Annotated in this window: 61 protein-coding genes (2 of these 61 only partly in view); 45 read left to right on the plus strand and 16 right to left on the minus strand. The window is 68.5% G+C overall.

The genetic code is table 11. The features are described from left to right. Positions 1 to 858, plus strand: partial view of a complex I NDUFA9 subunit family protein gene (locus DES45_RS02100; protein ID WP_114768308.1) — the 3' portion only. It extends 246 nt beyond the left edge of the window; the window shows 858 of its 1,104 coding nt (coding positions 247–1,104); its start codon lies off the left edge, out of view; it ends in the stop codon at positions 856 to 858. On the opposite strand, the gene DES45_RS02105 is transcribed toward DES45_RS02100, so the two are convergent. Next, positions 784 to 1,521 (minus strand): sulfate transporter family protein, encoded by a 738-nt coding sequence (locus DES45_RS02105; protein WP_114768309.1) that lies wholly within the window; start codon positions 1,519 to 1,521, stop codon positions 784 to 786. The two genes, DES45_RS02100 and DES45_RS02105, sit on opposite strands and share 75 nt — an antisense overlap. Before the next feature lie 122 nt (positions 1,522 to 1,643). On the opposite strand from DES45_RS02105, the gene DES45_RS02110 reads away from it, so the two are divergent. Continuing rightward, on the plus strand, positions 1,644 to 2,906 hold the full coding sequence (locus DES45_RS02110; protein ID WP_245429695.1) for a flavin monoamine oxidase family protein: 1,263 nt from the start codon (positions 1,644 to 1,646) through the stop codon (positions 2,904 to 2,906). Here the strand turns inward: DES45_RS02110 and DES45_RS02115 are convergent. After that, positions 2,890 to 4,029, minus strand: a complete 1,140-nt coding sequence (locus DES45_RS02115; RefSeq protein ID WP_114768311.1) for an AI-2E family transporter — start codon at positions 4,027 to 4,029, stop codon at positions 2,890 to 2,892. The two genes, DES45_RS02110 and DES45_RS02115, sit on opposite strands and share 17 nt — an antisense overlap. Before the next feature lie 68 nt (positions 4,030 to 4,097). Further along, positions 4,098 to 5,090, minus strand: a complete 993-nt coding sequence (locus DES45_RS02120; RefSeq protein ID WP_114768806.1) for a 2-hydroxyacid dehydrogenase — start codon at positions 5,088 to 5,090, stop codon at positions 4,098 to 4,100. Between the two features lie 168 nt (positions 5,091 to 5,258). On the opposite strand from DES45_RS02120, the gene DES45_RS02125 reads away from it, so the two are divergent. Continuing rightward, a complete protein-coding gene (locus DES45_RS02125; protein WP_114768312.1) occupies positions 5,259 to 5,795 on the plus strand; it encodes an SH3 domain-containing protein in 537 nt (178 codons plus the stop codon). A 96-nt stretch (positions 5,796 to 5,891) separates the two neighbouring features. Then, entirely contained in the window at positions 5,892 to 6,038 is a 147-nt protein-coding gene (locus DES45_RS02130; protein ID WP_245429697.1) for a DUF3096 domain-containing protein, read from the plus strand. Between the two features lie 14 nt (positions 6,039 to 6,052). Here the strand turns inward: DES45_RS02130 and DES45_RS02135 are convergent, their stop codons facing one another. Beyond that, on the minus strand, positions 6,053 to 6,949 hold the full coding sequence (locus DES45_RS02135) for an EamA family transporter (protein ID WP_114768314.1): 897 nt from the start codon (positions 6,947 to 6,949) through the stop codon (positions 6,053 to 6,055). 49 nt (positions 6,950 to 6,998) lie between these two features. After that, positions 6,999 to 7,469, minus strand: a complete 471-nt coding sequence (gene irr / locus DES45_RS02140) for a Fur family transcriptional regulator Irr (protein WP_114768315.1) — start codon at positions 7,467 to 7,469, stop codon at positions 6,999 to 7,001. Between the two features lie 244 nt (positions 7,470 to 7,713). Here irr and fabA point away from each other — a divergent pair, with 244 nt between their 5' ends. From fabA to DES45_RS02185, 8 genes are all read left to right on the plus strand, one after another. Then, positions 7,714 to 8,235, plus strand: coding sequence for a 3-hydroxyacyl-[acyl-carrier-protein] dehydratase FabA (gene fabA, locus DES45_RS02145; protein ID WP_114768807.1), 522 nt, complete (start codon positions 7,714 to 7,716; stop codon positions 8,233 to 8,235). A 190-nt stretch (positions 8,236 to 8,425) separates the two neighbouring features. Further along, positions 8,426 to 9,649: a beta-ketoacyl-ACP synthase I gene (gene fabB / locus DES45_RS02150; RefSeq protein ID WP_114768316.1), complete on the plus strand. Its 1,224-nt coding sequence runs from the start codon at positions 8,426 to 8,428 to the stop codon at positions 9,647 to 9,649. A gap of 159 nt (positions 9,650 to 9,808) precedes the next feature. After that, the gene (fabI, locus tag DES45_RS02155) at positions 9,809 to 10,639 is read left to right on the plus strand and encodes an enoyl-ACP reductase FabI (protein WP_114768317.1); all 831 of its coding nucleotides are present in this window, start codon (positions 9,809 to 9,811) and stop codon (positions 10,637 to 10,639) included. 333 nt (positions 10,640 to 10,972) lie between these two features. Beyond that, positions 10,973 to 11,410 (plus strand): sugar dehydrogenase complex small subunit, encoded by a 438-nt coding sequence (locus tag DES45_RS02165; protein WP_170151365.1) that lies wholly within the window; start codon positions 10,973 to 10,975, stop codon positions 11,408 to 11,410. A gap of 13 nt (positions 11,411 to 11,423) precedes the next feature. Further along, the gene (locus DES45_RS02170) at positions 11,424 to 13,037 is read left to right on the plus strand and encodes a GMC family oxidoreductase (protein ID WP_114768320.1); all 1,614 of its coding nucleotides are present in this window, start codon (positions 11,424 to 11,426) and stop codon (positions 13,035 to 13,037) included. Between the two features lie 114 nt (positions 13,038 to 13,151). After that, positions 13,152 to 13,886, plus strand: coding sequence for a LuxR family transcriptional regulator (locus DES45_RS02175; RefSeq protein ID WP_114768321.1), 735 nt, complete (start codon positions 13,152 to 13,154; stop codon positions 13,884 to 13,886). Between the two features lie 74 nt (positions 13,887 to 13,960). Next, on the plus strand, positions 13,961 to 14,614 hold the full coding sequence (locus DES45_RS02180; RefSeq protein WP_114768322.1) for an acyl-homoserine-lactone synthase: 654 nt from the start codon (positions 13,961 to 13,963) through the stop codon (positions 14,612 to 14,614). Positions 14,615 to 14,636: 22 nt separating this feature from the next. Then, complete coding sequence (locus DES45_RS02185) at positions 14,637 to 14,858, plus strand: hypothetical protein (protein WP_114768323.1); 222 nt, start codon at positions 14,637 to 14,639, stop codon at positions 14,856 to 14,858. Between the two features lie 4 nt (positions 14,859 to 14,862). Here the strand turns inward: DES45_RS02185 and DES45_RS02190 are convergent, their stop codons facing one another. Continuing rightward, the gene (locus tag DES45_RS02190; protein WP_114768324.1) at positions 14,863 to 15,231 is read right to left on the minus strand and encodes a helix-turn-helix domain-containing protein; all 369 of its coding nucleotides are present in this window, start codon (positions 15,229 to 15,231) and stop codon (positions 14,863 to 14,865) included. A 358-nt stretch (positions 15,232 to 15,589) separates the two neighbouring features. On the opposite strand from DES45_RS02190, the gene DES45_RS02195 reads away from it, so the two are divergent. From DES45_RS02195 to DES45_RS02210, 4 genes are all read left to right on the plus strand, one after another. Then, complete coding sequence (locus tag DES45_RS02195) at positions 15,590 to 16,219, plus strand: DsbA family protein (protein ID WP_114768325.1); 630 nt, start codon at positions 15,590 to 15,592, stop codon at positions 16,217 to 16,219. 193 nt (positions 16,220 to 16,412) lie between these two features. Continuing rightward, complete coding sequence (gene murJ / locus DES45_RS02200; protein WP_114768326.1) at positions 16,413 to 17,930, plus strand: murein biosynthesis integral membrane protein MurJ; 1,518 nt, start codon at positions 16,413 to 16,415, stop codon at positions 17,928 to 17,930. Positions 17,931 to 17,999: 69 nt separating this feature from the next. Beyond that, entirely contained in the window at positions 18,000 to 19,040 is a 1,041-nt protein-coding gene (gene trpS, locus DES45_RS02205) for a tryptophan--tRNA ligase (protein WP_114768327.1), read from the plus strand. Between the two features lie 63 nt (positions 19,041 to 19,103). After that, on the plus strand, positions 19,104 to 19,601 hold the full coding sequence (locus DES45_RS02210) for a universal stress protein (protein WP_114768328.1): 498 nt from the start codon (positions 19,104 to 19,106) through the stop codon (positions 19,599 to 19,601). Positions 19,602 to 19,622: 21 nt separating this feature from the next. On the opposite strand, the gene DES45_RS02215 is transcribed toward DES45_RS02210, so the two are convergent. Continuing rightward, entirely contained in the window at positions 19,623 to 21,098 is a 1,476-nt protein-coding gene (locus DES45_RS02215) for an NADP-dependent isocitrate dehydrogenase (protein WP_114768329.1), read from the minus strand. Positions 21,099 to 21,197: 99 nt separating this feature from the next. On the opposite strand from DES45_RS02215, the gene DES45_RS02220 reads away from it, so the two are divergent. The 22 genes from DES45_RS02220 to DES45_RS02325 all read left to right on the plus strand — a co-directional run bounded on the left by DES45_RS02220 (position 21,198) and on the right by DES45_RS02325 (position 41,984). Continuing rightward, positions 21,198 to 22,112 (plus strand): LysR substrate-binding domain-containing protein, encoded by a 915-nt coding sequence (locus tag DES45_RS02220; protein WP_114768330.1) that lies wholly within the window; start codon positions 21,198 to 21,200, stop codon positions 22,110 to 22,112. Between the two features lie 70 nt (positions 22,113 to 22,182). Then, the gene (locus DES45_RS02225) at positions 22,183 to 22,743 is read left to right on the plus strand and encodes a NifU family protein (RefSeq protein ID WP_114768331.1); all 561 of its coding nucleotides are present in this window, start codon (positions 22,183 to 22,185) and stop codon (positions 22,741 to 22,743) included. 67 nt (positions 22,744 to 22,810) lie between these two features. Then, the gene (locus tag DES45_RS02230; protein ID WP_114768332.1) at positions 22,811 to 23,401 is read left to right on the plus strand and encodes a malonic semialdehyde reductase; all 591 of its coding nucleotides are present in this window, start codon (positions 22,811 to 22,813) and stop codon (positions 23,399 to 23,401) included. A gap of 86 nt (positions 23,402 to 23,487) precedes the next feature. After that, positions 23,488 to 24,171 (plus strand): tRNA (adenosine(37)-N6)-threonylcarbamoyltransferase complex dimerization subunit type 1 TsaB, encoded by a 684-nt coding sequence (tsaB, locus tag DES45_RS02235; protein ID WP_114768333.1) that lies wholly within the window; start codon positions 23,488 to 23,490, stop codon positions 24,169 to 24,171. Further along, the gene (locus tag DES45_RS02240) at positions 24,168 to 24,671 is read left to right on the plus strand and encodes a GNAT family N-acetyltransferase (protein ID WP_114768334.1); all 504 of its coding nucleotides are present in this window, start codon (positions 24,168 to 24,170) and stop codon (positions 24,669 to 24,671) included. The genes tsaB and DES45_RS02240 overlap by 4 nt, the downstream gene beginning before the upstream one ends. 49 nt (positions 24,672 to 24,720) lie before the next feature. Then, positions 24,721 to 25,173: a Fur family transcriptional regulator gene (locus DES45_RS02245; RefSeq protein ID WP_281024055.1), complete on the plus strand. Its 453-nt coding sequence runs from the start codon at positions 24,721 to 24,723 to the stop codon at positions 25,171 to 25,173. Further along, a complete protein-coding gene (olsA, locus tag DES45_RS02250; protein ID WP_114768335.1) occupies positions 25,170 to 25,937 on the plus strand; it encodes a lyso-ornithine lipid O-acyltransferase in 768 nt (255 codons plus the stop codon). Before DES45_RS02245 ends, olsA begins: the two co-directional genes overlap by 4 nt. Before the next feature lie 155 nt (positions 25,938 to 26,092). After that, positions 26,093 to 27,451 (plus strand): tRNA (N6-isopentenyl adenosine(37)-C2)-methylthiotransferase MiaB, encoded by a 1,359-nt coding sequence (gene miaB / locus DES45_RS02255; RefSeq protein WP_114768336.1) that lies wholly within the window; start codon positions 26,093 to 26,095, stop codon positions 27,449 to 27,451. Between the two features lie 15 nt (positions 27,452 to 27,466). Further along, positions 27,467 to 28,546, plus strand: a complete 1,080-nt coding sequence (locus DES45_RS02260; protein WP_114768337.1) for a PhoH family protein — start codon at positions 27,467 to 27,469, stop codon at positions 28,544 to 28,546. Next, positions 28,543 to 29,019 (plus strand): rRNA maturation RNase YbeY, encoded by a 477-nt coding sequence (gene ybeY, locus DES45_RS02265; RefSeq protein ID WP_245429699.1) that lies wholly within the window; start codon positions 28,543 to 28,545, stop codon positions 29,017 to 29,019. Before DES45_RS02260 ends, ybeY begins: the two co-directional genes overlap by 4 nt. A gap of 32 nt (positions 29,020 to 29,051) precedes the next feature. Next, positions 29,052 to 30,074 (plus strand): hemolysin family protein, encoded by a 1,023-nt coding sequence (locus tag DES45_RS02270; protein ID WP_114768338.1) that lies wholly within the window; start codon positions 29,052 to 29,054, stop codon positions 30,072 to 30,074. After that, on the plus strand, positions 30,071 to 31,675 hold the full coding sequence (gene lnt, locus DES45_RS02275; protein WP_114768339.1) for an apolipoprotein N-acyltransferase: 1,605 nt from the start codon (positions 30,071 to 30,073) through the stop codon (positions 31,673 to 31,675). The genes DES45_RS02270 and lnt overlap by 4 nt, the downstream gene beginning before the upstream one ends. Before the next feature lie 51 nt (positions 31,676 to 31,726). Then, entirely contained in the window at positions 31,727 to 32,143 is a 417-nt protein-coding gene (locus DES45_RS02280; RefSeq protein ID WP_114768340.1) for a helix-turn-helix domain-containing protein, read from the plus strand. Positions 32,144 to 32,249: 106 nt separating this feature from the next. Next, on the plus strand, positions 32,250 to 33,428 hold the full coding sequence (metK, locus tag DES45_RS02285) for a methionine adenosyltransferase (protein WP_114768341.1): 1,179 nt from the start codon (positions 32,250 to 32,252) through the stop codon (positions 33,426 to 33,428). 5 nt (positions 33,429 to 33,433) lie between these two features. Further along, complete coding sequence (gene trmB, locus DES45_RS02290) at positions 33,434 to 34,114, plus strand: tRNA (guanine(46)-N(7))-methyltransferase TrmB (protein WP_114768342.1); 681 nt, start codon at positions 33,434 to 33,436, stop codon at positions 34,112 to 34,114. Between the two features lie 210 nt (positions 34,115 to 34,324). Then, entirely contained in the window at positions 34,325 to 34,951 is a 627-nt protein-coding gene (gene rimP, locus DES45_RS02295) for a ribosome maturation factor RimP (protein ID WP_114768343.1), read from the plus strand. 5 nt (positions 34,952 to 34,956) lie between these two features. Then, the gene (gene nusA, locus DES45_RS02300; protein WP_114768344.1) at positions 34,957 to 36,573 is read left to right on the plus strand and encodes a transcription termination factor NusA; all 1,617 of its coding nucleotides are present in this window, start codon (positions 34,957 to 34,959) and stop codon (positions 36,571 to 36,573) included. 30 nt (positions 36,574 to 36,603) lie between these two features. Continuing rightward, entirely contained in the window at positions 36,604 to 37,278 is a 675-nt protein-coding gene (locus DES45_RS02305; protein ID WP_114768345.1) for an RNA-binding protein, read from the plus strand. Beyond that, on the plus strand, positions 37,271 to 40,114 hold the full coding sequence (gene infB / locus DES45_RS02310; RefSeq protein ID WP_114768346.1) for a translation initiation factor IF-2: 2,844 nt from the start codon (positions 37,271 to 37,273) through the stop codon (positions 40,112 to 40,114). Before DES45_RS02305 ends, infB begins: the two co-directional genes overlap by 8 nt. Positions 40,115 to 40,219: 105 nt before the next feature. After that, positions 40,220 to 40,651, plus strand: coding sequence for a 30S ribosome-binding factor RbfA (gene rbfA, locus DES45_RS02315; RefSeq protein ID WP_114768347.1), 432 nt, complete (start codon positions 40,220 to 40,222; stop codon positions 40,649 to 40,651). 5 nt (positions 40,652 to 40,656) lie between these two features. After that, positions 40,657 to 41,577 carry a tRNA pseudouridine(55) synthase TruB gene (gene truB / locus DES45_RS02320; RefSeq protein WP_114768348.1) on the plus strand — a complete coding sequence of 307 codons (921 nt, stop codon included), beginning with the start codon at positions 40,657 to 40,659 and terminating at the stop codon, positions 41,575 to 41,577. A gap of 161 nt (positions 41,578 to 41,738) precedes the next feature. Further along, positions 41,739 to 41,984, plus strand: a complete 246-nt coding sequence (locus DES45_RS02325) for a PsiF family protein (protein ID WP_114768349.1) — start codon at positions 41,739 to 41,741, stop codon at positions 41,982 to 41,984. A 145-nt stretch (positions 41,985 to 42,129) separates the two neighbouring features. Here DES45_RS02325 and DES45_RS02330 read toward each other — a convergent pair whose 3' ends face one another. Then, positions 42,130 to 42,675, minus strand: a complete 546-nt coding sequence (locus tag DES45_RS02330) for a ferritin-like domain-containing protein (protein WP_245429701.1) — start codon at positions 42,673 to 42,675, stop codon at positions 42,130 to 42,132. A gap of 303 nt (positions 42,676 to 42,978) precedes the next feature. Between DES45_RS02330 and rpsO the strand changes: the two genes are divergently transcribed. Beyond that, entirely contained in the window at positions 42,979 to 43,248 is a 270-nt protein-coding gene (gene rpsO / locus DES45_RS02335; protein WP_114768350.1) for a 30S ribosomal protein S15, read from the plus strand. 222 nt (positions 43,249 to 43,470) lie between these two features. Then, on the plus strand, positions 43,471 to 45,648 hold the full coding sequence (pnp, locus tag DES45_RS02340) for a polyribonucleotide nucleotidyltransferase (RefSeq protein ID WP_114768351.1): 2,178 nt from the start codon (positions 43,471 to 43,473) through the stop codon (positions 45,646 to 45,648). Positions 45,649 to 45,734: 86 nt separating this feature from the next. On the opposite strand, the gene DES45_RS02345 is transcribed toward pnp, so the two are convergent. Further along, positions 45,735 to 46,175 carry a hypothetical protein gene (locus DES45_RS02345; RefSeq protein WP_114768352.1) on the minus strand — a complete coding sequence of 147 codons (441 nt, stop codon included), beginning with the start codon at positions 46,173 to 46,175 and terminating at the stop codon, positions 45,735 to 45,737. Between the two features lie 90 nt (positions 46,176 to 46,265). Beyond that, entirely contained in the window at positions 46,266 to 46,403 is a 138-nt protein-coding gene (locus DES45_RS24965; protein ID WP_170151366.1) for a hypothetical protein, read from the minus strand. 158 nt (positions 46,404 to 46,561) lie between these two features. On the opposite strand from DES45_RS24965, the gene DES45_RS02350 reads away from it, so the two are divergent. Further along, positions 46,562 to 47,929 (plus strand): NAD(P)/FAD-dependent oxidoreductase, encoded by a 1,368-nt coding sequence (locus DES45_RS02350; protein ID WP_114768353.1) that lies wholly within the window; start codon positions 46,562 to 46,564, stop codon positions 47,927 to 47,929. 4 nt (positions 47,930 to 47,933) lie between these two features. On the opposite strand, the gene DES45_RS02355 is transcribed toward DES45_RS02350, so the two are convergent. The 3 genes from DES45_RS02355 to DES45_RS02365 all read right to left on the minus strand — a co-directional run bounded on the left by DES45_RS02355 (position 47,934) and on the right by DES45_RS02365 (position 49,642). Further along, entirely contained in the window at positions 47,934 to 48,251 is a 318-nt protein-coding gene (locus tag DES45_RS02355) for a cupredoxin domain-containing protein (protein ID WP_114768354.1), read from the minus strand. A gap of 13 nt (positions 48,252 to 48,264) precedes the next feature. Beyond that, a complete protein-coding gene (locus DES45_RS02360) occupies positions 48,265 to 48,756 on the minus strand; it encodes a DUF4142 domain-containing protein (RefSeq protein ID WP_245429750.1) in 492 nt (163 codons plus the stop codon). A 193-nt stretch (positions 48,757 to 48,949) separates the two neighbouring features. Further along, positions 48,950 to 49,642, minus strand: a complete 693-nt coding sequence (locus DES45_RS02365; protein ID WP_114768356.1) for an RNA polymerase sigma factor — start codon at positions 49,640 to 49,642, stop codon at positions 48,950 to 48,952. Between the two features lie 183 nt (positions 49,643 to 49,825). Between DES45_RS02365 and mbfA the strand changes: the two genes are divergently transcribed. Both mbfA and DES45_RS02375 read left to right on the plus strand, forming a co-directional pair. Next, complete coding sequence (gene mbfA / locus DES45_RS02370) at positions 49,826 to 50,809, plus strand: iron exporter MbfA (protein ID WP_114768357.1); 984 nt, start codon at positions 49,826 to 49,828, stop codon at positions 50,807 to 50,809. An 80-nt stretch (positions 50,810 to 50,889) separates the two neighbouring features. After that, complete coding sequence (locus tag DES45_RS02375; protein WP_281024056.1) at positions 50,890 to 51,510, plus strand: pyridoxamine 5'-phosphate oxidase family protein; 621 nt, start codon at positions 50,890 to 50,892, stop codon at positions 51,508 to 51,510. Positions 51,511 to 51,532: 22 nt separating this feature from the next. On the opposite strand, the gene DES45_RS02380 is transcribed toward DES45_RS02375, so the two are convergent. Then, positions 51,533 to 52,036, minus strand: a complete 504-nt coding sequence (locus DES45_RS02380) for a DUF4142 domain-containing protein (RefSeq protein ID WP_114768358.1) — start codon at positions 52,034 to 52,036, stop codon at positions 51,533 to 51,535. Positions 52,037 to 52,147: 111 nt separating this feature from the next. Next, on the minus strand, positions 52,148 to 53,083 hold the full coding sequence (locus DES45_RS02385; protein WP_114768812.1) for a PLP-dependent cysteine synthase family protein: 936 nt from the start codon (positions 53,081 to 53,083) through the stop codon (positions 52,148 to 52,150). Positions 53,084 to 53,198: 115 nt separating this feature from the next. Between DES45_RS02385 and DES45_RS02390 the strand changes: the two genes are divergently transcribed. Together DES45_RS02390 and DES45_RS02395 are read left to right on the plus strand one after the other, a co-directional pair. After that, positions 53,199 to 53,864, plus strand: a complete 666-nt coding sequence (locus tag DES45_RS02390; protein WP_114768359.1) for a winged helix-turn-helix transcriptional regulator — start codon at positions 53,199 to 53,201, stop codon at positions 53,862 to 53,864. 153 nt (positions 53,865 to 54,017) lie between these two features. Continuing rightward, positions 54,018 to 54,368 carry a RidA family protein gene (locus DES45_RS02395; RefSeq protein ID WP_114768360.1) on the plus strand — a complete coding sequence of 117 codons (351 nt, stop codon included), beginning with the start codon at positions 54,018 to 54,020 and terminating at the stop codon, positions 54,366 to 54,368. Between the two features lie 68 nt (positions 54,369 to 54,436). Here the strand turns inward: DES45_RS02395 and DES45_RS02400 are convergent, their stop codons facing one another. Beyond that, positions 54,437 to 54,717 carry the 3' portion of a BA14K family protein gene (locus DES45_RS02400; RefSeq protein WP_425374250.1) on the minus strand. The gene runs 190 nt beyond the window's last position, so 281 of the gene's 471 nt are visible here — the last part of the coding sequence; the start codon falls outside the window, past its right edge — the gene reads right to left on this strand; its stop codon occupies positions 54,437 to 54,439.

Below are 54,717 nucleotides of genomic sequence, written 5' to 3' on the forward strand. Positions count from 1 at the left end.
AACCTGGTGGGCATCCTGCAGGAGCGGGGCCGCCAGCGCTTCGACACGCTCCAGGCCCAGGGGCCGCGCCTGATCGCCGAGACGGCGAAGCCCGGCGCCACCATCATCCACGTCTCGGCCATCGGGGCGGATGCGGGCTCCGAATCGCTCTATGCCCGCTCCAAGGCCGCCGGCGAGGAGAACCTGCTGAACCTTCGGCCCGACGCGATCGTCATGCGCCCGTCCCTGATGTTCGGACCGGGCGACGGCCTCTTCAACCGCTTCGCGTCGCTGGCCCGCATGCTGCCGGTCCTGCCGCTCGCCGGCGCCGACACGCGCTTCCAGCCGGTCTATGCGGGCGACGTCGCGGCCGCCATCGTGGCGGCGGTCGACGGCAAGGTCCCGGGCGGACGCATCTACGAGCTCGGCGGGCCCGAGACCAAGACCCTGCGCGAGATCGTCGAATACGTGTGCGAGGTGACCGAGCGCAAGCGGGTGATCCTGCCCCTGCCGAACGCGGCCGGGCGCGTCCAGGGGACCATCCTCGGCGCCCTCGACGCCATCACCCTCGGGCTCGTGCCGAACGAACTCGTCATGACCAAGGACCAGGCGATCCTGCTCGAGAGCGACAACGTGGTGTCGGATGCGGCGGTCGCCGAGCGCCGGACGCTGGCGGGCCTCGGCATCACGCCGACCACCATCGAGGCGATCGCTCCGGCCTACCTGATCCGCTACCGCAAGACCGGTCAGTTCGACCTCAAGCGCAACGCCACGAAGACCAGGCCGGACCTGCTCGCCCCCGAATCAGGAGGACCGGCGTCCGACTTCGAGCCGCACCGGGCCTCCGGCCCGGCCGTCGGCCAGTCGTCGAGCCACTAGGCGCTTGTGCAGGTGAACCATCATCGCCGCGCCGAAGATCGGCGTGACGAGGTTGAGCACCGGCACCAGAACGAGACCCGCGAGCACCGCGCCGGCGGCGAAGACCGTGCCGCGGTGCTCCATGCGCAGCTGCGTCACGGCCTCCTGCGTCCAGAACCGTCCGGCCGCGAGCTCGAAATATTCGCGGCCGAGGAGATACGCGTTGGCCACGAAGAACACCCCGATGTTGATGCCCGGGATGAAGAACAGCAGCAGCGCCGCGAGGTTCACCAGGAGCGACAGGGCCGCGAAGCGCAGGCCGTAGAACACCGCCTGGCCGAAGGGCAGCGCCTCGCCCGGCGGATCGGCCGGATAGTCCTTGCGCTCCACCACGTCGGCGACGTCGTCGAGGAAGTAGCCCGCCACGATGGCGGTGACCGCCGGCAGCAGATAGATCAGCGCCACGAAGAGCCCAAAACCGGCCAGGAAGAACGCGAAGCCGTCCAGGATCGGGTAATCCGTGCTGAGCGGATGGTTGGTCAGGAAGTAGTCGAAGAGGCGCGTCAGGCCGAGCCAGACGAGCGCCAGCAGCGCCGCCGTGAGCGCCAGCGACTTCCACAGAATGCTCCTGAGCGCCGGCGAAAAGACCTCCCGGGCCGCGGCGATCACCGACTGAATCAGCATTCGTGCACTCCCGTCGTTAGGCTGCGGGCGATGAAGGCAAGGCTGGTCATGAACTCTCCCGGGATGACGCCGGGACTTTACTTATGAACTGACCCTCCGCAAGGCGAGGGGTGGAGGATGTTGTGCAGACGGACGATCCCTCGCGTACCCCGAACAATCCCGACGTGGTGGTGATCGGCGCGGGCTCCGCCGGCATCGCGGCTGCGCGGCGGCTCCTGGCGGCGGGCCTGTCCGTCGCGGTGCTGGAGGCCCGGCCCCGCATCGGCGGGCGCGCCGTGACGAAGCGCCTCAAGGGCCATCCGGTCGATCTCGGGGCCCACTGGCTCCATGCCGGTCCGATCAATCCCCTGGTGCGGCTCGGGCGCGAGCGGGGCGAGCCCCTGCGCCGCGCGCCCGTCGACGGGCACCTGTTCGTCCGCGGCCGCAAGGGGAGCCGGGCGGACCGCGCCGCCCTCGACCGGGCCTTCGCGATGGCCGACCGGGCCATGACGCAGGAGGCGAAGCGCCGGGAGGACCAGCCCGCCGCGAAGGTGCTGCCGCCCATGGGGCCGAGCGGGCGGCGGGTGATCGAGGTGCACGGGCTCGTGTCGGGCCGGCCCCTCGACGAGGTGAGCCTGCACGATTTCCCCAGCATGGAATATTCCGACAACCTCTTCATCACGGGCGGGCTCGGGGCCTATCTGGCGCGGCTGGCCGGGAACCTGCCGGTCCGGCTCGGCACGGCCGTACGCGCCATCGACTGGTCCGGCGACGGCGTGCGGGTCGAGACCGATGCCGGCACGCTGCAGGCGAAGGCCGCGATCGTCACAGCCCCCATGGCGGTGCTGCAGCAGGACGCGATCCGCTTCGCGCCGGCCCTGCCGCCGGGCATCAGTGAGGCGATCCACGGCTTCACGCAAGGGGTCTACGAGCACGTGGTGCTGCACTGGCCGGGCTCGCCCTTCCGCGGCGCCGACCGGCTCGCGAGCCTGATCGGCGGTCACCGGGAGCCGCCGGGGCTCCTCACCCGCATCGACGGCACGCCGTTCCACTTCTTCGAGCTCGACCAGCCGGCGGCGGCCCGGCTCGACAGTCGCGACCGCGACGCTCCAGCCCGCTTCGCCCGCGCGGTCCTCGCCGAGCATTTCGGCCACCGGGCCATCCGGGACCTGAGCGTGAGCCTCGCCACCGGATGGCGGCACGATCCCTGGTCGCGCGCCTCCTGGGCCGTGGTGCCGCCGGGCTTCTATGCCGTCCGCGACACCCTGAAGGCCCCGGTGGGCGACCGGATCTGGTTCGCCGGCGAGGCCCTGTCCCGCGCCCAATGGGGCACGGCCGGCGGCGCCTGGGAGGAAGGGGAACGGGCGGCCGGGGAGGTCGTCACGACCCTCACGGCGCCGCGCTAGGCGGGCGGTCGATCGCCTCCGGCGCGACCGCGACCTGGCTGCGCCAGACCGTCAGCAGGGCCGCCATGATCACCGGGCCGAGGAAGAGGCCGATGAGGCCGAAGGTCTCGAGGCCGCCCAGGATCCCCACCAGGGTCCACAGGAACGGGAGCCGCACGCTGCCGCCGATCAGGGCCGGCTGGACGACGTTGTCGCCGACCAGCATCACGGCGGCGCCCCAGCCGAGCACGGCGGCGGCCGACAGGATCGTTCCGCCGCTCAGCACATGCACGAGGGCGGCCGCCCCGAAGGCGAACCAGGCTCCCAGGGGCAGCATGGCGAAGGCGGTGGTCAGGATCGCGAACAGCACCGCGTGGGGCACGCCGGCGATCACGAACCCGGCCCCGATCAGCAGCCCCTCCCCGATCGCCACGAGGATCGTGCCGTTCACGGTTCCGCGCACCGCCGCGGCCATCTTCTCGGCGAGCTTCTCGCCCGGCCGGCCGAGCCAGCGGTCGGTGACCTCCAGCACGTGGATGCCGATCCGCTCCCCGTGCCGCAGCAGCATGAACAGGGCCATGAAGGTGATGAAGGCGTGGAGCAGGCGCGTCGCGAGCGCGCTGCCGAGGGTCTTGGACCAGGCCGTCACCGTCCCGGTGTCGAGGGAGCCGAAGAGTTCGCCGGCGGCCTGCGGCACGCTCAGATGGGTGCGCCACCAGACGTCGAGCACGTGGCCGAGAAACGGCAGGCGCTGCGCCCAGCCGGGAACCGGAATGCCGTGCTGCTGCGCGTTCTCCATCCAGGCGACGATGGATTGCGCCTCGCGCCCGAACTCCACCAGCACCAGGGCGATCGGGACCAGGAGCACGACCGCCAGGAGGCCGGTGACGAGGAGCGGCGTCAGGATGGGGGCGTCGCGGCGGTGGTGCTCGATGCGCCGGTAGAGTGGCCAGACGCTCAGGGCGATGATGACGGCCCAGCCGAGCGACGCGAGATAGGACTGCGACATCCACAGCGCGAGCGCCGCCAGAAGCCCGGCCCCGATGAACCGGGTCCTGCGACGGGTGCGGGCATCGGGCGCATCGGGGCTCGCACCCGGCAGCGGCCGGGATGACGCGGATGCCGGTGCCTTCGGGGCGTCCATGCGGGAACCGTCCTGTGACCAACCGTCGGGACAACGCGGCCGGGCCGGGAAGGCTGCATGAGGCCGGCTTACAGCATGCTCGGGAGCACCCGGTCCGGCGGTTTGTGGCCGTCGATGAAGGCCTTGATGTTGACGATCACCTTCTCGCCCATGGCGACGCGGCCTTCGTGGGTGGCCGAGCCCATATGGGGCAGCAGCACCACCTTGCCCTGCTTGGCGAGGCGCACCAGGCGCGGATTGACGGCGGGCTCCTCCTCGAACACGTCGAGGCCCGCGCCCGCGATGGCTCCCGTCTCGATGAGCTTGGTGAGCGCGCCCTCGTCGATGATCTCGCCGCGGGCGGTGTTCACCAGGATCGCGTCGGGCCGCATGAGCTTGAGGCGGCGCGCCGAGAGCAGATGGTAGGTGGCGGGCGTGTGCGGGCAGTTCACCGACACGATGTCCATGCGGGCCAGCATCTGGTCGAGGGAATCCCAGTAGGTGGCCTCCAGCTCGGCCTCGATCTTCGGCGGCACGTGGCGGCGGTTGTGGTAATGGATCGAGAGCCCGAACGCCTTGGCGCGGCGCGCGAGCGCCTGGCCGATGCGGCCCATGCCGACGATGCCGAGGCGCTTGCCCGTGATGCGGCGTCCCAGCATCCAGGTGGGCGACCAGCCGGACCAGTTGCCCGACGGGATGACCTGGGCGCCCTCCGGGATGCGGCGCGCCACCGCGAGAATGAGCGCCATGGTCATGTCGGCCGTGTCCTCGGTGAGCACGCCCGGCGTGTTGGTGACCGTGATGCCCTTCGCGACCGCCGCCGGCACGTCGATGTTGTCGACGCCGTTGCCGAAATTGGCGATGAGCTTGAGATTGGGACCTATCTGCTCCAGCAGGGCGGCGTCGATCTCGTCCGTGATGGTCGGGACCAGCACGTCGGCGGTCTTCACCGCCTCGGCGAGCTCCTCCGCCGAGAGCGGCTTGTCCTCGAGGTTGAGGCGCGTATCGAACAGCTCGCGCAGGCGCGTCTCGATCGCGTCGGGCAGGCGGCGGGTGACGACGACGACAGGTCTCTTTTTCATCGGCTCGCGAGGTCCCAGCACTCGAAAAATCGCCGGAATCGCAAGAGTTTTCACGCTCTCTTAACCGTGTTCCGGCGACACAATGGCGACAGGCCGCCGCGTGGCGAAGCCCGTCAAGCTTCTCTACCAGAGGCGCGTCCATAGACAAAGCCAACCGACAGGGAATCCATGCGCAAGATCCTCCTCAGCCTTGCCCTGCTGGCCTTCGGCGCCGCGCAAGCCTCGGCGCAGCAGCAGCCTCCGGGCGGACGGCTCGGAACCGGCCTCCCGGTGCCGCGCTACGTCAGCCTGAAGACGGACCGGGTGAACCTGCGCGAGGGCCCGTCCAAGGATCACCGGACCGCCTGGGTGTTCCAGCGCGCCGGGCTTCCCGTCGAGATCATCGCCGAATACGAGACCTGGCGCCGGATCCGCGACTCGGAAGGTACGGACGGCTGGGTGCTGCACTCGCTCCTGTCGGGCCGCCGCACCGCCCTGGTGATGCCCTGGGCGAAGGGCAACCAGCCGCCGATCCCCCTCCTCGACCGGGCCGACGACAAGGGCCAGACGGTGGCGCAGCTGGAGCCCGGCGTGATCGCCAACATCAAGGGCTGCGACGGCAAGTGGTGCAGCATCAGCATCGTGCGCGACCGCAGCGTCGACGTGAACGGCTACGTCCGGCAGGAGAAGCTCTGGGGCGTCTATCCGAACGAGACGGTGGAATAGGACCCGAACCGCCCGCCCCCGGTCGGCCGGTTTCCGGTTTGGAAAGAATTCAGGGTTATGCAACTCGATAACGTCATCAATGCCCTGAGGTCTTCCTTGTCGATCAACCTCCCCTTCAAGCTCCTCCCGATCCTCGCCCTCGTGCTCGGCATCGGGGCGCTCGTGGCCCCGCGCTTCCTCAACGTCTTCGTGGCGATCTTCCTGATCGCCTACGCGCTGGTGGGCTTCGGCATCCTGCGCTGATTCCAGCCCGGCCTTCAGGCCGAGGGAGGCTCCGCCTTCCCCTCGGCCCGGCGGGAAAAATGCGGCCCCAGAATGTTGAGGGCGAGTCCGAGCACGATGATCGCGCCGCCGACGGCCTCGATGGGCACCAGGGCCTCGTGGAGGAAGACCGAGCCGCCCGCGATCCCGGCCAGGGGGACGAGCAGCGCGAAGGGCGTCACGGTCGCGGCCGGATGGCGCGAAAGCAGGTAGGCCCAGGCCGCGAAGGCGAAGACCGTGGTCGGATAGGCCAGATAGGCGACCGAGGCCAGAGTCGAAGAATCGAGGTGGGTCAGCGCGTCGGCGACCCGGGACGGGCCATCGATCCAGAGGGACAGGCCCAGCAGCGGAATGGGCGGGATGAGGCTCGACCAGACCACGAAGCCGAGCATGTCGACTCGCCCGGCCTTCTTCGACACGATGTTGGCGACGCCCCAGGCGGCGGCGGCCGCGACCGTCATCATGAAGGGCAGCGCCTCGCTGCCCTCGAGGCGGGGAACCGCGATGAGGACGAGCCCCAGGCACGCCACGGCGCCGCCCACGATCTGGCACGGGCCGGGCCGCTCGCCCATCAGGACGGCGGCGAAGAGAATCGTGAAGAAGACCTGCGCCTGCATGACGAGCGACGCGAGGCTCGCGGGCATCCCGAACGCGATAGCCGTGAAGAGCAGCCCGAACTGGGCGATGCCGAGGAAGAAGCCGTAAGCAGCGAGATGCCGCCAGTTCGTCTTCGGGCGGGCGATGAAGAACACGGCCGGGAGCGCCGCGAAGGTGAAGCGCAGAGCGGCGAGCAGCAGGGGCGGCGTGGAGCCGACGCCGATCTTGATGACGACGAAGCTGAGGCCCCAGATGACCGTGACGAGGAGAGCGAGGAGGCAATGGCCGAGCGGCATGGGGTGACCTTACAACCGCCCGGCGAAAAAAGCCTTAACGTTTCGATCGTCAGGCTGCTTTCCGACGCAGCCGGACGATGACTTCGACCCCCGCGACCTCCATGCCCGGAGGCGGGGCCGGCAGGTCGCCGACGCTCACGCCGGCGGACGGCATGTCGACGAGCTCGCCCTCGTCCTCGAGGAAGAAGTGGTGGTGCTCGGTCGGGTTGGTGTCGAAATAGGCCTTCGATCCGTCCACCGCGAGCTGGCGCAGGAGGCCGGCTTCCGTGAACTGGTGAAGGGTGTTGTAGACGGTGGCGAGCGAAACCGGCACCCGGGCCCGGCTCGCCTCGTCATAGAGCATCTCGGCCGTGATGTGCCGGTCACCCTTGCCGAACAGGAGCCAGCCCAGCGAGACCCGCTGCCGGGTCGGCCGCAGGCCGACGCGGCGCAGCTTGTCCCGCAGCTCGGACAGGGGGCAACCCCGGCGTTGGACGGGAGCGGTCGCGGCTTGGATGTAGTCGGACAGGGGATCGGTCATCGTCGGAACTGATTGTCGGAAAAAGCGCTTCTATCATTGCAATGATAGGAAAGCGAGGCCCTTGCCGCAAGGTTGGGACGGCCTCTCTCGCCTACGGCATTCTACTTAGGTGTTCTCATGAATCGCGGCTCGGGACGCAGGTCCCTTTGATGGACGGCCAAGCCTGTGCTACCAGAGCCCCGTTTTCGTGGCCTCGGGCATTCGGGGCCGTCTTGAGAGTGTGATGAAAGGATCGGCATCCGGCATGGCGCGCCAGTCGAGCTTTACCTACGAAGAGCTTCTCGCCTGCGGGCGCGGAGAATTGTTCGGTCCCGGAAACGCGCAGCTGCCGCTTCCGCCCATGCTGATGTTCGACCGCATCACCTCCATCGGCGAGGATGGCGGCGAATACGGCAAGGGCCATGTGCGCGCCGAGCTCGACGTGAGGCCGGATCTCTGGTTCTTCCCCTGCCACTTCGCGGGCGACCCGGTCATGCCCGGCTGCCTGGGCGTCGACGCCCTCTGGCAGATGGTGGGCTTCTTCCTCGGCTGGTCGGGCTCCCCGGGCCGCGGCCGGGCGCTCGGGGTCGGCGAGGTGAAGTTCTCCGACCAGGTGCTCCCGACCGTCAGACGAGTGGTCTACGGGGTCGAGCTCAAGCGCGTGTTCCGCTCCAAGCTGGTGCTCGGCATCGCCGACGGCTGGCTCGAGGCCGACGGCAAGCGCATCTACGAGGCCAAGGACCTGCGGGTCGGCCTGTTCCAGCAGGGCGAGGCCGCCGGCGGCTAGTCGCGCCATGCGGCGAGCCCTGCCCCGCCGGCCTATTGCGTTGTCGGCGCATGGCTTTTACGGAAGGCCCGCACGGCCGTCCGGATCGCGCGGGCGATTCCGCGAGGGCTCACGGTTGAGATTGGGCAAGGTCGGCCTTACGTCTCCGGGACGATTGCTGACATGAAGTTCCTATGAAGAGGTCAAGGCTATGAGGCGCGTCGTCGTCACCGGTATGGGCATCGTCTCGTCCATCGGCAACACCACGCAGGAGGTTCTGGCCTCTTTGCGGGAGGCGAAATCCGGCATCAGCCGGGCCGAGGACTACGCGAAGTACAACTTCCGCTGCCAGGTCCACGGCGCCCCGAACCTGAACGCCGAGGAAATCGTCGACCGGCGCGCCATGCGCTTCCACGGCCGGGGCACGGCCTGGAACCACGTGGCCATGGACCAGGCGATCCGCGACGCGGGCCTCGAGGAGAGCGACATCTCCAACGAGCGCACCGGCATCATCATGGGCTCCGGCGGCCCCTCGACCCGCGTGATCGTCGAGGCCGCGGACATCACCCGCGACAAGGGCCCGAAGCGCATCGGTCCCTTCGCGGTCCCGAAGGCCATGTCGTCGACCGCCTCGGCGACCCTCGCCACCTGGTTCAAGATCAAGGGCGTGAACTATTCGATCTCGTCCGCCTGCGCGACCTCGAATCACTGCGTCGGCAACGCCTACGAGATGATCCAGTACGGCAAGCAGGACGTGATGTTCGCCGGCGGCTGCGAGGACCTGGACTGGACCATGTCGTCCCTGTTCGACGCCATGGGGGCCATGTCGACCAAGTACAACGACCGGCCGGCTACCGCCTCCCGGGCCTATGACGTCAACCGCGACGGCTTCGTGATCGCCGGCGGCGCGGGCGTCCTGGTGCTGGAGGAGCTGGAGCACGCCAAGGCCCGCGGCGCCCGCATCTACGGCGAGATCGTCGGCTACGGCCTGACCTCCGACGGCTACGACATGGTGGCCCCGTCCGGAGAGGGCGCGATCCGGTGCATGCGCATGGCCCTCTCGACCGTGAAGACCCCGGTCGACTACATCAACCCGCACGCCACCTCGACCCCCGTAGGCGACCAGAAGGAGATCGAGGCGATCCGCGAGGTCTTCGGCTCGGGCGAGAAGTGCCCGCCGATCTCGGCCACCAAGTCGCTCACCGGCCACTCGCTCGGCGCGACAGGCGTGCAGGAGGCGATCTATTCGCTGCTGATGATGAACAACGGCTTCATCTGCGAGAGCGCCCACATCGAGGAGATCGACCCGGCCTTCGCCGACATGAACATCGTGCGCAAGCGCATCGACGACGCGAAGATCGACACGGTGCTGTCGAACTCCTTCGGCTTCGGCGGCACGAATGCCACACTCGTCTTCAGCCGTTATAACGCTTAAAGAGCGTCACATCACTGAGACGTCCCTGTGCGAACCCCCGACGGATCTTTCGGGGGACCTCGCATGGACGCGCTCGCCAATATCGACGCAACGGTTCGACGTGCACGCTTTGATAACAATCCGCGGCAGACAATCGAGCCGTCGACAAGGGGGACCCAAGTGACCGGTCTGATGCAAGGAAAGCGCGGCCTCATCATGGGCGTCGCGAACGATCACTCCATCGCCTGGGGCATCGCCAAGACCTTGGCGGAGCATGGCGCGGAACTCGCCTTCACCTACCAGGGCGAGGCGCTCGGCAAGCGCGTCGCGCCGCTCGCCCGGTCCCTCGGCTCCGACATCGTGATTCCCTGCGACGTGGAGGACATCGCGTCCGTCGACGCGGTGTTCGAGACCCTCGACCGGCGCTGGGACGGGCTCGACTTCGTGGTCCACGCCATCGGGTTCTCAGACAAGTCGCAGCTCAAGGGCCCCTATGTGGACGTCACGACCCGCGAGAACTTCTCGCGGACCATGGTGATCTCCTGCTTCTCGTTCACGGAGATCGCCCAGCGCGCCGCCAAGCGGATGCGCAACGGCGGCTCGCTCCTCACCCTCACCTACGGCGGCTCGACCCGGGTCATGCCGAACTACAACGTGATGGGCGTGGCGAAGGCGGCGCTCGAGGCCTCCATGCGCTACATCGCGTCCGATCTCGGCCCCCAGGGCATCCGCTGCAACGCGATCTCGGCGGGTCCCGTGCGCACGCTGGCCGGCGCCGGCATCTCGGATGCGCGCCTCATGTTCACCTACCAGAAGGCTCACGCCCCCTTGCGCCGCACGGTGACCATCGAGGACATCGGCGGCTCGGCCCTCTATCTCCTGTCGGACCTGTCGAGCGGCGTCACGGGCGAGATCCACTACGTGGATTCCGGCTACAACATCATCTCGATGCCGCGCCCCGAGGTCCTGAAGGCCCAGGACGCCGCCGGCGTCACGGGTGAAGAGGACTAGGGGCCAGCACCTCTCGTAAGGAGGGCCGTCAGGTCCGTCTCGAAGAGCCTGCCCCGGCCTTGATTCGGGGACGAGGGCGTCTCCAGAGAGCACTGGATCATCCTTCGAGACGCGGCTACGCCGCTCCTCAGGATGAGGCTTCGAGGCGCAGACTTCGTCTGCTCCTCAGGATGAGGTCGAGGGACGGCGATCTGCACCGCACCCGACGGGCCTCCCGCCTGCATCATTTGCCAATCCTTAACGTGCCGTAGCGTAAGCGTGAGATGAACGCCTGCGCTCGGCCACAAAAGTCCGACAACGATGCCAGCCGGGCCTTCGATGGGGGAGACCACGATGGCGCCGTTGATGACGCGCCGCGCGCTCATGCTGGGCAGCGCGGGCATGACCCTGGCCCTGGCGGCGGGATTGGGCCGGCCGGCCATGGCCCGCGATACCATCTCGCTCGACGACTTCCTCAAGGTCTCGGCCCGCCTCACTGACCAGGACGCGGCCGATCTCGATTCTGACGCCGCCGCCAGGATCCTGCAGGGCCTCACGTCGATCGGGCGCGGACCCGGCCTCGTCCTGCTGGCGCAGGACCCGGCGGTCACCGCCGGCACGGTCGCGGACGACATCGTGGCGGCCTGGTACTCGGGCGTCTGCGACACGGACCGGGGCGAGGTATTGGCGACCTTCACGGGCGCCCTGGTCTGGAACGCCCTCGACTACACCAAGCCCTTCGGCTCCTGCGGCGGCGAGACCGGCTACTGGGCCGAGGCGCCGCAGAGCTGAACCGGGGGGATCCATGACCGACATCCAAGCCGACGTCATCGTGGTCGGGTCCGGCGTCGCCGGCGCGACGCTCGCCGCCAAGGCGGCCGCCGCGGGCCTCAAGGTGGCCATCATCGAGGCGGGCGCGAAGGTCGACCGGGCCGAGGCGACGCAGCGCTATTGGGACGCCCTGATCAAGGTGCCCGAAAGCCCCTATCCGCCGACGCCGCAGGCCGAGCACCCGATCTCCAACGACCTCGATTACTGGTACCGGCAGGCGGGGCCGGACAGGTTCAAGAGCACCTACGTGAAGGTGGTGGGCGGCACCACTTGGCACTGGCTCGGCACCTGCCTGCGCCACGTGCCGGCGGATTTCCGCCTGAAGAGCCTCTACGGCCGCGGTGTCGACTGGCCGATCGCCTACGACGACCTGGAGCCGTTCTACGCCGCGGCCGAGACCGAGATCGGCGTCTCGGGCAATTCGTACGAGCCCCTCGGCTCGCCCCGCTCCGCCCCCTACCCGATGCCGGCGATCCCGCAGACCTACCTCGACAAGGCCTTCGCCCGGGCCCTCGAAGGAACCGCCTACCAGGTCCGCGCGACGCCGCAGGGCCGGAACTCGCAGGAGCGGGACGACCGCCCCTCCTGCTGCGGCAATGCGAGCTGCATCCCGGTCTGCCCGGTCGGGGCGAAATACGACGCGAGCGTCCATGTGGACCGCGCCGTGAAGAGCGGCGCGGTCCTGCACGATCGGACCACCGCCACCTTCGTCGAGACGGGCCCGGACGGGCGCATTGCGGCGATCCGGGTGAAGCGGCCGGACGGCAGCGAGGGCCGGGCGGTCGGAAAGGTCTTCGTCATCGCGGCACATGCGGTCGAGACCCCGCGCCTCCTGCTCAACTCCCGCTCCGAGGCGACGCCGCAGGGGGTTGCCAACGGCTCCGGCCAGGTCGGCCGCAACCTCATGGACCACCCAACCCAGCTGAGCTGGGCGCTCACGAAGGAGCCGGTCTGGCCCTATCGCGGGCCGCTCTCCACCTCCGGCATCGAGAACCTGCGCGACGGTCCGTTCCGGGCCGAGCGCCCCGCCTTCCGGGTCGAGATCGACAACGACGGCTGGTCCTGGCCCACCAACGCGCCGATCAGCACCGCCGCCGACCTCGCCCGCACGGGCCTGCGCGGCAAGGCCCTCGACGCGGCCCTCCGCGACCACACCTCCCGGCACGTGCGCGTGGCGTCCCTGGTCGAGCAGCTTCCCGATCCGGAGAACCGCGTCACGTTGGATGCGTCCGAGCGGGACATGTACGGCGTGCCCCTGCCGCGGCTCGCCTACCGCCTCGACGACTATGCGAAGGCCGGGCTCGCGGCCGCCCGCGCGGCCCACGAGGAGATTTTTGGGCGCCTCGGCACGCGCGAGATCCGCCACATGGACGACTTCGCGGGCGCGGGCCACATCATCGGCACCGCCCGCATGGGCGAGGATCCGAAGACCTCCGTGGTCGACCGGGAGCTGCGCAGTCACCAGCACCGCAACCTGTTCATCCTCGGCTCGTCGGTCTTCCCCACCTCCGCGACCGCCAACCCGACCCTGACCATCGCGGCGCTCAGCCTGCGGGCGGTGGAGGCCGTGAAGGCGGCGACGGCGTGACGGCCGCGGCCGCCTCTCCGTCGGGCGCTTGCTTTTCGAAGGACGGCGTTGACAGCAACAACCGGGAGTGTTTGTGATCTTATAGCGCTTTCAGTCGCTGGTAGCGGGCCCATCATGGCTTCCAGGCATCTCTACATCGAGCGTGTCTTCGATTTCGCCGAACAGTGCCGGGACCTCGCCTGCGCCGAGGCCGTGATGGCGGACCTTCAGTCTATCGTGGCCGATCTCGGCTTCTCGTCCTTTATCGTGACCGGACTGCCCCTGCCCAACCGCCCGCTCGAGCCCCTGGTGCTCCTGAGCTCGTGGCCGGAGGGCTGGTTCGAGCGCTACACGTCGCAGGACTACTTCCAGATCGATCCGGTCGGCCAGAACGTCTTTGCCACCACGGCCCCGTTCCGCTGGGGCGACGCGCCCTACCGCAAGGACAAGTCGCTGGCCAGGACCATGATGGGCGAAGCCGTCGAGTTCGGCCTCGTCGACGGGTTCTGCGTCCCGATCTACACGGCGACGGGCTGGCAGTCAGCCTTCAGCTTCGCGAGCGAGGTCCGGCTCGACATCGGCCCGAAGGAACTGGCCGCCGCCCATCTGCTGGCGCTCACGGCTCATGGCCGGCTGCGGACGCTCCTGGGCGAGGAGCCGCGCGCCAGGGGGCGCCTCACGCCGCGGGAGCGCGAGGTCCTGACCTGGGCGGCCGCCGGAAAGAGCGCCTGGGAGACCTCCACGATTCTTGGCATCTCCGAGGCGACCGTCATCACCCATCTCGACAACATCCGGCGCAAGCTTCAGGTGGCGAACACGACCCAGGCCGTCGTGGCGGCGCTGCAATCGGGCGAGCTCCAGCCCTACTGACCTCCCAAGATCTTCGGATACCGGCCCCGACCGGCCTTTGTGATGATGCCTCGTCACAAAACGGGAGGGCGGGCATGGTCAAGGTCCATGTGGTGACGAGGGAGAATGCGTCCCGGTACGGGCAGGCGCTCCACGATTATTTTCGCTTGCGTCACCTGATCTACGTCGAGGAGCGCGGCTGGGAGGATCTCAGGCGTCCGGACGGTCTCGAGCGCGATCAGTTCGACACGGACGCGGCGGTCCACCTGATCGCCATGGAGGGTCGGGAGGTCGTCGGCGGATCGCGCATGATCCCCATGTCCGCGCCGACGCTCCTGAGCGACGTCTTTCCGCATCTGGTGCAGCGCGGGAAGCTGCCGCGCGACCAGGCGGCGATCGAATGGACGCGCATGTTCGTGGCGCCCGCCCACCGGACCGGCCATCGCGAACGATCGGTGGCCGGGGCCCTGTTCTGCGCCGTGATGGAGTACTGCCACGCGATCGGCGCGACCTCCGTCGGCGGCGTCATGGAGACCTTCTGGCTGCCGCGCTGGCAGCGCTTCGGGTGGACCACCCGGGTGCTCGGCCTGCCGGAGGACATCGCCGGCTGCATGACGCTCGCGGCCTTCATGGACGTGGACCGCAAGGCCCTGGACGGCGTTCGCGCCGCCACCGGCTGGCCGGGTTCCGTCCTGGCCAGGCGCGAAGCCTCCGAGGACGAGCCCGCCCTGTCCCTTTTGGCCAGCTGATCCGTGAGTTCAAGAGACCGCTATGATGATGATGACGAATTCCGAGACAGACCGCGGCCGCTTCGAGGGAGGGCTGACGCGCGAGGAGCGGATGACGCTTTCGCTTCTGCGGATCGTGACCGATCTCGCGAGCATCAGGAAGGACGTCGACCATGACGACTTCGCGCGACTGCCGTCCCTGCCGTCGCTCCTGGAGGCCGCCGACCGGCTGATCGCCGAGCTCGGATTCGACGACGAGGAATAGCGCTTCAGCGCTCCTGCTCGCACGCCGACCGGGCCAGCGCGAGGATGGCCTGGCGCATCGACTTGCTCTTGAGGCGGTCGAACAGGGACAGGAGCTCCAGGCTGTCCTTGTCGGCCGGCGTCACCCCGGCCGGCAGGCCGGTTCCGTCGACCTCCGGCAGGAAGTACGTGGCGTTGACCCCGAGCGTCTGGGCGATCTGGTTCAGGCGTCCCACGCTGATCCGGTTGGTGCCCTTCTCGTATTTCTGGACCTGCTGAAACGTGATCCCCAGGGCGTCGCCGAGCTTGGTCTGGCTCATGCCGATCTGCGTCCGCCGCAGGCGGATCCGGGTCCCGATCTCCTTGTCGATCTGGTTCGTCGCCTTCTTTGACAATCGATCCCCCGAGAACTGGTCTTTGACAGGTGCCGGCACTCTAGCGAAACGGTTCACGACGTCTAATGGTTTCTTTGAACGAGAACCCGGGAAGGCGTGTCCACGGGGACAATCCGCACCTGACCTCTAGGAGACCACTTGCCCGGCCTTCGAGGCCCCACGGCTCCCGCGTCGGAACGTTTTCCGGTCCCGTTCGCAGCGACCATGCGCGGCTCGGACTGGCGAGCCTCCCTTCATGACGAGCGGGCGACCTGACGGGGCGCCCTGGTCACGAAGGCGCGAGAGCCCCCTGCGCGACCTTGCTATTGCCACGGTTGGGCGGCACCACGGGCGGCCCCTTACGTGAGTCGCCTGCTTCATGATCATCTCCCGTCGCACTCTGCTTGCCGGTCTTGCCCTGTCGGGCGCCGGCGCCCCCGCCTTCGCGCAATCCGCTCCCGAGCCGCAGCGGGTGCCGATCGAGCTCGTGGAGGACACGCTCGACCTGCCCTCCGCCGTGCGCCTCGGGCACAAGCATGGCGATGTGATCATGGTGGAGTACTTCGACTACAACTGCCCCTGGTGCAAACGGTCGGCGAAGGACCTGCCGGCCCTGCTGAAGGCGGAGCCGGACCTCTCCTACGTGCTGGTGAACTTCGCGGTGCTCGGCGCGCCCTCCGTCGAGGCGACCCGCGCGGCGCTCGCCTATCTCCAGGTCTACGGACCGGACCGGTACCTGCCGCTGCACCTCGCCCTGTTCGGCCTGCCCGGCACCGTCAACGGCGAGCGCGCCATTGCGGCGGCCGAGAAGCTCGGCGCCGACCGGGCGAAGCTCGTGGCGGCCGCCGATACGGACCGGACGACCCAGTGGATGAAGGCGTCCTTCACCCTGGGCAATTCCCTGGGCCTCGTCGCCACGCCGTCCTTCCTGATCGGCATGGAAGCCTATGTGGGCGGCATGAATCTGGCGCAGAAGCGCGAGGCGATCGCGAAGGCGCGGGCGGGGTAGGTCTCGATAGGTCGACGAAGCACGACGGGTGTCATCCCCGGCCGGAGCGCAGCGGAGGGGAAGGGCATCCAGTGTTCAGCGTCACGCCGGACGTGGATCCCCTTCCCGGTCCTGCGGACCGCCGGGGTGACACCCCTTCACCCCTTTCGTCCCCTTGGACATCCGCCCTGAGACCGGTTAAGCGCGACGGGGCATGTCGCTTCTCCGCTCCTCAATCCTGGTCGGCCTCGGGGCCGCCGCGTCGCGGGTCCTAGGCTTCGTCCGGGACATCCTGTTCGCGCAGGTGCTCGGGGCGGGGCCGGTGGCGGATGCGTTTCTCGCCGCCTTCCGGCTGCCCAATCTCGTGCGCCGCATCACCGGCGAGGGCGGGCTCAACCCGGCGCTCGTTCCGACCCTGAGCCGTCTCGACCCGGGCGAGGCCGCCCGGGTCTCGGGTGACGTGGTGAGCGCCTTCGCGCTGGCCCTGCTCGCGCTGACGGCCCTGGTCGAGATCGGCGCCGGGCTCCTCGCCTTCCTGCTGGCGCCGGGCCTTCGGGACGACGGTACGCTCGCGCTCGTGGCCCTCTACACCCGCCTCGGCTTTCCGATGGTGCTCGGCGTGACGCTCTCCTCCGTGGCGGCCGCGCTCCTGAACCTGCGCGGGCATTACCGGGCCACCGCCGTCGCGCCGCTGGTGGTCAATGCGGGCCTGATCGCCACGGCGGTGGCGCTCGAGGCCGGCACCGCCCTGCCGCTCGCGGACAAGGCCGCGTGGCTCGCCGCGGCGTCGAGCCTGTCGGGCCTCCTGCAATTCGCCATCGTGGCGGCGGCGCTCCTCGGCGGCCGGCGGGCCGTCTCCTTCCGCCGCCTGCGTTGGTCGCCTTTCCTGAGGGGCCTGCTGCTCGCCGGCGTCCCGGCGCTCGTGGCCAGCGGCGCGGTGCAGCTCTTCATCCTGGCCGGCACCCAGATCGCCTCGTTCTGGCCGGCCGGAATCTCCTGGCTCTACTATGCCGACCGGGTCATGCAGCTTCCGCTCGGCCTGATGGCGGCCCTGGCCGCGAGCGTGCTGCTGCCCGACCTTGCGCTCAAGCACCGGGACGGGGCCGCGCACGCCCTGGTCGCCGCCCAGAACCGGGCCCTGGAGCTGGCGCTCCTCATGGCCCTGCCGGCCTGCCTCGCCCTCGTGGTGCTGTCCCACCCCATCGCGTCGGTCCTGTTCGAGCGCGGCGCCTTCACGGCGGCCGACGCGGACGGAACGGCCCGGGTGCTCGCCTCCTTGAGCCTCGGCCTGCCCTTCGCCACCGCCGCCAAGGTGCTGAGCCAGACCCTCTTCGCCCGCGGCTCCTTGCGGGCGACCCTGGTCGCGGCCGCGGCCGGGATCGCCGTCACGGCGGGCGCCTCCCTGCTGCTCGGCCTTGCGCTCGACATGACTGGGATCGCGCTCGGCATCAGCCTCGGCTGCGTCGCGCATCTTCTGACCCTGGTGTGGTTCCTGCGCCGGATCGGCCTGTGGCGCGCCGATGACGGTCTGTTGCGGCGGGTCGGGCGAATCACGGCAGCGAGCGCCGTTATGGGGCTCGGTCTGGTCGGCGCGACGGCCGTGCTGCCGGAGGTCGGACCCGTGGGTCTGGCGGCGTTCTGCTTCGGCGGATTGGGACTCTATGCCGCCGCGGCCGCCCTCACGGGCGCCCTGACCCGCGACGATGTGGCTCTCCTGACGAAAAAGCCCTGAGACCGCTTGTGCATCCCGGCCCTGCCCTGCCATAACGCCGCCCGCGACAAGCGTGGGAGTTGAAAGACGATGGCGCAGTTCAAGGAGCGGGTCTTCTCCGGCGTTCAGCCGACCGGCAACCTGCATCTCGGCAATTACCTCGGGGCCATCAAGCGCTTCGTCACCATGCAGCAGACGCACGACTGCATCTATTGCGTGGTCGACATGCACGCCATCACCGTCTGGCAGGACCCCAAGGAGCTGGCGCGCCAGATCCGCGAGGTCACGGCGGCGTTCCTGGCTGCCGGCATCGATCCCACCAAGCACATCGTGTTCAACCAGAGCCAGGTCTCCGAGCATGCCGAGCTCGCCTGGGTGTTCAACTGCATCGCCCGCATGGGCTGGGCCAACCGCATGACCCAGTTCAAGGAGAAGGCCGGCAAGGACCGGGAGAACGCGTCGGTCGGGCTCTTCGCGTATCCGATGCTGATGGCGGCCGACATCCTGGTCTACCGCGCCACCCACGTGCCGGTGGGCGAGGACCAGAAGCAGCACCTGGAGCTGACCCGCGACATCGCCCAGAAATTCAACAACGACTTCGCGGACTCGATCGCCGAGCACGGCTTCGGCGACGCCTTCTTCCCGCTGACCGAGCCGATGATCGCGGGTCCCGCCACCCGGGTCATGTCCCTGCGCGACGGTTCGAAGAAGATGTCGAAGTCGGACCCGTCCGACTATTCGCGCATCAACCTCACGGACGACCGGGACACCATCGCCCAGAAGATCCGCAAGGCGAAGACCGATCCCGAGCCGCTCCCGACCGAGGTCGAGGGGCTGGCGTCGCGCCCGGAGGCCGACAACCTGGTGGCCATCTACGCGGCGCTCATGGATTCGACCCCCGAGGAGGTGCTGCGCGAGCATGGCGGAGCGCAGTTCTCCGGCTTCAAGGCCGCCCTCGTGGACGTGGCCGTCTCCAAGCTCGCGCCGGTCGCGGACGAGATGCGCCGCCTGATGGCCGATCCCGGCCATATCGATTCGGTGCTGGCGGACGGCTCCGACCGGGCGCGCGTGCTGGCCTCCGAGACGATGGATGCCGTCAAGGACATCGTCGGCTTCGTGCGCAGGCGCTGAGGCCCGGCTTGCTCATGACGCAACGTCAGTGCAGCATCGGCCGGTGAGGCAGGAGACCGTGCTGTGAGCGGCAAACGGCAATCCTACGAGTCCGGCCACCGGCCGAAATTCATGGTGGTGGTCGACAAGACCCCGGAATGCGCCCGGGCCGTGCACTTCGCGGCCCGGCGCACCGCCCGCACCGGCGCCAGCATGATCATGCTGGCCGTGGTCGCCCCGCCGGACAATTTCGAATGGATCGGCGTCGGCGAGGCGATGATCGAAGAGGCGCGCGAGGCTGCCGAGAAGCAGCTCGAGGACGCCGCCCGCGAGGCCCGCAACGCCGCCGGGGTCGAGCCCGAGCAGGTGATTCGGGTCGGCAACCGGGCGGACGAGATCATCCGGCTGATCAACGAGGACGAGGACGTCTCCTTCCTGGTCCTGGCGGCGGGCTCCAGCAAGGAGGGGCCCGGCCCGCTGGTCTCGACCCTGGCCGGCCGCGCCGCCTCCACCTTCCCGATCCCGATCGTCATCGTGCCCGGCGGCCTGACCGACGAGGAGATCGACGCGCTGGCCGGCTGACCGGCCGGCCGCTTCCGCCCGTCACTGACCCTGGCCGAGGGAATAGCCCGGCGCCCCGTCGAAGGCGAAGAGGTGCTCCGTCTTCACGAACTCGATTCCTTCGGCTGCGAGCCGTCCCAGCAGCCGCGCCAGGGTCGCCTTGTTGGGGGCCTTGCCCGGCTCCGCCTCGAACCGGCAGCGCCAGTGATCGGTGCAGAAGGTCTCGGGCAGCCCTTGAGGCCAGACCTTGACGCCCCGGTTGGTGATCAGCCGCAGGGACACGAGCCCGTCCTCCGCGACCTTCAGGCGGTCGGCGAGCTCGTCCGCCGCGCCGCGCCATTCCACGAACACGTCGATCCCGGCGAGGTCCTTGCGGGCAGGCGTCCTGCGCTCCGAAACGGCGGCCGTCACGTCCACCGGACGCGACATGGCCTGCGCGCCCTTCAGCCGTTTCGGCGTCTCGCCGAGCCGCGCGATCACCGCGTCGGCGAAGTCGTCCGTCGAGACCCGCCGGGTCGACGCGGACGCGAAAATGTCCGCCGTGTGGATGCCGTCCTCGATGGTCTTCAGCCAGGCGTCGTGCACGATCCGGGCGGCCTCGGGCTGGCCGATGTGCTGCAGCATCATCACGCCGGCGAGGATGAGGCCCGACGGGTTGGCGATGCCCTGGCCGGCGATGTCCGGCGCGGAGCCGTGGATCGCCTCGAACAGGGCCCCGTGCAGGCCGATATTGGCCGAGCCGGCGAGCCCGACCGAGCCTGCCACCTCGGCGGCGATGTCGGACACGATGTCGCCGTAGAGGTTGGGCGTGACGATCACGTCGAACCGCTCCGGGTTGGTGGCGAGCTTCGCGGCCCCGATGTCGATGATCATGTGGCTGCGGGCGATCTCCGGATACTCGGCGCCGATCTCCTCGAACACCTTGTGGAAGAGCCCGTCCGTCATCTTCATGATGTTGTCCTTCGTGAAGCACGTGACGGATGTCCGGCCCGAGGCCCGGGCGTACTCGAAGGCATAGCGGACGATCCGCTCGGTGCCGGGCCGCGAGACCAGCTTGAGGCACTGGTAGACCTCGTCCGTCTGCCGGTGCTCGATGCCCGCGTAGAGGTCCTCCTCGTTCTCCCGCACCACCACCACGTCCATGTCGGGGTGGCGGGTCGCCACGAAGGGCGCATAGGCCCGGCAGGGCCGGACATTGGCGAAGAGCCCGAGCCCCTTGCGGATCGTCACGTTGAGGCTCTTGAAGCCGCCGCCCTGCGGCGTGGTGATCGGCGCCTTGAACAGGATCTTGCTGCTCCGGATGCTGTCCCAGGCCTCGGGCGCGATGCCCGAGGTGAAGCCGCCGCGATAGACCTTCTCGCCCAGGTCCACCTCAGAGAGGGCGAGCCTCGCGCCGCCGGCGAGCAGGACGCGCAGGGCCGCATCCATGATCTCGGGCCCGATGCCGTCGCCGCGGGCGACGGTGACCGGCGTGGCGGCGGCGGAAGCGAGGATCTGGGTGTCGACGTGGACGTTCATGATGGGCTCCGTGTTTGCCCGCGGACCATGGTCTGGCCTCGACACTTTTTGAAATGAATAATAAATCTTGTTATCATTGCGTATTGCAATGGTGACCCGATGCTGCCACGCCTCGATTTCGATCTCCTGAGAACCTTCGCCACCGTCGCCGAGACCGGCAACCTGACCCGGGCGGGCGAGCGGCTGCTCCTGAGCCAGCCGACCGTGAGCCTGCAGCTCAAAAGGCTCGAGGAGCAGCTCGGCTGCAGCCTGATGGAACGCACCCCGCGCAGCTTCTCCCTCACGGCGGAGGGCGAGACCCTGCTGTCCTATGCGCGCCGCATCCTGGCGCTCACCGACGAGGCGGTGGCGCGGCTGGTGGAGCCGACCATGGAGGGCCTCGTCCGGCTCGGCACCCCGGAGGACTTCGCCACCACCCATCTGTCGGGGGTGCTGGCCCGCTTCGCCGAGGCGCACCCGAACGTGGCGCTGGAGGTCACGACCGACCTCACCCTCAACCTGATCGAGCGGTTCAAGGAGGGGGAGTTCGACCTGGTCCTGATCAAGCGCGAGCCCATGGGGCCGACCGAGGGCGTGCGGGTCTGGCGCGAGCCCCTGGTCTGGGCCTCGACACGGCCCGACCCCTTCGACCGGAACGGCCCCCTGCCGCTCGTGGTCTCGCCGCACCCTTGCGTCTACCGCAAGCGCGCCACCCAGGCGCTCGACCGGGCCGGGCGCCCCTGGCGCATCGCCTACACGTCGACCTCGCTCGCCGGGGCCCAGGCGGCGGTCCGGGCGGGTCTCGGCCTCACGGTGCTGCCCAAGGAGATGGTGCCGGAGGACTTCTTCATCATCGACACGGCGGCCGGCGCGCCCGACCTGTCAGACACGGAGATCGCCCTCATGACCGCCTCGCCCCTCCCGGTCCCGGCGGAGCGCCTCGCAGCCCACATGGTGCGGTCGCTCGAGCGACGCGAGGGCATGCCGCCGGCGCGCCCTTGGAATTCCCAAAGAGCCATCCACATTTCGGAATGAAGCTGTTAGAACGATTCTAAGACCCTACCCGCTCGGCCGGCCTTGAACCGGCGCCAGAGGAAAAGACCCGATGTTCATCCAGACCGAAGCCACTCCCAATCCCGCCACCCTGAAATTCCTCCCCGGCCGCGTCGTCATGCCGGAGGGCACTTTCGAGGCTCGCACCCCCGATGCCGCCGACGCCTCGCCGCTCGCCCGGCGCCTCTTCGCCATCACGGGCGTGACCGGCGTCTTCTTCGGCTACGACTTCATCACCGTCACCAAGGCGGACGGCGAGTGGCAGCACCTGAAGCCCGCCATCTTGGGCGGCATCATGGAGCACTTCATGACCGGCGCGCCGCTCTTCACCGAGGGCCATGAGGTCGAGATGGAGGACGGCGAGGAGTTCTTCGACGAGGACGACGCCCCGACGGTCGCGACCATCAAGGAGCTGCTCGAGACCCGCATCCGCCCGGCGGTCGCGGGCGACGGCGGCGACATCACGTTCCGGGGCTACAAGGACGGCACCGTCTACCTGGTCATGAAGGGCGCCTGTTCCGGCTGCCCCTCCTCGACCGCGACCCTGCGCCACGGCATCCAGAACCTGCTGCGCCACTTCCTGCCGGACGTGCGCGAGGTGCAGGCGGTTTGATCGCAGGCCGAATCCCTCTAGTTCAAAGCGCGGCCCACAGGCCGCGCTTTTCTTTTGGAGACCTCCCTTGCCTCCCCTGACCGACGACGCCATCGACCAGCTCTTCCGCAACGCCCGCACCCATCGCTGGTGGGATGGCCGGCCGGTGGGCGAGGACACCCTGCGGGCCATCGCGGACCTCGCCAAGCTGGGGCCGACCAGCGCCAATTCCTCGCCCGGCCGCTTCGTGTTCGTGGTCTCGCCCGAGGCCAAGGAGCGCCTGCGGCCGCATCTCGACGAGGGCAACGTGCGCCAGACCATGAGCGCGCCGGCGACCGCCATCGTGGCCTACGACACCGAATTCTACGAGAAGCTCGGCTTCCTTGCCCCCCACAGCAAGGATGCGCGCAGCTGGTTCGCCGGCAAGCCCGACGCGATCGAGCGGGCGGGCTTCCAGGGCTCCTGCCTCCAGGGCGCCTATCTCATCATGGCGGCCCGCGCCCTCGGGCTCGATTGCGGCCCCATGGGCGGCTTCGACCGCGCCGGCGTGGACGCGGCGTTCTTTCCGGACGGCAAGACCAAGTCGAACTTCCTGATCAATCTCGGCTACGGCCTGCCCGAAAAGCTGCATCCGCGCCAGCCGCGCTTCGCCTTCGAGGAATTCTGCACGATCGCGTGACCGCGCCATCGTCGCTCGCGCGAATCCGGTTCCCACGGGTCGGGGTGATGCTCTAAAGAATCTCCGACACCAGACGGAGACGAATCTTGCGCGTCCTTGCCATCGACACCGCCCTCGGCGCCTGCTCGGCCTGCATTCTCCAGGCCGGGGACGCGGAGCCGCTGGCCCGCGAGAGCATCCCCATGGAGCGCGGCCACGCGGAGGCGCTGCTGCCGATGCTCGACCGGGTCGCCTCCCAGGTGGAGGGCGGATTCGAGAGCCTCGACCGGGTCGCCGTGACGGTGGGTCCCGGCAGCTATACGGGGCTCCGGGTCGGCATCGCGGCCGCCCGCGGCATCGGCATCGCGGCCGATATCCCGGTGATCGGGGTCGCGACCCTCTCGGCCTTCCTGGCGCCGCTCATGGCAGGCGACAAGCGCGGCCTCTTCACGGCCGCCATCGATGCCAAGCACGGGCAGATCTACGTCCAGGCGGTCGCCACGGGCGGGCGCGTCATCATTCCGCCGAGTCTGATGGGAATCCGCGACGCGATCCGGCTCCTCGGCTCCGGACCGATCCTGGTGAGCGGGTCGGCCGCCCCGATCCTGGCCGCGGAGGCCCGCATGCAGGGCGTCGACATCCAGGTCGACGAGGCGGCTCTCTTCCCGGACATCGCCTGGGTGGCCCGACTCGGGGCCATCGCGGATCCGACCCAGGCCCTGCCGAAGCCGCTTTACCTGCGCGAACCCGACGCCAAGCCGCAGGACGGGGCGAAAATCGCACGCCAATGAGCTTTCTCGACCGGTTCTATCCTCCCCCGTCGGCCCGGATCGAGCCGGTCGGCACGGAATCGGCCGCCGCCCTGGCGGCGATCCACGCCACCGCCTTCGCGCGGGGCTGGAGCCCGCTCGAGTTCCAGGGCCTCCTGGCGGAGCGCGGCGTCATGGCGGACGGGCTCTTCGTCGGCCGCGAGGGGATTCTGGGACGCGCCGCGCAGCCGGTCGGCTTCATCTTGTCCCGGATCGTCCTCGACGAAGCCGAGATCCTCACGGTCGCGATCCGGCCGGAATGCCGCGGCAGGGGCTATTCGAGACCGCTCCTCTCCCGGCACCTGGACGAGCTCTCCCGGCGCGGGGTGGCGCAGGTCCATCTGGAGGTGGAGGAGGGCAACGCCCCGGCCATCGCGCTCTACCGCCGCCTCGGCTTCAAGGAAACCGGCCGCAGGCCAGGTTATTATCTCAAGCCCGACGGGAGCCGGGTCTCGGCCCTGATGATGGCGCTCGCGCTATAGCCCCGGCCCGACGGGCCGCCTATAAGCATGCCGGAGGAGTGAGACTGACTTGGCTGCACGCACCACATCCGCAAAGCCGCGCCGGAACGACGCCATCGAGCGGGCCTGCCGCGAGAAGGGCCTGCGCATGACCGGCCAGCGCCGGATCATCGCGCGCATCCTCGACGATGCGGCGGACCACCCGGACGTGGTCGAGCTGCACCGGCGCGCCGCAGCCGTGGACGACCGCATCTCGCTCTCGACCGTCTACCGGACCGTGAAGCTGTTCGAGACGCAAGGCATCATCGAGCGGCTCGACTTCCGGGATGGGCGCTCCCGCTACGAGCAGGCGGCGCGCGAGCACCACGACCACCTGATCAACCTGGAGACCGGCGCCGTGATCGAGTTCCACTCGGACGAGATCGAGGCGCTGCAGGACCAGATCGCCAAGCGCCTGGGCTACAAGGTCGTCTACCACCGGCTCGAGCTCTACGCGGTGCCCCTCGACAAGGACGACGCGTGACGCGGATCCTCGTCGCCGCGAGGCTCATGGTTCTCGCCCTCGTCAGCCTCGTCCTGGTGCCGCTGCAGCTGCTGGCCCTGCGCTTCGGCTGGAGCATCCTGCACGCGGTGCCCGTCTGGTTCCACCGGGTGCTGCTGCGGCTGTTCAACGTGCGCGTGACCGAGCGCGGCAAGCCGCCCGGCGAGGCCGCCACCCTGGTTGTGGCCAATCACGTCTCCTGGCTCGACATCCCGGTTATCGGCTCGCTCCACCCGCTCTCCTTCATCGCCAAGTCGGAGATCGAGGGCTGGCCGGTGGTGGGGCACCTCGCCAGGCTCCAGCGCTCGGTCTTCATCGACCGCCAGCGCCGCAAGGCCACCGCCGAGGTCAACGACGCCCTCGCTCACCGGCTGGTGAAGGGCGAGGCGATCGTGCTGTTCGCGGAAGGAACCACCAGCGACGGCAACCGCCTCCTGCCGTTCCGCTCATCCCTGGTGGGCGCGGCCCAGACGGCCTTGATGCACGATTCGGTCGAGCGCGTGCTGCTCCAGCCGCTCGCCATCACCTACACCCGCCGCCACGGCCTGCCCGTCACCCGGCGCGACCGACCCTTCATCGCCTGGTACGGCGACATGGACCTCGCCCCGCACCTGAAGATGTTCGTCCGGGCGACGCCCCTCGACGTGGTGGTGACCTGGGGCGAGCCGATCCCGTTCAACGGCAACCGCAAGGAGGCGACCGCGCAGGCGGAGGCGGCGGTGCGCAGGACCGTGAAGGCGGCGTGACGTGTTTTTCTCCGTCGGACGCGGCAACGACCGCCGCGGATGACAGGGGAGCGCGACGCCGCAGAACACCGCTATTCTCTTGCGCGCTCAAAAGCCTTACAAGGGCGCCTGTCCGTTCCCATGTTCCGGTTCTTCCAGCAAACAGGCCGTCTTCCGTGAAAAAAGTCTTCGTCAAATCCTATGGCTGCCAGATGAACGTCTATGACGCCGAGCGCATGACGGACATGCTGGCGACCGAAGGCTACAGCGAAACCAAGGCCATGGAGGAGGCGGACCTCGTCATCCTCAACACCTGCCACATCCGCGAGAAGGCCGCCGAGAAGGTCTATTCCGAGCTCGGCCGCGTGCGCGAGCTGAAGCAGGAGCGCGAGGCGTCGGGCCAGGAGACCCGGATCGTCGTGGCGGGCTGCGTCGCCCAGGCCGAGGGCAAGGAGATCCTGCGCCGCCAGCCGGCCGTCGACGTGGTGGTGGGCCCGCAGAACTACCACCACTTGCCGGATCTCCTGAGGAAATCCCGCTCCGAGCGCCTCGTCGACACCGAGTTTCCGATCGAGGACAAGTTCGACCACCTGCCGGCGCCGTCGCGGGCCAAGACCATCAGCCGCGGCGTCTCGGCCTTCCTCACCATCCAGGAGGGCTGCGACAAGTTCTGCACCTTCTGCGTAGTGCCCTATACCCGCGGCGCCGAGGTCTCGCGCCCGGTCGCCAAGATCCTGGAGGAGGCGCACCGCCTGGCGGAAGCCGGCGTGCGCGAGCTGACCCTGATCGGCCAGAACGTCAACGCCTATCACGGCGAGGGCCCGGACGGCGCCGTCTGGTCGCTCGGGCGCTTGCTCACCCGCCTCGCCGAGGTGCCGGGCATTGCGCGGCTGCGCTACACCACGAGCCATCCGCGCGACATGGACGACGAGCTGATCGCCGCCCACGGCGACCTGCCGGCCCTCATGCCGTACCTGCACCTGCCGGTGCAGTCCGGCTCCGACCGCATCCTCGACCTCATGAACCGCAAGCACACGGGCGACGAGTACCGCCGCCTGATCGAGCGGATCCGCAAGGCCCAGCCGAACCTGGCGCTGTCGTCCGACTTCATCGTGGGCTTTCCCGGCGAGACGGACCGGGATTTCGAGGACACGATGCGCCTCGTGGCCGATGTGGGCTTCGCCAGCTCGTTCTCGTTCAAGTACAGCCCGCGCCCCGGCACGCCCGCGGCCGAGATGGGCGAGCAGGTCCCGGAGGCCGTGAAGGCCGAGCGCCTCGCCCGCCTGCAAAACCTGTTGGAAACGCAAAGGCAGGCTTTCAATCACGGAACCGTTGGTCAGACTCTTGACGTTCTCTTGGAGAAGCCGGGTCGTCATCCGGGCCAGATCGCAGGCAAGTCGCCCTATCTGCAGCCGGTGCAGTTCGAGAGCGACGTGCACCGGATCGGCGAGGTCGTGACGGTCCGGATCGTGCGGGCGGGCTCGAACAGCCTGTTCGGAGAATGGGTCAAGCCGGGCGACAGGGCCGCGGCTTAAACGAAGGAGAGGCATTTGAGGCCAGCGGACAACGTGACCGCACGTGGGAAGGGCCGCGGCCCTTCCGGCTTACATCCCGGCGTCGTGGAAGAGGCCGAAATCATCCTCACCTTCGACGACAACCGCCTCGCCAGCCTTGTCTTCGGCCAGTACGACCAGAATCTCGCCCATCTGGAGCGGCGCCTGAACGTGGCCGCCATCGCCAACGGCAACCGGGTCACCGTGAAGGGCACGCCGGAAGCCTCCGAGCTCGCGCGCCGCGTTCTCGAGGGCCTCTACGAGCGCGCCCGCCAGGGCACGACCCTCGCGCCCGGCGACGTGGACGGCGCCATCGAGGAGAGCACCCTGCAGGGCACCCTTTTCCCCCAGGCCGAGGACGTCCCGGTCCCGGGTCTCACCGCCTTCGACCAGATCGCCACCCGCAAACGCGGCCCGGTGCGCGCCCGCAACGCGGCCCAGAACGCCTACATCAAGGCCCTTAAGCAGCACGAGATGGTCTTCGCCGAAGGCCCGGCCGGCACCGGCAAGACCTGGCTTGCGGTGGGCTATGCGGTCTCGCTCCTGGAGCAGGGCCAGGCCGACCGCCTGATCCTGTCGCGGCCGGCCGTCGAGGCCGGCGAGCGCCTCGGCTTCCTGCCGGGCGACATGCGCGAGAAGGTCGATCCGTATCTGAGGCCGATCTACGACGCCCTCTACGACTTCATGGAGGCCCGGCACGTGGACCGGGGCCTTCAGACCGGCATGATCGAGATCGCGCCGCTCGCCTTCATGCGCGGACGCACGCTGACCAACGCGGTGGTGCTCCTCGACGAGGCGCAGAACACCACCTCGATGCAGATGAAGATGTTCCTCACCCGCCTGGGCGAGGGCTCGCGGATGATCATCACGGGCGACCCGACCCAGATCGACCTGCCGCCCGGGCAGAAATCGGGCCTGGTCGAAGCCGTGCGCATCCTCGACGGGGTCGAGGGCATCGGCCGCGTGACCTTCAAGGAGCAGGACGTGGTGCGCCACGACCTCGTGCGGCGCATCGTCACCGCCTACGACGCGGCCGGCCGCCAGGAGCCGGCAACGGAACAGGGACGCAGAGGGTGATCGCGCTCGACATCATGGTCGAGGCGGGGGAATGGTCCCGCCTCGAAGGAGCGGAGGCGCTGGCCCAGCGCGCCGCCGAGGCCGCGGTGGCGGTCGCGGAGGAGACGGAGGAGGATTTCGAGGTCAGCGTCATGCTCACCGACGACGCCCACATCCGGGAGCTGAACCGCACCTGGCGCCACAAGGACAAGCCCACCAACGTGCTCTCCTTCCCGGCGCCGGACCAGCCGGGGGCGGAAGGGCCTCGCCATCTGGGCGACATTGCTTTAGCGTATGAAACTCTGGTGCGCGAATCCGAGGAGGAATCCAAGGCCCTCGCGGACCACTTCGCCCACCTGATTGTCCATGGCATCCTCCACCTCCTCGGCTACGACCACGAGGACGAGGAAGAGGCGGAAGACATGGAGGCTCTCGAGGTGAAGGCGCTCGCCACCCTTGGCATCGCCGATCCCTATCGCGATATGGCAGCTTGAACGCTTGGCGTTCCGGCTGATATTCAACACCCATGAATGACGATCGAAGTCCCACCGACTCCCCCACCGCGCGGCCCTCATCAGACCCGGAAGGCTTGCGTGATCACTGGTACGACCGGGTCCTGACCCTGCTGGGCTTCAAGCCCCGCGAATCGGTCCGCACCGGCCTCGAGGACGCGCTCGCGGAAGCCGTCGAGGATGCGGATTTCTCGCCCCAGGAACGGGCGATGCTGAAAAACGTGCTCGGCTTCCACCGCATCCGCGTCGAGGACGCCATGGTGCCCCGGGCCGACATCGTGGCCGTGTCGGCCGATACGACCCTCGGCGACCTGCTCAAGCTCTTCCGCACCGCCGGCCATTCGCGCCTTCCCGTCTACGGCGAGACCCTGGACGACCCGAAGGGCATGATCCACATCCGCGACTTCCTGGACTTCATCGCCATGAGCGCGGGCGCCTCCGTGAGCCCCGACACCCCGGTGCCGAGCCTCGGCCAGGTGGACCTGTCCATGACGCTCGCCTCCGCCAACATCCTGCGGCCGGTCCTGTTCGTGCCGCGCTCCATGCCGGCGATCGACCTGCTGGTGCGCATGCAGGCGACCCGCACCCACATGGCACTCGTCATCGACGAATACGGCGGCACCGACGGGCTCGTGTCCATCGAGGACCTGGTCGAGATGGTGGTGGGCGACATCGAGGACGAGCACGACGACGACGTCGAGCTCACCATCGTCAGGAGCGCCGACGACACCTTCATCGCCGATGCGAGGGCGAGCCTCGACGAGGTCAAGGAGAGCCTCGGGGTCGACCTGACCGACGAGGACAGCGCGGAGGACATCGACACCCTGGGCGGCTTCATCGTGACGCTTGCCGGGCGCGTGCCGTCCCGCAACGAGCTCATCATCGGGCCGAGCAACCTGGAATTTGAGGTTCTGGACGCAGATCCGCGCCGGGTGAAGCGGCTGCGCATCTATCGCCGGAACGTGGCTCCCCTCGACACCACCACCGAGGTCGACAACAAGCGGCCCCTGCCGCCCGAGAGCACCGCCGCCGAATGAGCCCCCTCGCCGACCGGGTGATCCGCGCGCGCGCCTGGCGGCGCGGGCTCATGGCCTTCGCAGCCGGCGCCGTCGGGGCGCTGGCCCTGCCGCCGTTCGGGATCCTGCCCGCCCTGGTCCTGTCGCTCACACCGGCCGTCTGGCTCCTGGACGGGGCCGCCAAGGCGGGTCCCGGATGGGCGCCGCGGCTGAAATCCGCGGCGTTCGCGGGCTGGTTCTGGGGCTTCGGCTATTTCGTGGCCGGCCTGTGGTGGCTCGGGGCAGCCTTCCTGGTCGAGGCGGACCAGTTCGCCTGGGCCCTGCCCTTTGGGGTTCTGGGGCTTCCGGCGCTGCTCGCCTTCTTCCCGGCCTTCGGATTCGCGCTTGCCCAGATTCTGTGGACCCGGGACGCCTCCCGGGTGCTCTCGTTCGCGTTCGCCCTGACGGTCAGCGAGATCCTGCGCGGCCATCTCTTCACGGGCTTTCCCTGGAACAGCCCCGGCATGGCGCTGGGCCAGCATCTCTGGTTCATGCAGATCGCCTCGGTGGCGGGACTCTACGGCCTGACGCTCCTGGCGGTGGCGATCGCCGGCGCACCCGCGCTCCTCGGGACGGGCGCGACCACCCGCGACCGCTGGACCGCGCCGGGCCTGGCGGCGGCCGTCCTCGCGGGCCTTGCGGCCTTCGGGGCTCTGCGGGTCCCGGCCGACCCGACGGCTGCGGTGGCGGACGTGCGGCTTCGCCTGATGCAGCCGAACCTGCCTCAGGACGCCAAGTTCAACCCGCGCAACCGCGACATCATCATGCAGCGCTATCTGCGGATCAGCGCGGAGCCCGGTCCCGACGGGCAGGACCACGAACAGGCTACCCACATCGTCTGGCCCGAATCGGCCTTCCCGTTCCTGCTCCACCGGGATCCCGCATCGCTGGCCCAGATCGCCACCCTGCTCGGGCCGGGCTCGGTCCTGATCACCGGCGCGGCCCGCATGGACGAGCCCCTGCCGGGCGAGGCAGTCGGCAAGTTCTTCAACGCCATCCAGGTGATCGACGAGAAGGGCACGATCCTCGGCTCCTACGACAAGGTCCACCTGGTGCCGTTCGGCGAATACGTGCCCCGGTTCCTCGACGCCCTCATCCGGGCCGTGGGGCTGCGGCAGTTCGTCCATATTCCTGGCGGCTTCGAGCCGAGCGAGAGGCGGACGAACCTCGAGGTTCCGGGCCTGCCGCCGGTGGCCGCGACGATCTGCTACGAGGCGATCTTTCCCGGCGAGGTGCTGCCGGACGGCCCCCGTCCCGATCTCATCCTCAACGTGACCAACGATGCCTGGTTCGGCCGGACGCCGGGCCCCTACCAGCATTTCGCCCAGGCTCGCCTGCGTGCCGTAGAGGAAGGGCTGCCCTTGGTGAGAGCGGCCAACACGGGCATCTCGGCCGTGGTCGATCCCTTCGGCCGGGTCACCGGGAGCCTGCCACTCGGGGTTGAGGGCGTGCTCGATGCGGCCCTGCCGGCCGCCGTTCCGCCCACTCTCTACAACCGCCACGGCAGGTTTGTTTTGACGGCCACGCTTGTGATCTGCTTAATGGCTGCGCTCACCCGCCGCAGGCGGCGGCCGCTCGCCTGAACGGAATCCGTCCTAACGCTGCGGTAAGATTTGCCAGGGAATGTTGCACTGATGAAGAAGTCGACCGGCTCCATCGATAAGGAAATCGGCAGCAGGGTTCGCATGCGCCGCATTTCGATCGGCATGAGCCAGGAAAAGCTGGGCGACATGCTCGGTCTGACGTTCCAGCAGGTCCAGAAATACGAGAAGGGCACCAACCGGATCAGCGTCTCGCGGCTCGTCGACATCGCCAAGATCCTCGGCGTCGACATCCATTTCTTCTTCAACGGAATCAAGAGCATCAAGGACGACGGGGGCTTCTCCGAAGAGGCGTCTCCGCCCTACATCTCGGAAGTGATGTCGACCCCGGAAGGCCTCCAGCTGATCAGGACCTTCACCAACATCAAGAACTCGCGGGTGCGCAAGAGTATCGTGCAGCTCGTCTCGGCCTTGGCGGCCCAGGACGAGGAAGAAGAACGTTCGGCATAAAGAACGCGTTCGCTTGACCTTTCCGGCTGTCTGCGGCATGAGCAGGCAAGATCGCCTACGGCCGTAGGCAAAGCTCCTTATCCCGTCTTCCGAAGGAAACTCTGTCGTGCGCCGTTCGAGCTATCTTTTCACGAGCGAATCGGTCTCCGAAGGTCATCCGGACAAGGTCTGCGACCGCATTTCAGACGCCGTCGTCGACGCCTATCTGGGGGCGGAGCCCGAGGCCCGCGTGGCCTGCGAGACGCTCGCCACCACCAACCGCGTCGTCATCGCCGGCGAGGTCCGCGGCCCCGAGTCGATCACCAAGGATCGGGTGATCCAGCTGGCGCGCGACGCCATCAAGGACATCGGCTACGAGCAGGAAGGCTTCCACTGGAAGAACGCCGAGGTCGACGTCTATCTCCATGCCCAGTCGGCGCATATCGCGCAGGGCGTGGACGCCGCCGGCAACAAGGACGAAGGCGCGGGCGACCAGGGCATCATGTTCGGCTACGCCTGCAACGAGACGCCCGAGCTGATGCCGGCGCCGATCTACTACGCCCACAAGATCCTCGAGGACCTGACCCAGGCCCGCAAGACCAAGGCCAACGGCGCGGCCGTGCTCGGCCCCGACGCCAAGAGCCAGGTCACCGTGCGCTACCAGAACGGCAAGCCCGTCGGCGTCACCCAGATCGTGCTCTCGACCCAGCACCTGGACGAGGCCCTGACCTCGGAGGACGTGCGCGCGATCGTCGAGCCCTATATCCGCCGCACCCTGCCGGAAGGCTGGGTTTCGCCCGAGACCATCTGGCACGTGAACCCCACCGGCAAGTTCGTGATCGGCGGTCCGGACGGCGATTGCGGCCTCACCGGCCGTAAGATCATCGTCGACACCTACGGCGGCGCGGCCCCGCACGGCGGCGGCGCGTTCTCCGGCAAGGACCCGACCAAGGTGGACCGTTCGGCCGCGTATGCTGCCCGCTACCTCGCCAAGAACGTGGTGGCGGCCGGGCTCGCCGACCGCTGCACCCTGCAGCTCTCCTACGCGATCGGCGTGGCCAAGCCCCTGTCGATCTACGTGGACCTGCACGACACCGGCAAGGTTGACGAGGGCAAGCTCGAGAGCTACCTCATGGACGCGGTGGACCTGTCGCCCCGCGGCATCCGCACCCATCTCGGCCTGAACCGTCCGATCTACGCCCGCACCTCGGCCTACGGCCATTTCGGCCGCAAGCCCGACGCGGACGGCGGCTTCTCCTGGGAGCGCACCGACCTCGCCGACAGCCTCAAGTCGGCCCTGGCCTGATCCCCATGAACGCAGCCTCGGAACGGGCCGGCGCCTTCTTCGGGCGCCGCAAGGGGAAGAGGCTGCGCGCCGGCCAGGACGACCTCGTCCAGAACCTGCTGCCGTCCTTGCGGGTCACGCCCGGCCGGTCTCCTGCGGAGATCTTCGGCACGCCGGACCGGGAGACCTGGCTCGAGATCGGCTTCGGTGGCGGCGAGCACCTCGCCGCCCAAGCCCGCTCGCATCCGGACGTGAATGTCATCGGCTGCGAGCCCTTCGTGAACGGCATGGCGAAGCTCCTCGCCGTGGTCGACCACGAGAAGCTCGGCAACGTCCGGGTCTGGGACGAGGACGTGACCGACCTCTTGCCGACTCTGCCCGATTCCTGCTTCGATCGGGTCTACATCCTCTATCCCGATCCCTGGCCGAAGCGCCGTCAGCGCAAGCGCCGCCTCGTCTCCGACGAGACGCTCGCCGGGCTCGCCAGGGTGATGCGCCCCGGCGCGGAGCTGCGCTTCGCCAGCGACATCGACAACTACATCGGCTGGGTCCTGGCCCGGGCGCTGCGTTCCCCGCACTTCCGCTGGACCGCCGAACGCGCCGACGACTGGCGCAAGCCCTACGAGGGCTGGCCCGGCACCCGCTACGAGGCCAAGGCGATCCGCGAAGGCCGGGTGCCGAGCTACCTCACCTTCGTGCGGATCTGACGCCGGAGCACCATGTTCGGGCCTCTCGGGCCGCCGGGGATGAGACGCTCCTTGCATTTTCCGGCCTGAATCGGTATATCTGTCGTTGTCAGCTCTGGTTGCAGCGTGAAGCTGCTCATGAGAGTGGGCCCCGCCGGGTCCGCTCTTTTTTATTGCTTCTTGCGGCCGGAGCCTGCCACCAACGACGGCGAAGCGGGTTTAACGGACACCATGGCAAGCGAACGCGACAAGCGTCTGATCACGGAGAACGGCGTGGCGGCCCGGGTGGCGGCCATCGTCGAGCCGGTGATCGAGGACCTCGGCTTCAATCTGGTGCGGGTCAAGATCTCGAGCACCAACGGCTGCACGGTGCAGATCATGGCCGAGCGGCCCGACGGCACCATGTCGGTGACCGATTGCGAGACCGTGAGCCGGGCGATTTCCCCGGTCCTCGACCTCGAGGACCCGATCCCGCAGGCCTATCACCTCGAGCTCTCGTCGCCCGGGATCGACCGGCCCCTCGTCCGCGCCAGCGACTTCGAGCGCTGGAGCGGCCACGAGGCCAAGATCGAGATGGCCGTGCCGGTTGACGGCCGCAAGCGCTTCCGGGGCTTCGTCCGGGGCGTGGAGGACGGCGCCGCCCTGATCGAGCTGCCGGACGTGAAGGAGGGCGAGGAGCGCCTGGTGCGCCTGCCCCTGACCGATCTCGGCGAGGCGCGCCTCGTCCTGACCGACGAGCTGATCCGCGAGTCCCTGCGCCGTGGCACGGCGCCGGTGGCCGACGACGATACGGAAGAAGAATTCGATGCGGAGTCCGATACGGACATCCCGCAGGACAACACGCCCAGGAAGGAGTGACCTCGATGGCTGTCAGCGCCAACAGGCTTGAGCTCTTGCAGATCGCCGATGCGGTCGCGCGCGAGAAGGTGATCGATAAGCAGATCGTGCTGGATGCCATGGCGGACGCCATCGCCAAGGCGGCGCGCTCGCGCTACGGCGCCGAGACCGACATTCACGCCGAGATCAACCCGAAGACCGGCGAGCTGCGCCTGTCCAGGCACCTGCTCGTGGTGGACGACGCCGCCCTCGAGAACGACTCCCGCGAGATCGCCCTCTCCGAGGCCCGCAAGCGCAACCCGGCCGCCCAGGAAGGCGACGCCATCTCCGAGACCCTGCCACCCTTCGACTTCGGCCGCATCGCGGCGCAGTCGGCCAAGCAGGTGATCGTCCAGAAGGTGCGCGACGCCGAGCGCGACCGCCAGTACCAGGAATACAAGGACCGCATCGGCGAGGTCGTGAACGGCGTCGTCAAGCGCGTCGAGTACGGCAACGTGATCGTCGACCTCGGCCGCGGCGAGGCGATCGTGCGCCGCGACGAGCTGATCCCGCGCGAGACCTTCCGTCCCGGCGACCGCATCCGCGCCTACCTGTTCGACGTGCGCCGCGAGGCCCGCGGCCCGCAGATCTTCCTGTCGCGCACCCATCCGCAGTTCATGGCGAAGCTGTTCACCCAGGAAGTGCCGGAGATCTACGACGGCATCGTCAGCGTCCAGGCGGTGGCCCGCGATCCGGGCTCCCGCGCCAAGATCGCCGTGACGTCCCGCGATTCCTCCATCGACCCGGTCGGCGCCTGCGTCGGCATGCGCGGCTCCCGCGTCCAGGCGGTGGTGGGCGAGCTGCAGGGCGAGAAGATCGACATCATCCCGTGGTCGCCCGACCAGGCGACCTTCATCGTCAATGCGCTCCAGCCCGCGGAAGTGGTCAAGGTGGTGCTCGACGAGGAGGCCGACCGCATCGAGGTGGTGGTGCCCGACGACCAGCTCTCGCTGGCCATCGGCCGCCGCGGCCAGAACGTGCGCCTCGCCTCGCAGCTCACCGGCTGGGACATCGACATCCTGACCGAGGCCGAGGAATCGGAGCGCCGCCAGAAGGAGTTCGCTGAGCGCACCGAGCTGTTCATGAACGCCCTCGACGTGGACGAGGTCGTGGGCCAGCTGCTGGCGGCGGAAGGCTTCCGGTCGGTCGAGGAGATCGCCTACGTGGACCCGTCCGAGGTCGCCTCCATCGAGGGCTTCGACGAGGACACCGCCCGTGAGATCCAGGAGCGCGCCCAGGAGTACCTGACCCGCATCGAGTCCGAGAACGAGGCGCGGCGCCAGGAACTCGGCGTCGCCGACGAGCTCAAGGAGATCGACGGCGTCACCACCGCCATGCTGGTGGCGCTGGGCGAGAACGACATCAAGACGGTCGAGGACCTGGCCGGCTGCGCCACGGACGACCTCGCCGGCTGGACGGAAGGCCGCGGCCAGGACGCGACGCGCTACAAGGGCTTCCTGGACGGCTTCGACGTCTCCCGTGCGGAAGCGGAGGCCATGATCATGGCCGCCCGCGTCAAGGCCGGCTGGATCGAGGCTCCCGAGGAGCCTGTCGAGACCGAGGGATCGGCCGAAGAGGCCGAGACCGAGGCCCAGCCGTCCTAACCCGATCATGACCAGGCGAGGACCAGACCCTTGGGGCGGCACGAACCGGAACGCACCTGCATCGTCACCCGCGCGGCCCAGCCGGCCGCGGGGCTGATCCGGTTCGTCCTCGGTCCGGACCGCCAGGTCGTCCCCGACCTGAAGCACAAGCTGCCCGGCCGGGGCGTGTGGGTGACCGCGCGCTCCGACCTGGTTCACGAGGCGGTGAAGCGCCGCCTCTTCGCCCGCGCCTTCAAGACGGAGGCCCGGGCTCCTGAAACCCTCGCCGCGGACATCGGCGAGTTCATGCGGGCGGATCTGCGTCAGAGCCTTTCGCTCGCCAACAAGGCCGGAGCGGTGATCACCGGCTTCGAGAAGGTCGAAGCCGCCCTCGCCGAAAAACCCATCGTCGCCCTTATTCATGCCGCAGAAGCGGCCGAAGATGGGCGAAGAAAGCTCCAGGGCCAGTTGCGAAAACGCCTCGGCGACGCAATATCAAGCTTTCCGGTCGTTCAAGAGCTGTCAAACGACGAATTGAGTTTGGCATTAGGCCGGTCACATGTGATACATGCTGCCCTCGTCGCGGGCGCTGGAAGCGACGGCTTTCTGAATCGATGGCACCGTTATCGCGCCTATTGCGGAAGCGATGCCGATCAGGCTGACCCCGATCACGGGGCCGGCGCACACACGAATATGGAACCCGACGGATCTGAGCGGAATGAATGATACGAAAAACCCGGGCGACAAGACGCTGCACGTGTCGTCCAAGACGCTGTCTCTGAAGCGGCCCGTCGAGCAGGGCGTGGTTCGCCAGAGCTTCTCCCATGGCCGCTCGAAGGCGGTTGTGGTCGAGACGGTGAAGCGTCGCCCAGTCGGCCAGGGGGGCGGCAAGGACGAGCGTCCTGCGCCCCAGCAGGCTGCCGCACCCAAGGCGGCCGCGCCGCGGCCGGCAGCACCAGCCCCGCAGCAGGGCCGCCCGCAGCGAGGCGGGCCGTCGTCGAACGCCCCCCGTTCCGGCGTCGTTCTGCGCACCCTCTCCGAGCAGGAGCGCGATGCGCGCCTGAACGCCCTCGTCGATGCCCGTCGTCGCGAGGAGGAGGACCGCAAGCGCCAGGAAGAGGAAGCCCATCGCCGGGCCGAGCGGGAAGCCGCAGAGGCCCAGGAGCGTGAGGCAGCCGAAGCCCGCAAGCGCGAGGAAGAGGAGCGTCGCCGCCAGGAAGACGAGCGCAAGCGCCGCGCCGAGGACGAAGCCCGTCGCCGTCTCGGCGAGGAGGCTCCCCGTCAGGCCCCGGCGGCCGCCGCAGCGGCTCCGGCCGAGCGTCCGGCCCGCACGGGCACCGGCGCTCCGGCAGGCCGTGCGCCCGGCGCCGGCCCGCGCACGGGCGGTCCCTCGGGCGCCCGTCCGGGCGGATTCGGCGGTCCCCGCGCCACGGGCGGCATCGACGGACGCCGTCCGCCGAGCCTCAACCACATGGCCCGCCCGGCCCCGACGCCCGCGGCTCCCGAACCGACTGCCGCGAAGCCCAACACCCGCAGCACTCCGCAGGTCACGGCCCGCGCCGTCGAGACGGAGGAAGAGGAGGGTGCACGCACCGTCCGGCGTCCCGGCGTCGCCGCCAAGCCCGTTCCCGCGCCGAAGCCCACGAAGGCTGCGCCCGGCGAGGAGAAGCGCCGCGGCCGCCTGACCCTGACCAAGGCCCTGGAAGGCGAGGACGAGCGCACCCGCTCGCTCGCCGCGTTCCGGCGCCGCAACCAGCGCCTCATGGGCCATCGTCAGATGGACCAGAAGGAAAAGATCGCCCGCGAGGTGACGATCCCCGAGACCATCACCATCCAGGAGCTCGCCAACCGCATGTCGGAGCGCGCCGTGGACGTGATCAAGTTCCTGATGAAGCAGGGCCAGATGCACAAGATCACGGACGTGATCGATGCGGACACGGCGCAGCTCGTCGCGGAGGAACTCGGCCACACGGTGAAGCGCGTCGCGGAATCGGACGTCGAGGAAGGTCTCTTCGACACCCCGGACGTGGACGAGAACCTCGTGGCCCGTCCGCCGGTGGTCACCATCATGGGCCACGTCGACCACGGCAAGACCTCGCTGCTCGACGCGATCCGCAAGACCAACGTGGTCTCCGGCGAGGCCGGCGGCATCACGCAGCACATCGGCGCCTACCAGGTGACCTCGCCGCTCGGCGGCAAGATCACCTTCATCGACACGCCCGGTCACGCGGCCTTCACGGCCATGCGCGCCCGCGGCGCCAAGGTGACGGACATCGTGGTGCTGGTGGTGGCGGCCGACGACGGCGTCATGCCCCAGACCGTCGAGGCGATCACCCACGCGCAGGCGGCCGGCGTGCCGCTCATCGTGGCGATCAACAAGGTGGACAAGCCCGACGCGAACCCGCAGCGGGTGCGCACCGAGCTGCTCCAGCACTCGATCGTGGTCGAATCCATGGGCGGCGAGACCCTCGAGTTCGAGGTTTCGGCCAAGACCGGCCAGGGCCTCGACAGCCTGCTCGAGGGCCTGCAGCTCCAGGCCGAGATTCTCGATCTCAAGGCCAATCCGGAGCGGTCGTCGGAAGGCACCGTCATTGAGGCGAAGCTCGATCGCGGCCGCGGCCCGGTCGCCACCGTGCTGGTCCAGCGCGGCACCCTCCACACGGGCGACATCGTGGTCGCCGGTGCCGAATGGGGCCGTGTCCGCGCCCTGGTCAACGACGTCGGCCAGAACGTGAAGGAGGCAGGTCCCTCGGTCCCGGTCGAGATCCTGGGCTTCAACGGCACCCCGGAAGCCGGCGATCGCGTCGCGGTCGTCGAGTCCGAGGCCCGCGCCCGCGAGATCACCGAGTACCGTACCCGCCAGAAGCGCGAGCGCGCGGCGGCCCGCATGGGCTCGGCCGGCCGGACGCTGGCCGACATGATGCGCGACCTGAAGGCCGGAGCCGGCCGGAAGGAGCTGCCTCTCGTGGTCCGTGCGGACGTGCAGGGCTCGGCGGAAGCGATCGTCGGCGCGCTCGAGAAGGTGAGCACCGACGAGGTCGCGGCCCGGGTCATCCAGGCCGGCGTCGGCGGCATCTCGGAATCGGATGTCACCCTCGCGGAGGCCTCCGGCGCCATCATCCTCGGCTTCAACGTGCGCGCCCACAAGGAAGCACGCGAGGCGGCCGAGCGGGCCGGCATCGAGATCCGCTACTACAACATCATCTACGACCTCGTGGATGACGTGAAGGCGGCGATGTCCGGGCTTCTCGCCCCGACGCTCCGCGAGGAGCGGCTCGGCGAGGCGCAGATCCTCGAGGTGTTCAACGTGTCCAAGGTCGGCAAGGTCGCGGGCTGCCGCGTCCTCGACGGCGTGGTCCAGCGCGGCGCCCATGTCCGCCTCATCCGCGACAACGTGGTCATCCACGAAGGCAAGCTCTCGCAGCTCAAGCGCTTCAAGGACGATGCCCGCGAGGTCACCTCGGGTCAGGAATGCGGCATGGCGTTCGAGAACTACCAGGACATGCGCCAGGGCGACATCATCGAGTGCTACCGCGTGGAAGAGGTGAAGCGGACCCTGTAATTCCGCTTCGGATCTCTTCCCTCAATCCGAACTTATCGTCATGGCCGGGTCGCTCCCGGCCATGACCCCTTTTGGACGCTCCGGTCCAACCCCGGAAAGACGACAATGGCAAAACGTTTCGAACAAACCGCCGGTCCCTCCCAGCGCCAGCAGCGCGTGGCCGAGCTCATCCGCCACGCCCTCGCCGAGGTGCTCTCCCGCGGCGACCTCCAGGACGACGTGCTGACCAGGAACGTCATCACGATCCCTGAGGTCCGCATGACCCCGGACCTCAAGCTCGCCACCGCCTTCGTGATGCCGCTCGGCGGCCGCGACGAGCAGGCGGTGCTGAAGGCCCTCGACAAGAACAAGAAGGTCCTGCGCCAGGAGGTCGCCCGCCGGGTGAACCTGAAATACGCGCCCGACCTGCGCTTCCTGCGCGACGAGAGCTTCGACGAGGCCGCCCGCATCGACGCGCTGCTGCGCTCCGACAAGGTGGCGCGCGACACGGGCCGGCCTGGCCCCGCGACTTCCGACGACGACGACAACGACGAGTAAGATTCATGACCGACCAACGACCGCCGCGGGGGCCCCGGCCCGACCGCCCGAAGAAGCGCGACGTGAATGGCTGGATCATTCTCGACAAGGGCGTCGGCATGACCTCGACCCACGCGGTCGCCGTGGTCAAGCGCAGCCTCTCGGCCAAGAAGGCCGGGCACGCCGGCACCCTCGACCCGCTCGCCTCCGGCATCCTGCCGATCGCGCTGGGCGAAGCCACCAAGACCGTGCCCTTCGTGATGGACGGGCGCAAATCCTACGTGTTCACCGTCGCCTGGGGGGCCGAGACCAACACGGACGACACCGAGGGCGAGGTGGTCGAGCGCACCGACCGGGTCCCTGAGGCCGCCGACATCGAGGCCCTGCTGCCGCGCTTCACCGGCTCCATCCAGCAGGTGCCGCCGCGCTTCTCGGCCATCAAGATCCAGGGCGAGCGCGCCTACGACCTCGCCCGCGACGGCGAGGTGGTGGAGCTGCAGGCCCGCACGGTGGAAATCGACCGCCTTGCGCTCGTTCACCACGAGGGCGACCGTTCGGTCATCGAGGCCGATTGCGGCAAGGGCACCTATGTGCGCGCCATCGCGCGCGACCTCGGCCGGGCGCTCGGCTGCCTCGGCCATATCGCGGCCCTGCGGCGGACGCGCGTCGGTCCGTTCACGGAAGAGGACGCGGTGGTGGTCGACGAGATCGCCACCGATCCGGCCGCCCTGCGGCCGGTCGAGACAGCCCTCAGCGAGATCCCGTCCGTGATGGTGAGCCGCGACATGGCGGCCCGGCTCATGCGCGGCCAGTCGATCATCCTGCGCGGCCGCGAGGCCCCGCTCTCCGGCAAGGTCTTTGCCACCTGCAACGGCGTGCTCGTGGCGGTCGGCGACGTGGAGCGCGGTGAGCTGGTGCCGCACCGGGTGTTCAACCTGGGGGCCTAGAGCTCGTCAAACGATGCTCTCATTCAAAAAGAGAGCATCGGCCCACATGCAGTGCTCCAAGGTCCGTGTTCCGGGCATCTCTTTACGCAAACCGGCTCCCCCTTTGCGTTCGAGGCTCTAACTACAGATCGTTACGGGTCCATTCCCGAGGAGGAGCATCCATGAGGACATTCGCGACAGCATTGCTGCTGATGACGTGCGCCGGCAGCGCCATGGCGGCCGAAGCATCGTGCACCGCTCAAGCCACCGACAAGAAGCTCGCCGGTGCTGCCAAGACAAGCTTCATGACCAAGTGCGAAAGGGACATGAAGGCGTCCTGCGACACCCAGGCGTCGGAGAAGAAGCTGAGCGGCGCAGCCAAGACCAGCTTCACCAACAAGTGCGTCAAGGACTCTGTCGGCATGTGACTCGAGCAGGACCGGCTGCCGTGAGCGGCCGGCCCGTCAGGGTCTCGGACGCGACCATGACGTCCCGCCCGACGCGATCGATTTGCGAGCATTTTCGTCATGCCCGGCACGAGGCCGAGCATGATCGCGACAGGGCTTAAGCTCCTTACCGGTCCGCCTTCAGCCCCTGCGCCTCGCGCTCGAGATAGCGGCGGGTGATCAGCTCGATCTGGTCGCGAATGAGCTGAGCGGTCTTCTCCTCCTCGCGCAGGGTCTCCTGCAGGGCCGGGATGAAGCGGGAATGGCCGGTCATCTCGGCCATGGTGATCAGGGACTTGTAGGACGCGATCTCGAAGTTCTCGAAGGCGTGGTTGGCGAACGAGTTCTTCAGGATCTCGTCGGCCATCGGCACATGCGCCATGGCGGCGATGTTGCCCATCACCTGCGTGGCCATGTCCTTCAGCAGCGAACGGTCCTCGCCGAAATTGTGCAGGATCTCGTCGAGGCGGCGGACCTGGCCTTCGGTCTCGCGCACGTGCTGCTCGAGGAGCTGGCGCATCTCCGGATAGTTCTCGATCCGCTCGATCTGCCGGTTCATGAGCTGGAGCGCCTCCTTCTCCAGGGAATGGGCGTTCTGGAGGCCGGTGATGAAGGTGTTCTTGGCCGTCTCGGAGGACGACAGGTCGGCGGCGCCGGCGGTGGCCATGGTCATGGAAAACCCTTTCTGACGGATTGGATGCTGTCTCGGTCAACCAAGGTCCGGCGGGCTTGTTCCCGGGCGGTCGGACGCCGGGAAACCCCGTGGCCGCCTTGCAATCGCGCCGAAAGTGACGATCTATCTAGAACTTGCGCGCTTTTCGTGTATGGTGCGCCCACTTCCCGCAGGCTCCGCCTGGGGGTTGCGTTGCGAGATCAGACCGCGCTGGACGACATCCCGGCCCGGCCGTTTCCGACGATCCGGACCCTGAGCCCATAAGGCCAAGGTCGCTTTACTATCAACCTGAAAGGACAATCGATGTCGATTACGGCTGAGCGCAAGAACGCGCTCGTGAAAGAGTACGCCCAGAAGGCTGGCGACACCGGCTCCCCCGAGGTGCAGGTCGCCATTCTGACCGAGCGGATCAACAACCTGACCGGTCACTTCAAGACCCACACGAAGGACAACCATTCCCGTCGTGGCCTCCTGAAGCTCGTGTCGCAGCGCCGTTCGCTTCTCGACTACGTCAAGAAGAAGGACGAGGCCCGCTACCGCACGCTGATCGAGAAGCTCGGCATTCGCCGCTAAGCTTTTCGAGCGACTTGCCGTCCGAGGCCCGGCCTCGGACGGCCCTCTCGACGCCGGAGGCCCGCAACGACGCGCCCCGCGTCCACTGAAATGAGGCGGATGACGCGATGACCATGGCAGGATCGCAAGAGGCTTGACGGAGCGGGGTTCGCCCCGCGGCCCGAGCCTCTTGCCGTCTTGCTCATGGCATCGAGCCCCCGCCATGTCATGAAAGACAAACGCATGTTCGACATTCAACGCGAAGAACTGATCTGGGCCGGGCGCAAGCTCGTGCTCGAAACGGGCAAGATGGCCCGCCAGGCCGACGGCGCCGTCGTCGCCACCTACGGCGAGACCACCGTTCTCGCCACCGTCGTCTCGGCCAAGGAGCCGAAGGCCGGCATCGACTTCTTCCCCCTCACGGTGAACTACCAGGAGCGCACCTACGCGGCCGGCCGCATTCCCGGCGGCTACTTCAAGCGCGAAGGCCGTCCGACCGAGAAGGAGACGCTCGTCTCCCGCCTCATCGACCGTCCGATCCGTCCGCTCTTCGCCGACGGCTACCGCAACGAGACCCAGGTCGTCGTGACCGTGCTGTCGCACGACCTCGAGAACGATCCCGACATCGTCGCCATGGTGGCCGCCTCCGCTGCCCTGACCCTTTCCGGCGTGCCCTTCATGGGCCCGGTGGGCGCGGCCCGCGTCGGCTATGTGGGCGGCCAGTACAAGCTGAACCCGCTCCTGCAGGAGATGGAGGATTCGTCCCTCGACCTCGTGGTCGCGGGCACTTCCGACGCCGTGCTGATGGTCGAATCCGAGGCCAAGGAGCTGGCCGAGGACGTGATGCTCGGCGCCGTGATGTTCGGCCACAAGCACTTCCAGCCGGTCATCGAGGCGATCATCCGCCTGGCCGAGAAGGCCGCCAAGGAGCCCCGCGACTACCAGCCGGCCGACATGTCGGACGTGGAGAAGGCCGTTCTCGACATCGCCGAGACGGATCTGCGCGAGGCCTACAAGATCACCCGCAAGCAGGACCGCTACGCCGCCGTCGACGCCGTCAAGGCGAAGGTGATGGACGCGCTCTGCCCGCCGGAAGGCGAAGCCAAGTTCGAGGCCGAGAAGGTCAAGGCCGCGTTCAAGGAGATCCAGGCCAAGGTCGTGCGCTGGAACATCCTCGACGAGGGCAAGCGCATCGACGGCCGCGATCTGCGGACCGTCCGGTCGATCGTGGCGGAAGTCGGCGTCCTGCCGCGCACCCACGGCTCGGCGGTCTTCACCCGCGGTGAGACCCAGGCCCTGGTGGTGACCACGCTCGGCACCGGCGAGGACGAGCAGTTCATCGACGAGCTGGAGGGCACCCGCAAGGAGACCTTCCTGCTGCACTACAACTTCCCGCCCTATTCCGTGGGCGAGACGGGCCGCATGGGCTCCCCCGGACGCCGCGAGATCGGCCACGGCAAGCTCGCCTGGCGCGCCATCCACCCGATGCTGCCGGCCAGCCACGAGTTCCCCTACACGCTTCGCGTCGTGTCGGAGATCACCGAGTCGAACGGCTCCTCCTCCATGGCCACGGTCTGCGGCGCCTCGCTGGCGCTGATGGATGCGGGCGTGCCGCTGCGCCGTCCGGTGGCGGGCATCGCCATGGGCCTCATCCTCGAGGGTGAGCGCTTCGCGGTCCTGTCCGACATCCTCGGCGATGAGGACCATCTCGGCGACATGGACTTCAAGGTGGCCGGAACGGACCAGGGCATCACGTCCCTCCAGATGGACATCAAGATCGCCGGCATCACCGAGGAGATCATGCGCGTCGCGCTCGATCAGGCCAAGGAAGGCCGCGGGCACATCCTCTCGGAGATGAACAAGGCCCTCACGGCTCCGCGCGCCGAGCTCGGCGAGCATGCCCCGCGCATCGAGACCATGCAGATCCCGGTCGACAAGATCCGCGAGGTCATCGGTTCGGGCGGCAAGGTCATCCGCGAGATCGTGGAGAAGACCGGCGCCAAGATCGACATCAACGACGACGGCCTCATCAAGATCGCGTCCGCCGACGGCAAGTCGATCAAGGCGGCCTACAACTGGATCCGCTCGATCGTGGCGGAGCCCGAGGTCAACACCATCTATGACGGCACCGTCGTCAAGGTGATGGAGTTCGGCGCCTTCGTGAACTTCTTCGGTTCCCGCGACGGCCTCGTGCACATCTCGGAGCTGGCCAAGAACCGCGTCGGCAAGGTGACGGACGTGGTCAAGGAAGGCGACAAGGTGAAGGTCAAGTTCCTCGGCATGGACGAGCGCGGCAAGGTCCGTCTCTCCATGAAGGTCGTCAACCAGGAGACCGGCGAGGACATCACCGAGCAGCTCAAGGCCGAGCGCGAGGCCGAGAAGGCCCAGCGCGACCAGCAGAAGCAGGCGGCGGGCGAGTAATCCGCCCCTCACCTGTCGTTCGAGTCATGAAAGCGCGGCCTCCGGGCCGCGCTTTTTCGTTGCCCGATCGCACAGACGCATGTCGCTCATTTCCCGGAAGGTGTAGTCCGCGCGTAGGGGTAGCACCGGCTGCGGTCGAGGGTGAGGCCGAAATGCTCCCCGAGCTTCTCGATGGCCTCGCCATGGGTCGGGTACGGGTCCCGGTTCTGCGGGCCGACGATCATGATCCTGGAGGACGGATCATCGCGCCCGCCAGGCGGAAGCATGGCTGTCACCAGTCCGGCTCCCTCCGCGTCGCGCAAGGTCAGGAACACCGGCATCGTCCGCTGCACATGAGACTTGAGGCCGATGTTCTGCTCGATGACGCTGCTGGCCGTCGACTGGTAGGTGCCCGTTGCAGCATCCCAGGCCCGGCGGAAATGCTTCTCGACCGCATGGCCCATGAGCTGCGATTCGAGGACGGCTTCGCCCTCGGTCTCGATCCGGAACCAGCTTGTTTGCCCAGGGGCGTCGCAGACGAATTGCATGCCGTGTCAACGTGGGTTTCTGACCAAAGGGTGATGCGCCGGGTCGAAGCCGGCGACGGAAACGGCACCTTCGCCGGTCCCCGTCACGGATCAGCCCGCCTTGCCACGGTGATCGTATCTCAGAAGCCGTCCCGTGAGCTTCCGGCCCTCGCCGATCAACCTCTTGGCCTTCTCGCGCAGCTTGGTCTTCTTTGCGCTGGTGCGGTGCTTCTCGCTTCCCTTGCCCATCGTCGGCCTCTTCGCTTCTCTGCAGCATTGAAACGACACGTTCCGGCCCCGGTTCCGATCCCCGGCGCCCTCTGAAAAAGCACCTGCCGTCCGGTCGCCCGGTCTGGCATGCGAGCGGCTCCCCGGCTACGGTGAGCCACCTGATCCATGAGGCCGCCATGTCCCCTTCATCACCGAGAGTCGTCATCTGCGGGGCCGGGATCGCCGGCATCGCGGCGGCCTATTATCTGGCCGTCGAATGCGGCCTCGACCACGTGACGCTGGTCGACGAGGGCCATCCGCTCTCGCTCACGTCCGACAAGTCGACGGAAGCCTACCGCAACTGGTGGCCCGGCCCGGACTGGACCATGACGGCCTTCATGAACCGGAGCATCGACCTCATCGAGGGGATCGCGCGGGCGACCGACAACCGGATCAACCTCAACCGCCGCGGCTACGTGTTCGCGACCGCCGACCGGGACAAGATCCCGTTCCTCGAAACCATGGCGAAATCGGCCGAGGAGCGCGGCGGGGGGCCGACCCGGTTTCACGACACGCCGCAGAGCCCCTATGAGCCCTCCCCCGAACGCGGCTTCGAGGGTGCGCCGACGGGCGCCGACGTCATTACCGACACGAGCCTGATCCGTCGGCATTTCCCGTTCCTCGCGCCCGAGACGGTGGCGCTCGCGCATGCGCGTCGCGCCGGCTGGCTCAGCGCCCAGCAGCTCGGCATGGTGATGCTCGAGGCGGTCCGCGCGCGCGGGGTCGGATTCGTGAAGGGGCGGGTCGTCGGCTTCGACACCGCCGGCGGCCGGGTCCGCGCGGTCCATGTGGACCAGCAGGGCGAGCGCACGACGCTCCCGGCGACCCACGCGGTGCTGGCTGCCGGGCCGATGCAGGCCGAGATGGCCGGCATGATCGGCGTCGATCTGCCGATCCGGGCCGAGCGCCACTTCAAGGTCAGCTTCGCCGACACCCTCGGCGGCATGCCGCGCAACGCCCCGATGCTGATCTGGCTCGACGAGCAGCGCCTGCCCTGGAGCGACGAGGAGCGGGCCGCGCTGGCGGCCGACGAGGAGGCCCAATGGCTTCTCGGGGAGTTTCCGGCGGGCGTGCACGGGCGCCCGGACGGGGCCACGTCGACCCTCGTTCTCTTCAACCACCACGGCGATGCGGTCGACCCGGTCTTCCCGCTGCCGGAGCCGGCCTATTACGCCGAGATCGCCCTGAGGGGCATGTCCACGATGGTGCCGGGGCTCAAGGTCTACAACGGCGAGACGCCGCGGCCCTACATCGACGGCGGCTACTACATGCGCACCCAGGAAAACCGGCCGCTGATCGGCCCCGTTGCGGTGGAGGGCGCCTACATCTCCTGCGCCTATTCGGGCTTCGGCGTGATGGCCTCCTGCGCCGGCGGCGAGCTCATCGCCCGCTACGTCACGGAAGCCCCCCTGCCCGACTACGCGCCGGCCTTCCTCCTGTCCCGCTACCATGATCCCGCCTATGCGGCCCTGCTCGAGCGCTGGGGCGACGGCGGCCAGCTCTGACGGGTCAGGGCTCCACGACGATTTCGCCTGTCATGTTCGGGTGATAGCGGCAGATGTAGTCGAACCGGCCCGGCGTCTTCATCACCATGCGTCCGGCCTTCCCGGGCAGGACATTCACGTCCCAGCTCTTGTCCCGGGCGGTCGCGGTATGGGCCACGATGTCCTGGTTGGCCCATTCCACAATGTCGCCCACATGCACCGTGACCTGCTTCGGCTCGTAGGCGATTCCCTTCATGGCGACGGTCTGTGTCGCGCCGGCCGAGGACGCCGGAACGCCCGGCACCTCCAAGGCGAGCACGGCCAAGATCGCAAGCCGGCGCATCGATCCGCCCCCTTCAGTGAGCCAGGGCCCCGGTCCGGGCCGGCAGGCTTTGGACGAGATGCTCGGCGTGCTGCTGGTGGCCCTGGAAGATCTTGAGCCCGGTCGCGAGCAGATCCTTCAGCTCGCCGTTGCTGGCGTTCGGGATCAGGGTGCTCTGGAGCGCGCCGTTGACCTGCTGGTGGAAGGCAACCTCGTTCTGGGCATAGGCCTTGTCGAAGGCGGCGCCCTTGAGGGCGCTGAGCTCCTTGCGCTTGGCCTCGGCCTGCTGCACGAGCTGGCGGCTGGTCTCGTTGTCCTCGGGCTTGACGTTGAGCTTCTTCACCAGGGCGAGGGCCTTTTCGTTCACGGCCTTGTGGTCGCGGACCATATCGTTGGCGAAGGCCTTGACCTCCTTGTTCTTGGATTCCTTGAGGGCCTGCTCCGCGGCCTGGATGTCGATCTGCCCGGCCGTGTAGGCGATGTGGGCGATCTGCGGGTCCGTGAGCTTGGCGGCCCCCTGAGCCATCGCGCCGTAGGGGGCAAGGCAGAGGCAGGCGCCCAGCAGGGTCAGGTGAATCTTGGCCATCGTTCTCTCCTGTCGATCGATGCGGGTCCCGCATCGGGATCGCCGGCAGCACCCTGTCTCCGACCGAGGGTCCGCCAGCCGCAGCATTGGATGCAGGCGCCGCCGAAACGTTCCCGCGTTCCGGTGACCGACCTTATGGCTGCCGCTGCAGCCGCTGCATGACGCGGTCGGTCACGCGGTTGCAGCGAAGCCCGTCGAACGGAAAGGCGTCCTTCATGGTCGCCACGAGCCGGGCCTGGAGCGCCTTCTGCAGCAGCCGCCTCGCCCGGTGGAGCCTCGTCTTCACGGTCTCGGGGCGGATGCCGAGATAGGAAGCCGTCTCCTCGATGCTCATTTCCTCCACCTCGCGCATCATGAACACCGACCGGAAGGCTTCCGGCAGCTCGTCGACGGCGTGCTCCACCATGCGGCGCAGCTGCGCCCGTCCTGCTTCGGCCTCCGGGTCCTGGGTCGGCGAAGGCTGCGGGAACATCAGGATCTGCGCCTGGCCGCCTTCCGCCTGCTCGAGGGCGCTCAGATCGACGATGTGGCGCCGGCGCCGCACGCGGCCCAGCGCCTCGTTCATGACGATGCGGGTGAGCCACGTCGACAGGCGGGCCTCTCCCCGGAAGGTGTCGAGATGCGTGAAGGCCTGCAGATAGCCGTCCTGAACCACGTCCTCCGCCTCGGCGTCGCTCCCGAGAATCCCGCGGGCGGCCCGGTAGAGACGGCGGTTGTGGCGCTGCATGATGACCCGGAAAGCATCGGTGTTCCCAAGCCGCGCTTGGGACACGAGGTCCGCATCGTCAAAGGCCGAGAGGTCGAGATGGGTTGTCGTGTTCTTCATCGGGCACCTGCCTTCCGAAGGTTTGGATGCTACGGGACCCGGAGAGGTTCCCGCCGGCGGATTGAGACCCGTGCGTAGCTGCGCTCACGCGGCCGGCCTGTCTCGCGGCGGGTCGAGCTTGGCACAATTGACGTCCTCATGGGAGCAAGATATTTAGAACCATTCTAAACAAGGCCTCCCGCCATGCTGTCTCGCGTCTTCGGCTTCGACCGCCGCCCCTTCGACTCGCTCTCGGAACAGGAAATCCTGGCGCTCGCGATCTCGTCCGAGGAGGACGATGCGCGGATCTACCGGTCCTATGCGGAGGGCCTGCGCGAGTCGTTCCCGCAATCCGCCAAAGTGTTCGACGAGATGGCTGCCGAGGAAGACGGCCATCGGGCCGCCCTGATCGAACTGCACCAGCGCCGCTTCGGCGAGACCATTCCGCTGATCCGGCGCGAGCACGTGCGCGGCTACTACGAGCGCAAGCCCGACTGGCTCGTGCGGCCGCTCGGCATCGAGAAGGTGCGGGCGGCGGCCGAGACCATGGAGGCGCAGGCGCACCGGTTCTATGTGGAGGCCGCCAAGCGCAGCACGGACGCCTCGACCCGCAAGCTCCTCGGCGACCTCGCGGCGGCCGAACAGGCCCATGAATCGCTCGCGCGCCGCCTCGGCCTCGCCTACACGCCGGAATCCGTGAAGGAGGAGGAGGCCCAGACCGAGCGGCGCCAGTTCATCCTCACCTTCGTGCAGCCGGGGCTGGCGGGCCTCATGGACGGCTCCGTCTCGACCCTGGCGCCGATCTTCGCCGCGGCCTTCGCCACGCAGGATACCTGGCAGACCTTTCTGGTCGGCCTCTCGGCCTCGGTGGGCGCCGGCATCTCCATGGGCTTCACCGAAGCCGCCCACGACGACGGCAAGCTCTCCGGGAGAGGCTCGCCGATCAAGCGCGGCTTCGCGTCCGGCATCATGACGGCCATCGGGGGGCTCGGCCACGCTCTGCCCTACCTGATCCCGCATTTCTGGACCGCCACCATCATCGCGGCCGCGGTGGTGTTCGTGGAGCTCTGGGCCATCGCGTTCATCCAGAACCGCTACATGGAGACGCCCTTCATGCGCGCCGCCTTCCAGGTGGTGCTCGGCGGCGCCCTCGTGTTCGCGGCAGGCGTGCTCATCGGCAACGCCTAGGGACAGGGCTCCCGTCGGACTGGCTCGGAGCACGCGGAGCCGCTACGAGTATCGGACCATCATCCTTGAGAGGATTCGCGGTGCCCGATCCGTTTGCCATCACCGACCTCGCCGCCCTGGAAGCGCTCTACGGAGCGCCCATGGAGGCCTCCCTCGTCAAGGAGACCGACCAGGTCATCCCCGAATACCGAGCCATGATCGAGGCCTCGCCCTTCGTGGCGCTCGCGACGCGCGGGCCCGAAGGCCTCGACTGCTCGCCGCGTGGCGACGGGCCGGGCTTCGTGCGGGTTGCGGACGAGAAGACCCTGCTGCTGCCCGACCGGCGCGGCAACAACCGCATCGATTCGCTTCGCAACATCGTGCGCGACCCGCATGTGGGGCTGCTCTTCCTCATCCCGGGCATCGGCGAGACTCTACGCGTCAACGGCCGCGCGGCGATCTCGGCCGACCCGGCGCTGCTGGAGAGCTTCGCCATCGACGGCAAGGCGCCGCGCACGGTGCTCGTCATCGCCGTGGAAGCGGTGTTCTTCCAGTGCTCGCGGGCGGTCGTGCGCTCCGATCTGTGGAATCCCGAGCGGCACGTGACGCGGAAAAACCTGCCGAGTGCGGGAAGAATTCTCGCGGCGTGCAGCGAGAACCGCGTCGGCGGCGACGCCTACGACGACGGCCTCCAGGAGCGGGTGCGCGCGACGCTGTACTGAGGCGTCGGCCGGCGCAGACCCGCTACTGCGTCTTCGCCTTGGCGAGCGACTGCGCCATCTCCAGGTGCTTCTGCAGCACCGGCAGGGATTCGCTCGCGTAGCCGCCCGCCGCGTCCTGCTGCTTGGCCTCCTTCTGGTACTCGGCGATGTCCTTCTTGTGGTCGGCGATCATGGCCTGAACGTACTGCCGGTCGAAGGCCTCGCCCGAGAGCTTCGACAGCTTGTCGTAGACGGCCTTCTTGTCCTTCGGCACATCCGTGGGCGGCGTCACGTTCAGGGTTCCGGCGGCCGTCATGGCCTTCTGGTTGGCGCTGGAATGATCGGTTTCCAGCTGGCGGGCGTAGTTGCGGACGTCCTCGCTCGCCCCCTTCTGCTGCCCGAGCTGGCCGAGGGACACCTCGGACAGGTTACCTTCGATCGCCTTCTTGATGAAGGCCTGGCTTGCGGTGTCCTTGGCCTGGGCACCGGCCAGCGGAACGGCCAGGGCGGCGACGAATCCGACACTGAGGATCAGCTTTCTGGACATGGTTCACCTCGCTGCGGCCTCACCCGCACTGGTGTGGGGAGCCGTCGCGGGACGAACGCCTCCTGCATGAGGCGGTTCCTGGATGCGGCCGACGCTTTCCGTCGCGTCCCCTCACCCCAGCCTTGCGCCGAACCCCTTCAGGTATTTCATGCCCGTGTCGCACATCACCGTGACGATCGTTGCGTCGGGTCCCAACCGCTCGGCCATCCGCAGGGCCGCGACGACGTTGGCCCCCGTGGAGGTGCCGGCGAAGATGCCCTCCTCGCGGGCGAGCCGGAGCGCCATGGCGACGGCGTCCTCGGTCGAGACGCGCTCGATGTCGTCGGCGAGATCCTTCTGCCAGAGCGGTACTACATAGCCGGCGCCGATGCCGTCGATCTTGTGGGCGCCCGGCGCGCCGCCTGACAGCACTGCGGATTCGGCCGGCTCCACGGCGGCGATCCGGATCCGGTCGCTGCGGCGGCGCAGGCCCTCGGCGATGCCGCGCAGGGACGCGGCCGTGCCGACGCTCTGGACGAAGGCGTCGATGCGCCCCTCCGTCTGGGCCCAGATCTCCTCCGCCATGGCGTGATAGGCGGCGAGCTGGTCGCGGTTCTTCATCTGGTTGGTCCAGAAGGCGCCGGTCTCCTGCGCGACCTGGCCCGCCGCCGCGATCATGTCCCGGGTGAGCTTCTCGGTCATGCGCCCGCTCTCGCTCTCGACGACCTGGAGCCGGGCGCCGAGAATCTTCATGTGGTCGAGCTTCTCGCGCGAAAACGCATCCGAGGTCACCACATGCAGCGGATATCCCTTCACGGCGCAGACCAGCGAGAGGGACACGCCCGTGCTGCCGCCGGTGTACTCGACGACGGCGCCGCCGGGCTTCAGCCGCCCGTCCCGCTCGGCGGCCTCGATCATGGCGAGCGCCATGCGGTCCTTCATGCTGCCCGTTGGGTTCTCGCTCTCCAGCTTCAGCAGGATGCGGGCGCCGTTCTCCGGCACGATGCGGCACAGGGCCAGGAGCGAGGTGTTGCCGATATGGTCGAGGATCGTCCGCTGCCCGTTCATGAGGCTCATTCCCGTTCGAAGTCGTGGTGCCTCGCCTGTTAGGGCCGAACCGGCCCGGTGTCAGGTCCGGAATCCGGACTTCTCCGCCGGCCGGCCGCGTGCTAGCGCTGATCCCATGTCGGGATACGGTCAGTTCTGTTCGATAGCGCGCGCCCACGAGGTGCTGGGCGGGCGCTGGACGCTGCTGATCGTGCGCGAGATCCTGTGCGGCAGCCGGCGTTTCAACGACATCCGCCGGGGCATCCCGCGGATCTCGCGTACCATGCTGTCCGAGCGCCTGCAGGAGCTGGTGGCCGTCGGGGTCCTGACCCGTACGGACGGCCAGCATGGCCCCGAATACGACCTCTCGGAATCGGGCCTGGAACTCGCCGATCTGATCAGGGCCATGGGCGCCTGGGGCCAGCGCTGGCTGCCGCGTCACGCGGCTGGAGAGGATTTGGACGCACAGCCGCTGCTCGTCGACATGGCGCGGCGCGTGCGCGCGGATGCGCTCCCGCCGGAGCCGATCGTGCTGCGCTTCGAGATCGAGGGCGAACGCCAGCCGCGGTTCATGCTGCTGAAGGCGTCCGAGGTCTCGCTCTGCACCCAGAATCCCGGCTTTCCGGAGGCGCTCTGCATCCGTGCGCCGCTCGCCGCCCTGGTGGCCTGGTGGCGAGGCGATATCGGCTTCGCGCAGGCGCAGCGCATGGGCCTGTCGGTCGAGGGGCCGAAGGCGCTCGTGCGCGCCTTCCCGGACTGGTTCGACCGCTACCTCTTCGCCGGGATCGAGCCGGCGGCGTGACGTTTCATTTTTTGGAGCAGCGCATCGTTCGAGCGGACCCGAAGGGCCGCGTCAGCGAAAACCGGGCCCATTTTTTCCGCATGATGCGCTTGACCGCCGGGGCCGACCCATCCCACAAGCGGGAGGCAATCCCAATCAGCCAAGGGGCACATCATGACGATTCAGCGCATCAAGCCCGGTCCCCGCATGAGCGGCGCCGTCGTGCACGGCGACACGGTCTACCTCGCCGGCCAGGTGGCCAACACCACGGCGGGCAAGAGCGTCACCGAGCAGACCACCGAGATCCTGTCGATCATCGACGGGCTTCTGGCCGAGGCCGGCACCGACAAGTCGAAGATCCTGATGGCGAATATCTGGCTCACCGACATGAGCACGTTCCAGGAGATGAACGCCGTGTGGGATTCCTGGGTCTCCCCCGGCAACACCCCGGCCCGCGCCACCGTCGAGGCCAAGCTCGCGGCTCCGCCCTTCAAGGTCGAGATCGCCGTCATCGCGGCGAAGTAAGCGCGGGACGCCGCCAAAAGAAACGGGCCCCGAGGGGCCCGTTTTTCGTTGTGCCCATGCCTGCCGCGTTACGGGCAGGGATGGCGCAGGCCGTCATAGCCCAGATAGGTGCCCGAAGCCGGGTCGTAGGACTTGAAGCGCTGCGAGCAATAGGCGACCGAGCCCTGGTTCGGGGCCACATAGACCGGTGCGGCCTGGGCCTGAGACTGCGCCAGGGCGCCGCCGATGATCGCGCCGGTGGCAAGGCCCACGGCGCCGGCCGCGAGGGCGTTGCCACGGTCACGGCGGTAATAGCCGTAGGGGCGGCCGTAATACGGACGGCCATAGGCATAGGGGCGGCCATAGTAGC

Source organism: Microvirga subterranea, from assembly GCF_003350535.1.
In the GTDB taxonomy this organism is placed as follows: Bacteria; Pseudomonadota; Alphaproteobacteria; order Rhizobiales; family Beijerinckiaceae; genus Microvirga; species Microvirga subterranea.

What these genes read in the sequence shown, in the direction of transcription:
- DES45_RS02105 (WP_114768309.1), bottom strand. Translation starts at nt 1,521, where the DNA reads ATGCTGATTCAGTCGGTGATCGCCGCGGCCCGGGAGGTCTTTTCGCCG.
- DES45_RS02115 (WP_114768311.1), bottom strand. Translation starts at nt 4,029, where the DNA reads ATGGACGCCCCGAAGGCACCGGCATCCGCGTCATCCCGGCCGCTGCCG.
- DES45_RS02120 (WP_114768806.1), bottom strand. Translation starts at nt 5,090, where the DNA reads ATGAAAAAGAGACCTGTCGTCGTCGTCACCCGCCGCCTGCCCGACGCG.
- DES45_RS02125 (WP_114768312.1), top strand. Translation starts at nt 5,259, where the DNA reads ATGCGCAAGATCCTCCTCAGCCTTGCCCTGCTGGCCTTCGGCGCCGCG.
- DES45_RS02135 (WP_114768314.1), bottom strand. Translation starts at nt 6,949, where the DNA reads ATGCCGCTCGGCCATTGCCTCCTCGCTCTCCTCGTCACGGTCATCTGG.
- irr (WP_114768315.1), bottom strand. Translation starts at nt 7,469, where the DNA reads ATGACCGATCCCCTGTCCGACTACATCCAAGCCGCGACCGCTCCCGTC.
- fabA (WP_114768807.1), top strand. Translation starts at nt 7,714, where the DNA reads ATGGCGCGCCAGTCGAGCTTTACCTACGAAGAGCTTCTCGCCTGCGGG.
- fabB (WP_114768316.1), top strand. Translation starts at nt 8,426, where the DNA reads ATGAGGCGCGTCGTCGTCACCGGTATGGGCATCGTCTCGTCCATCGGC.
- DES45_RS02165 (WP_170151365.1), top strand. Translation starts at nt 10,973, where the DNA reads ATGGCGCCGTTGATGACGCGCCGCGCGCTCATGCTGGGCAGCGCGGGC.
- DES45_RS02170 (WP_114768320.1), top strand. Translation starts at nt 11,424, where the DNA reads ATGACCGACATCCAAGCCGACGTCATCGTGGTCGGGTCCGGCGTCGCC.
- DES45_RS02175 (WP_114768321.1), top strand. Translation starts at nt 13,152, where the DNA reads ATGGCTTCCAGGCATCTCTACATCGAGCGTGTCTTCGATTTCGCCGAA.
- DES45_RS02180 (WP_114768322.1), top strand. Translation starts at nt 13,961, where the DNA reads ATGGTCAAGGTCCATGTGGTGACGAGGGAGAATGCGTCCCGGTACGGG.
- DES45_RS02185 (WP_114768323.1), top strand. Translation starts at nt 14,637, where the DNA reads ATGATGATGATGACGAATTCCGAGACAGACCGCGGCCGCTTCGAGGGA.
- DES45_RS02195 (WP_114768325.1), top strand. Translation starts at nt 15,590, where the DNA reads ATGATCATCTCCCGTCGCACTCTGCTTGCCGGTCTTGCCCTGTCGGGC.
- murJ (WP_114768326.1), top strand. Translation starts at nt 16,413, where the DNA reads ATGTCGCTTCTCCGCTCCTCAATCCTGGTCGGCCTCGGGGCCGCCGCG.
- trpS (WP_114768327.1), top strand. Translation starts at nt 18,000, where the DNA reads ATGGCGCAGTTCAAGGAGCGGGTCTTCTCCGGCGTTCAGCCGACCGGC.
- DES45_RS02215 (WP_114768329.1), bottom strand. Translation starts at nt 21,098, where the DNA reads ATGAACGTCCACGTCGACACCCAGATCCTCGCTTCCGCCGCCGCCACG.
- DES45_RS02220 (WP_114768330.1), top strand. Translation starts at nt 21,198, where the DNA reads ATGCTGCCACGCCTCGATTTCGATCTCCTGAGAACCTTCGCCACCGTC.
- DES45_RS02225 (WP_114768331.1), top strand. Translation starts at nt 22,183, where the DNA reads ATGTTCATCCAGACCGAAGCCACTCCCAATCCCGCCACCCTGAAATTC.
- DES45_RS02240 (WP_114768334.1), top strand. Translation starts at nt 24,168, where the DNA reads ATGAGCTTTCTCGACCGGTTCTATCCTCCCCCGTCGGCCCGGATCGAG.
- DES45_RS02270 (WP_114768338.1), top strand. Translation starts at nt 29,052, where the DNA reads ATGAATGACGATCGAAGTCCCACCGACTCCCCCACCGCGCGGCCCTCA.
- lnt (WP_114768339.1), top strand. Translation starts at nt 30,071, where the DNA reads ATGAGCCCCCTCGCCGACCGGGTGATCCGCGCGCGCGCCTGGCGGCGC.
- DES45_RS02280 (WP_114768340.1), top strand. Translation starts at nt 31,727, where the DNA reads ATGAAGAAGTCGACCGGCTCCATCGATAAGGAAATCGGCAGCAGGGTT.
- trmB (WP_114768342.1), top strand. Translation starts at nt 33,434, where the DNA reads ATGAACGCAGCCTCGGAACGGGCCGGCGCCTTCTTCGGGCGCCGCAAG.
- rimP (WP_114768343.1), top strand. Translation starts at nt 34,325, where the DNA reads ATGGCAAGCGAACGCGACAAGCGTCTGATCACGGAGAACGGCGTGGCG.
- nusA (WP_114768344.1), top strand. Translation starts at nt 34,957, where the DNA reads ATGGCTGTCAGCGCCAACAGGCTTGAGCTCTTGCAGATCGCCGATGCG.
- infB (WP_114768346.1), top strand. Translation starts at nt 37,271, where the DNA reads ATGAATGATACGAAAAACCCGGGCGACAAGACGCTGCACGTGTCGTCC.
- rbfA (WP_114768347.1), top strand. Translation starts at nt 40,220, where the DNA reads ATGGCAAAACGTTTCGAACAAACCGCCGGTCCCTCCCAGCGCCAGCAG.
- truB (WP_114768348.1), top strand. Translation starts at nt 40,657, where the DNA reads ATGACCGACCAACGACCGCCGCGGGGGCCCCGGCCCGACCGCCCGAAG.
- DES45_RS02325 (WP_114768349.1), top strand. Translation starts at nt 41,739, where the DNA reads ATGAGGACATTCGCGACAGCATTGCTGCTGATGACGTGCGCCGGCAGC.
- DES45_RS02330 (WP_245429701.1), bottom strand. Translation starts at nt 42,675, where the DNA reads ATGACCATGGCCACCGCCGGCGCCGCCGACCTGTCGTCCTCCGAGACG.
- rpsO (WP_114768350.1), top strand. Translation starts at nt 42,979, where the DNA reads ATGTCGATTACGGCTGAGCGCAAGAACGCGCTCGTGAAAGAGTACGCC.
- pnp (WP_114768351.1), top strand. Translation starts at nt 43,471, where the DNA reads ATGTTCGACATTCAACGCGAAGAACTGATCTGGGCCGGGCGCAAGCTC.
- DES45_RS02345 (WP_114768352.1), bottom strand. Translation starts at nt 46,175, where the DNA reads ATGCAATTCGTCTGCGACGCCCCTGGGCAAACAAGCTGGTTCCGGATC.
- DES45_RS24965 (WP_170151366.1), bottom strand. Translation starts at nt 46,403, where the DNA reads ATGGGCAAGGGAAGCGAGAAGCACCGCACCAGCGCAAAGAAGACCAAG.
- DES45_RS02350 (WP_114768353.1), top strand. Translation starts at nt 46,562, where the DNA reads ATGTCCCCTTCATCACCGAGAGTCGTCATCTGCGGGGCCGGGATCGCC.
- DES45_RS02355 (WP_114768354.1), bottom strand. Translation starts at nt 48,251, where the DNA reads ATGCGCCGGCTTGCGATCTTGGCCGTGCTCGCCTTGGAGGTGCCGGGC.
- DES45_RS02360 (WP_245429750.1), bottom strand. Translation starts at nt 48,756, where the DNA reads ATGGCTCAGGGGGCCGCCAAGCTCACGGACCCGCAGATCGCCCACATC.
- DES45_RS02365 (WP_114768356.1), bottom strand. Translation starts at nt 49,642, where the DNA reads ATGAAGAACACGACAACCCATCTCGACCTCTCGGCCTTTGACGATGCG.
- mbfA (WP_114768357.1), top strand. Translation starts at nt 49,826, where the DNA reads ATGCTGTCTCGCGTCTTCGGCTTCGACCGCCGCCCCTTCGACTCGCTC.
- DES45_RS02380 (WP_114768358.1), bottom strand. Translation starts at nt 52,036, where the DNA reads ATGTCCAGAAAGCTGATCCTCAGTGTCGGATTCGTCGCCGCCCTGGCC.
- DES45_RS02385 (WP_114768812.1), bottom strand. Translation starts at nt 53,083, where the DNA reads ATGAACGGGCAGCGGACGATCCTCGACCATATCGGCAACACCTCGCTC.
- DES45_RS02390 (WP_114768359.1), top strand. Translation starts at nt 53,199, where the DNA reads ATGTCGGGATACGGTCAGTTCTGTTCGATAGCGCGCGCCCACGAGGTG.
- DES45_RS02395 (WP_114768360.1), top strand. Translation starts at nt 54,018, where the DNA reads ATGACGATTCAGCGCATCAAGCCCGGTCCCCGCATGAGCGGCGCCGTC.